Source organism: Micromonospora sp. NPDC000207 (genome assembly GCF_040300925.1).
Classification (GTDB): Bacteria; Actinomycetota; Actinomycetes; order Mycobacteriales; family Micromonosporaceae; genus Micromonospora.
Window position 1 is genome coordinate 1 of sequence record NZ_JBEPEQ010000042.1, and the last position, 44289, is coordinate 44289.

Sequence of the window (44289 nt, forward strand, 5' to 3'; positions counted from 1 at the left end):
CGCCCCCCACGCGGACACCCGCCCCCCGACCGACACGGACACCCAGGCCGTCACCGTCGCCGAGCCCGTCCCCCGGGCCGGTGCCCTCCTCCGGGCCGACGTCGCCGGCCACTGCGACACCCACAGTCGAACCGACAGCAACCGGATCGGCACCGGCGCCGGAACCATCCAGACTGGTGGAACCGACCCACGCCGACAGCGCCGCACCGAGCGAACCCGCCGGGACCGAACCGGCGGGCACCGGTTGACCCGATGCCCGCCGGAATCGACCAGCCCGTGCCCTCGTCAGAATCGACCAGCCCGTGCCCTCGTCAGAATCGACCAGCTCGTGCCCGCCGGAATCGACCAGCCCGTGCCCTCGTCGGAATCGACCAGCTCGTGCCCGCCGGAATCGACTAGCCGGTGCCCTCGTCGGTGAGGCGGTGCCGGTTCGCCTCGATCCAGGCGTCCAACGCCGCCGGGTCGTCCGGGTCGACCCCGTCGGCCATCAACTGGGCCACCGCAGCTGTCGCCGGGCTCCGCCGCTCACCCGTCGAGTAGAGCCTGGCGAACTCCGGCACCATCTCCTCGATCGCCGTGTCGGTCTGGGTGAGCGCCGACTCCGGCAGGCCCCGAAGTCGTCCGGCGTGTCCGGCCCACGCCCGCAGCACCCGGGGAAGCATCGCCGCGTCGTCCATGTCCAGGACCGCCCGTCGGTGCACCCAGTCGAGCAGGAACAGCCCGGCCATCGCCGGACTCCACCGCATCGGGTCGGCGTCCGGGAAGCCCGCCGCGTGGTCCAGAACCAGACTCAGACAGAAGTGCAGCGAGGCCAGTTCGTCGCCGTCGAGGTCGGTCAGCCCGAACCGGGCGGCCTCCGGCCCGCCGAGGAACCGACGGACCAGTTCGGTGCGCTCGTCGGCGGTCGGCGGCTCCACCGTCGGGGGCGGCTCGGTGGCCCGGCCGGGCAGCAGCGCCAGCCGTGCCCCGACCAACGCCCGGTCGGTGGCGAGCGACCCCTCGGCGGGCAGGTTTCCCAGGTCGTCGGTGATCGCCAGGTGCCGGGTCACCTCGTCCCGCATCCGGGCCGGGTCCTCCTCCCGGAACCAGGTCAACTCGTCGGCCCCGCAGAGCGTGCGGACCTGGGCCACGATCGGCTCGGCCGGGTTGCCGATGAAGACGTCCTTGGTGATGCCGATGTTGTGGTCGACGAGGGCGACGAGGGCGTGCTCCGGCCCACCGCCCTCCTCGTCGTACGCGAAGGTCGCGAGGTAGGAGGTCTGGTCGCCGTACACGTCGCCGTAGGCCCAGGTGCCGGTGAGGTGGACCCGGCCGAGCTGCCCCGACCAGGTCGGGGCCTGGGCTCCGGGACGGACCCGGGCCGCGCCGTCGGCATCCGGCACGAGAGCGGCGAAGACCGAGCGGATCGTGGTCGCCGCCGAGGTCCGGCGGCGCGCGGTGGCGGCCAGGAATCCGGTCACGAACTCGCGGACGGCGGTGTTCCGGTCGGTTTCGGCGATCGCGTACACGCTGCCGAGCAGGGCGGTGCCGAGCATCTCGGCGTCGAGAGCGCAGTCCAGCCTGGTCACGTCGCGGGCGGCATGCAGTACCGCGTCGTAGGGGGTCTTGGGCGTGGCCATGTCCAGACCCTACGCCCACACTGGCCCGGCGACACCAGTTGCGAACCCGCCCCGCCCCGACGTCACCGGCCCGGTCACCGGCGGGCGGCCCGCAACGCCGTACCCGCCTCCTCGTACGCGGTGAGGACGGCACGTACCGGGGTCAGCACGTACTCCTCGCCGACCTCCCCGACGGCTGCGGTGAGCCGCTGGTCGGCGCGTCGGCGGACCCGTTCGGCGGCCCAGCGCACCACCGGACCGGTGACCGCCGTCAACAGCAGCCCGGCGAGGAGGCCCCCGAGCAGGAGCGCAGTGGGCAGGGGCACCTGACCGAGCTGTGGACCCTCCGGCGGGGGCAGGCCGAGCACCCGCAGCGCGTACCCGAGCACCAGCCAGCCCAGCCCGGCGACGGCGGCGACGGTGACCAGCCACTGCACCCCGCCGATCAGCCGCCACCACACCGGCCGCTCCGGGACGCCCAGGTCGGTGCCGGCGACCGCCCGGTCCAGTCCGTCCGGCAGGTCGGCCAGGCGGGACCGGGCGGCTGCGGTCACCGCAGTCGACCAGCCCTCCGGCATCCCCTCGGCGGACCGGTCGGCGACGGTGCGGATCGCCAGCCCCAGCGCCGACCGTTGGGCGGCGGTCGCCTCCGGCACCGAGGTCGCCGGGAGCAGCTTGCGGTCGTCGGTCCCGGCCGGTGCGTCGAGCGTGGCGGTGCCGTCCGTCCCGGCCAGGTGCAGCCGGTTGAGTGGGTCCGGTCGCAACCGTCGCCAGCCCCGCACCACCGGCCATCCCGTGGCCAGCGCGGCCCGTCGCCGGTACGCCTGCCGGACCGCCTCGGTCACCGCCGGGACCCCGGCCGCCCCGGCGAGCGCGCCGGTCAGGGCGCGGGTCGCCGCCGGGTCCGGCCCGGTCCGTGCGGTCGCCGTGCCGACCAGCTCGTCGAGCCCGGCGACCACGGTGTCCGCGTCACCGGCGAGGCGACGCAGCACCGCCTGCCGTTCGGCGACGGTACGCTCCAACACCTCCCGCAACTCGACCATGCCGTCCGGGTCGATGGCGGTGGTGGGCAGCAGCGGCACCCCGCCCAGACCGTCCCGGTCGAGGAGGCGGCGCAGGTCGTCGAGGACCCGGGGCAGTTCGTGTCCGGGCAGCCGGTCGGCCTGGTTGAGCACCACCACTGTCACGTCCCGGTGCCTGTGGAACTCGCTGAGGTACCCGGAGTGGATCACGCGGTCGGCGTACTTCTGCGGGTCGACCACCCAGACCACCAGGTCGACAAGGCCGAGGAGGCGGTCCACCTCCAGTTGGTGCGACCGCTGCACCGAGTCGAAGTCGGGCAGGTCGAGCAGGACCAGCCCGTGCAGGGCGGTCTCGTCGTCACCGTCGAGGGCGCTCTCCCTGACGAACCGGTGCCGGGGCAGTACGCCCACCCAGTCGAGCAGCCGGTTGGCCCCGTCCAGCGGCCCCCACACGCAGGCGTGCGCCACCCCGGTGGTGGGTCGGCGCACCCCCACCGGCGAAAGGTCCATCCGGGCGAGGGCGTTGAACAGGCTGGACTTTCCGCTCCCGGTCGCCCCGGCCAGGGCGACGACCGTGTGGTCGCGGGAGAGCGCCAACCGGGTTCCGGCCCGTTCCACGAGGGTGTGCGCGGACACGAGTCGGGCGTCCGGCAGGTAACCGTCGACCACCTGGAGGAAGTGCCGGATCCGGTCCAGGCGGCCGACCAACTCGTCGGCGTCGACCCGCTGGTCACCCCGGAGCGCGTCCCGCACCCGACCCACGATGCCCGTCAAGGGAATTACCTTCCGTTCTCGTCGGCGGCTGTCCGGTTCACGTGCCGGTGCCCTCGGTGGGGGTCGGCGCCGCCTCGATCAGTCCGCTGTGCCGACGGGTGACCTCCACCCAGGCTGCCGCGCCGCGTAGCTCGGCGGCGGTGGCCGGCTCCGGGCGGGCCTGCTCGGTGCGCGTCAGGAAACGCGCCGCCTCCTCGTCGAGCAGGGTACGGACCCGCTTGAGCAGGTCGGCCCGAGCCTTGGCGGCCAGGGTTCGTACCGCCTGGTCGCCGAAGATCGCCTGGAGGACGGCCTGGGCGGCGACAGTGGTGCCGGCCCCGGTGGCAACCTCCGCGCCGGTGGGGATGAAGGCCGTCGAGGCGAAGACCGCGATCATCACGGCCAGCCCGGTGGCGTTCACCGCGTACGCGGCGGTCCGCGCCACGAACCGTTTGTCGCCGCCCTCGGCGCGGACCAGCTCCAGGACCCCCCGCTGCCAGTCCCGGACCAGACGTTCGGCGCGTTCGGGCAGGTCGTCGGAGGGGTGGGCCAGCTCGGCGGGGAAGAGTTCCGCCCCGGCGGGATGGGCCCGACACCCGGTGTACGCGTTCTCGGCCGCCTCGGCGGCCACCCCGCGCAGCAGCGTGACCAGTTGGGACTCGATGGCGGTCCGGAGTTCGGCGGCGGGCGCCGGGCGGCGGGTGACAGTGGCGACGAGCCGGTCCCGCAGCCGCCCGATTCGGGCCTCCAGACTGCGGAAGAACTCCCCGGTCCCGACGAACTCCTGCCAACGGGCCAACACCTCGCCCCGGAGCAGCCGACCGTCACGGAGCCCCTGCTCGACGGTGCGGTGCCCGCTGCGGTACGCCGCGCGTACCCGCTCGTCCAGCGCCTCGGCGGCGGCGGTCTGCTCGTCGGCGGCGGCGGCGAGTTCTTCGAGGGTGGGCAGGAGGGCGGCCAACGCGCCGTCGAGCGTCTGTCGGATCACCGCCGTCCGGGCGTCGGCGTCGGCGGCCAGCCGACTGAACCAGGTGGCCATCGGCAGGGTGGCCCAGTCCGGGAGCATGCCCTGCCCGTCGACCTGGGTCTCCGGCAGGACGAACAGGGGCGCCGACCCGAGGTCCTGCTCGGCGAGCATCTCCGACAGGTGGGCGGCGACCTCGTCGATCGCCTCCGGCGGCACCCGGTCCAGCACCATGACGATCACGGTGCCCCGGGCCTGGGCGGTCCGCAGCAGCTCCCAGGGGACCGCGTCGGCGTACCGGGCGGCGGTGGTGACGAAGAGCCAGAGGTCGGCGGCGGAGAGGAGTTGACCGGCCAGGGTCCGGTTGGCGTCGACCACCGAGTCGATGTCCGGCGCGTCGAGGAAGGCCAACCCCGGGGGGAGGGCCGGGGCGTTGACCAGTTGCAGGGTCCCCGGATCCTCGCTGGGCTCGTTGGTACGGGTCAGGCCGGGCAGGAGGTCGCCCTGACGGAACCAGGCCGAGTCGGCCGGGTTGCAGACCAGCACCGGGGACCGGGTGGTGGGCCGCAGCACCCCGGCAGCGCTGACCCGGGCCTGCACCAGGCTGTTTACCAGTGTGGACTTGCCCGCTCCGGTGGAGCCGCCGACGACCACCAGCAACGGGGCGTCGAGCTGGGCCAACCGGGGTAGGAGGTAGTCGTCGAGCTGGTTGACCAGGGCGGTCGCGGTGCGCCGGGCCGGGCTCGCCGAGGGCAGTTCCAGGGGGAACCGGGCACCGTCGAGCACGCAACGGAGTCCGGCGAGTGCCTGGGGTAGCCCGTCGCCGTCGGTGGGCTCCGGGGTCGGAGCGTGATCCGTCTCACTCCGCGCCGGGTCCGAGGGGGCGGGGGTGGGTGCGGGTGGGTCCTGTGGGTGATCCGACCGGTCCGGACCGTCGCCCGGTCGCCCTGCGTCGGCCGCGACGGTGGGCACGCCGGTAGGGGTGGCGGACTCGCCATGCGGGATCACCGCTAAAGCGTGCCCGACCGACGCAACGGAAGACAACAGCAGGGTGCCCGAACGTGAAGTTGCGTCGGGTCCGCTCAAGTCCGATTTGACGTTCGGCGGTGGCGTGGCACTATTGAGTCACAGTCACTCAACTTGTGGTGGGTCCGCTCCGATCGGGGCCCCCGCCAGCCCCAACGGTAGAAGCGAGGAAGCGAAGATGGCACGTGCGGTCGGTATCGACCTCGGCACGACGAACTCCTGCGTCAGCGTTCTCGAGGGCGGTGAGCCCACGGTCATCGCCAACGCAGAGGGCTCGCGGACGACCCCGTCGATCGTCGCGTTCGCCCGCAACGGTGAGGTTCTCGTCGGTGAGGTCGCCAAGCGCCAGGCGGTGACGAACCCGGACCGGACCATCCGGTCGGTCAAGCGGGAGATCGGCACCAACTGGGCCGTCGACATCGACGACAAGAAGTACACCCCGCAGGAGATCTCGGCCCGGACGCTGATGAAGCTCAAGCGGGACGCCGAGGCGTACCTGGGCGAGCAGATCACCGACGCGGTGATCACCGTCCCCGCCTACTTCAACGACGGTCAGCGTCAGGCCACCAAGGAGGCCGGCGAGATCGCCGGCTTCAACGTGCTGCGGATCGTCAACGAGCCGACCGCCGCCGCCCTGGCGTACGGGCTGGACAAGGGCTCCAAGGAGCAGACCGTCCTGGTCTTCGACCTTGGTGGTGGCACGTTCGACGTGTCCCTGCTGGAGCTGGCCGAGGGGGTCATCGAGGTCAAGTCGACCAGCGGTGACAACAACCTCGGTGGTGACGACTGGGACCAGCGGGTCATCGACCACCTGGTCAAGACCTTCCGGGGTGAGCACGGGATCGACCTCGGTCAGGACAAGATGGCCCTCCAGCGGCTGCGTGAGGCCGCCGAGAAGGCCAAGATCGAGCTGTCTGCGGCCACCACCACCAACATCAACCTGCCGTACATCACCGCCGGTTCGGCCGGTCCGCTGCACCTGGACGTGACGCTCAGTCGGGCCGAGTTCCAGCGGATGACGCAGGACCTGCTGGACCGCTGCAAGGGTCCGTTCGAGCAGGCGATCAAGGACGCCGGGATCAAGCTGGCCAGCGTCGACCACGTCATCCTGGTCGGTGGCTCGACCCGGATGCCCGCCGTGACCGACCTGGTCAAGCAGCTCACCGGCAAGGAGCCCAACAAGGGCGTCAACCCGGACGAGGTCGTCGCCGTCGGTGCCGCCCTGCAGGCCGGTGTCCTCAAGGGTGAGGTCAAGGACGTCCTGCTGCTCGACGTGACCCCGCTGAGCCTGGGCATCGAGACCAAGGGCGGCATCTTCACCAAGCTGATCGAGCGCAACACCACGATCCCCACCAAGCGCTCCGAGGTGTTCAGCACCGCCGACGACAACCAGCCCTCGGTGCTGATCCAGGTCTTCCAGGGTGAGCGGGACATCGCGGCGTACAACAAGAAGCTCGGCACCTTCGAGCTGACCGGTCTCCCGCCCGCGCCGCGTGGCGTGCCGCAGATCGAGGTCACCTTCGACATCGACGCCAACGGCATCGTCAACGTGCACGCCAAGGACCTGGGCACCGGCAAGGAACAGAAGATGATGATCACCGGCGGCTCCTCGCTGCCGAAGGACGACATCGAGCGGATGCGTCGGGACGCCGAGGAGCACGCGGAGGAGGACAAGCGTCGCCGCGAGGAGGCCGAGACCCGCAACGTGGCCGAGGCGCTCCAGTGGCAGACCGAGAAGTTCCTCGCCGAGAGCGGCGACAAGCTCCCCTCGGAGAACCGCGACCAGCTCAACGAGGCCCTCGGTGAGCTGCGTGGCGCCCTCGGTGGCACCGACATCGAGAAGATCAAGTCGGCGCACGAGCGGCTGGCGCAGGTCTCGCAGCAGGCCGGTTCGCTGCTCTACGCCCAGCAGTCCGAGCAGGGCGAGCAGCCCGGTGCGGGTGCGGGCGACCCCGGGGCCGGTCCCGCCGGTGCCGGTGGTCCGGCCGGTGCTGGTGGTCCGGCCGGTGCGGCCGGTGGCACCAAGCCCGCCGGTGGCCCGGACGACGTCGTCGACGCCGAGATCGTGGACGAGGACAAGAAGTGACAGGCCGTCCCCGACCCGAACTCATCGCACAAGGATCGAGGTGACCCCATGACGGAGAAGCCACGAGCCGCCGACCCGGAGCAGACCGGTTCGGGGTCGGGTGGCTCCGCGCCTGGCAAGCACGCCGCCGAAGATCAGCCGCGGGTCGTCGTCCGGAACAATCGCAAGATCAGCGAGACGGTGGAGCCGGTGGCGGCCGACGCGGCCGCCGAGGCCCCGGCCGAGGGTCTCGTCGAGGAGGCCGAGGTCGTCGTCGACGAGATCGAGGTCGAGGTGGCCCCCGCCGGTCCGGCGGTGGTGGACGCTCCGGCCGAGCCGGTGGAGAGCGTCAAGCCGGCCGAGTCGACGGAGTCCGCCGCCCCGCTCGGCGCGGAACTGGAGGCGCTCCGCACCGACCTGGACGAGCGGACCCGTGACCTGCAACGGGTGACGGCGGAGTACGCCAACTACCGCAAGCGGGTGGACCGGGACCGTTCGGTGGTCCAGGAACAGGCGACCGGCTCCGTGCTGGCCGCGCTCCTGCCGATCCTCGACGACCTGGACCGGGCTCGCGAACACGGCGACCTGGTCGGTCCGTTCGGCACCGTCGCCGAACAGCTCACCACGGCCGTGGGCAAGTTCGGGCTCACGCCCTTCGGTGAGCAGGGCGACGCGTTCGACCCGACCCGACACGAGGCGGTCGCGCACCAGACCTCCGCCGACGTCACCGAACCGACCTGCGTCCAGGTCATGCGCCGGGGCTACCTGCTCGGCGAGCGGCTGCTGCGACCGGCGATGGTCGCTGTCGCCGACCCGGAATAGTACGAATCCGTGGCTGGGTCGTCCCGTCCGTCGACAGACGGGCGGGACGGCCGGGTCACGTCTGGCAGGGGGTGGACGGTTGAGTTCCAAGGACTGGATCGAGAAGGACTTCTACGCCGTACTCGGTGTGGACAAGTCCGCCTCCTCGGATGAGATCAAGAAGGCGTACCGGAAACTGGCCCGCGAGTCGCACCCGGACCACAACCCGGGCGACCCGAGGGCCGAGGAACGGTTCAAGGCCGCGTCCGAGGCGTACAACGTGCTCTCCGACCCCACCCGCCGCCGGGAGTACGACGAGATGCGCTCGTTGTTCGGCTCCGGCGCGTTCCGGCGTGGTGCCCGGACCGGTCAGGGCGGTGCACCGTTCGACGTCTCCGACCTGTTCGGTCAGGCGGCCGGCGGCGCCGGTGCCGGTGACAGGCGTTTCGGGGGAGGGAACTTCTCCGACCTGTTCAGTTCGATCTTCTCCGGCGGTGCCGGTGGTGGAACGGGTCGGGCGGCCGGTCCGACCCGGGGGCGCGACGTCGAGGCCGAGGTGGCGTTGGACTTCACCGACGCCGTACGCGGGGTGACGCTCCCGCTGTCCCTACGCGCCCCGGGGGTCTGTGACACCTGTGGTGGCGACGGAGCAAAGCCCGGTACCCAGCCACGGCCCTGTCAGGTCTGCCACGGTGCCGGGGTGACCACCCGGAACCAGGGGGCGTTCGCCTTCTCCGAGCCGTGCCGCAACTGTCAGGGCGTCGGCACCGTGGTCGACGAGAAGTGCCCGGAGTGCCGGGGCACCGGCGGGGTGACGAAGACCAGGACCCTGAACGTCCGGTTCCCCGCCGGGGTCGCCGACGGCCAGCGGATCCGGTTGACCGGTCGGGGTGAGCCCGGGGAGCGGGGCGGTTCGCCCGGGGACCTCTTCGTGCACGTGAAGGTCCGCCCGGACGACCTGTTCGGCCGCAGTGGGGACGACCTGACCCTGACCGTGCCGGTCACGTTCGCCGAGGCGGTCCTCGGTACGGATCTGCGGGTGCCGACCCTGGACGGGGCGGTGACCCTGCGGGTTCCGCCGGGTACCCCGAGCGGACGGGTCCTGCGGGCCCGGGGCAAGGGGGTGACCCGTCGGGACGGACCCGCCGGTGACCTGCTGGTGACCCTGGACGTGGTGGTGCCGGCGACGGTCTCCGACACCGCAAGGGAGGCGTTGCAGACGTTCGACGAGCAGACCCCTTCGGCTGCCCGGGAACATCTCGACGTCCGGGTACGTCGCAACGGATGAGCCATGGTGTTTGGTGCACGCGGAGGTGAGCGCGGTGACGTCGAACGAGTACGCCGGTTCGGACGATCCTGCCTACGACGCCAAGGTACTGATGATCTCGGTCGCGGCGCGGATGGCCGGGATGCATCCCCAGACCCTGCGCCAGTACGACAGGTTGGGGCTGGTGCAGCCGGGCCGGGCCGCCGGTGGCGGTCGGCGGTACAGCGTCCGGGACGTGGTGCTGCTGCGTGAGGTGCAGCGCCTCAGCCAGGACGACGGGGTGAACCTCGCCGGGATCAAGCGGATCATCGGCCTGGAGCAGCTCCTGGACCAGGCGCAGCAGCGGGCGGCCCGGCTGGAGGCGGAGTTGGACGCGGCGTACCGCCGGGTGGCGGAGCTGGAGACGTTGGCCCGCTTCCCCGGGCGTGACCTGGTCCAGACCACGCAGACCTCGACCGCGCTCGTGGTGTGGCGGCCCCGACGGCAGCCGGAGCGCTGACCTCGCCACCCCGTCGGTCGTACGCCGGCCCGGTCCGCCGATTCTCCGGCGCGGACCGGGCCGTTCCGTTTACCCTCGTTATCGGGCTTAATGGCATAAATTCGGGCTAATCGCTCGGCGAGGGGGAACCGTGGTCAAGTCTGCCAAGCGGGTGGCGCAGGAGGCCGAGGAGCGGCTCGACCAGGTCGCCGAGACGATCCGGCAGAAGTTCGACCGGATCAGCGACGACCGCTTCGCCACCCGGCGGCCCCGACCCGAACCGGCCCGAGCAGCCGACCGACCCATGGCGTCCGACCGACCCATGGCGTCCGACCGGCCCACGGCGTCCGACCGACCCATGGCGTCCGACCGGCCCACGGCGTCCGACCGGCCCTCAGCCACCGACCGGCCCACCGGATCCGACCGGGCTGCCACGGCGGGCGGGTCCGCCGCACCTGCTCCGGTCGGAAAGGCCGTCGGCTCGGATCCGGGCCGGACGGCAACCGGTTCCCGGGGTGACGCCCCCGGCGACCGGGGACGACAGGTGAACAGGTCCCCGATCGACAGGGCCCCGACGGGCAACCGGGCACCGGCGGGCCGCAGCGACGAACGGGCCCGACCGGCAGGCCGAGCCGAGCAGTAGGTCGGCGACGGGTCAGCCGAGGCGGCGGTTCTCCCGGACCAGGCCGCCCTCGCACCAGTCCCGGTAGACGAACAGGCCCGGCTGGGCCATCAGGGTCCGGGCGTTGTACGCCCAGGTCAGCATGAGTTCGTCACCGGTCCGTTCGGCCTGTTCGAGGAGCTTGCGGAGGCGACGTCGTGGCTGGGCGCGGAAGTTGGTCCGGATACCGTCGCCGGCGTAGATGTAGAGGCAGTGCAGGGCGAACCGGCGGGCCGGGCAGGCCGGATCCATGGCCAGGTCGAAGAGGGTCGTGATCAGTCGGTCCCCGGCGACCAGGAGGTCCCAGTCCTGGGGCATCGTGGTCAACTGCACCGAGTCCGGCCGGTACGCCCAGGCCCGCAGCTCCGCCGGGGAGGGGTCGACAGGATTGGCGAACCCGTGGAAGGTCGATCCCTGCACGCTCAACCGGACAACCTTCCCCGCGTCCCCGCCCGCGGCGGTACCGGCCGTTCCGCAGATCCTCGATGCTCGGGCCGAACGGTAGCGCGACAGCGGTGACCTGCGGAAGTCTCCGGGCGGGAAGAATCGGGTGACGGTCGGGTCACCGGTTCGGGCCGTACGGCCGACCCGGCGCAGGCAGTGATCAAGGTCAGTCCGGGGTGGGCAGCGGTTGGCGTATCCGGTTGTCGGCTCGCCCCCGTAGCCACTGCTTGAACCAGGCGGTGTCGGGCAGGCGGGCCAGCATCGGGCCGGTGACCACCGTGATCAACACGTACGCGGTGGCCAGCGCTGCCAACCTCGGCTCCACGGTCCCGGCGGACACCGCGAGTCCGGCGATGACGATGGCGAACTCGCCCCGGGGGGCCAACGCCAGTCCGGCCCGCCACCGACCGGGTTCGCCGACGCCGACCCGGCGGGCCGCCAGGTATCCGGTGAGCAGCTTGGTCCCCACTGTGACCACCGCCAACACCAGGGCGGGCACCAGCACCGGCGGCATGTCCCGAGGGTCGGTGACCAACCCGAAGAAGACGAAGAAGACAGCAGCGAACAGGTCCCGCAGGGGCGAGAGCAGTTCGGTGGCGTGGTGGGCGACCGGCCCGGAGAGGGCGATGCCGACCAGGAACGCCCCGACTGCGGCCGACACCTGCAACTTCGCCGCGATCCCCGCGACCAGCAGGGTCGATCCGAGTACGCCGAGCAGGAGGGCCTCCGGGTCCCCTGCCGACAGGGCGGAGGAGATCAGGTTGCCGAACCTGAGCGCCACCACCAGCACCAGCCCCACCGTGAGCATCGCCACGCCGAGCGCGATCCCGCCCCGGACCAGCCCCACACCGGCCAGCAGCGCCGTGAGCAGTGGCAGGTAGAGGGCCATCGCGAGGTCCTCGATGACCAGGATCGAGAGGACGACAGGTGTCTCCCGGTTCCCGACCCGGCCGAGGTCGCCGAGGACCTTGGCGATCACGCCAGAGGAGGAGACCCAGGTGATCCCGGCCAGCACCACGGCGGCCAGCCATCCCCAGCCGAGCAGGAGGGCGAAGGCGGCCCCGGGCAGTGCGTTGAGGACCGCGTCGATCAGGCCCGCCGGGGCTGCCGCGCGCAGGTTGCCGACCAGCTCACCGGCCGAGTACTCCAGTCCGAGCATGACCAGCAGGAGGATCACGCCGATCTCGGAGCCGACGGCGATGAACTCCTCGCTGGCGGCCAGCGGCAGGAGACCCCCGTGCCCGAAGGCCAGCCCGGCGAGGAGGTAGAGCGGGATGGGGGAGAGCCCGATCCGGCGGCTGAGTCGACCGAGCAGCCCCAGCCCGAACAGGAGCGCGCCCAACTCGATGAGGATGGAGGTGTCCTCGGGCATCTCTCAGCCGTCCGGATCGTCGTCGGCGAAGATCGCGGTGACCCCGTCGAGGCCCTGACGGGTGCCGACCACGACCACCACGTCACCGGCGGCGAAACGGAAGGTGGGGTCGGGTGAGGCGATGACCTCACCGTGACGCAGCACCGCGACGATCGAGGCGCTGGTCCGGGTGCGCGTCCGGGTGTCGCCGAGTCGACGGTTGACGTACGCCGAGCCGGCCGGGATCGCGATCTGTTCGGTGAGCAGCCCGGCGGCCTGCTCCCGCAGTCCGGAGAGCTGCCCGAGCATCAGGGACGCGCCGAGGATGTCGGCCAGCGCCTCGGCCTCGTCGTCGGTGAGGGGGACGTCGGCCTGGCAGGAGTCCGGGTCGTCGGGGTCGTACAGGACCAGGTCCCGGCGACCGTTGCGGTGGGAGACCACTCCGAGCCGCCGGCCCGACTCGGTCGTCATCTCGTGACGGACGCCGATGCCCGGCAGGGCGGTCTGTTCGACACGTACGCGCACCAGCCCACGCTACTCCCGTACCACGACGTACGCCGATATCTGGTCGGTCTTCGGCGGTGGCGGGTCGAGGGCGGTCAGGTCGAGGCGGACGTTACCTGGGTCACCGGTTAGAGTTGAGTGGAATACGCTCAACTCTCGTGTCGTCCTAGTCGTCGGACACGCCGATCCGGGGGAGCCTCATGAACACGGAACGTCTCACCACCAAGAGCCGCGAGAGCATCACCGGTGCCGTCGCCCTGGCCAACCAGCGCGGACACGCCACCGTGGAGTCCTGGCACCTGCTCGCCTCCCTGCTGGACACCGAGGGGTCCACCGCCGCCGGCCTGCTGCGCGCCGTCGGGGCCGACCCCGCCGAGCTGCGCCGGGTCACCCAGCGGGCGGTCGACGCCCTGCCCGCCGCGCGCGGGTCGAGCATCGCCGAGCCCACCCTGGCCCGCGAGTTCGTCAACGCCATCGGCGCCGCCGAGCAGATCGCCAGGCCCCTCGGCGACGAGTACACCTCCACCGAGCACCTGCTCGCCGGCCTGGCCCGGGTCGGTGGCGCGGTCTCGGTGGCGCTGAAGAAGGCCGGGGCCACCGAGGAGAACCTGGTGGCCGCCTTCCCGACCGTCAGGGGTGGCGACCGGCGGGTGACCAGCGCCGACCCGGAGCAGAACTACCAGGCCCTGACCAAGTACGGGGTGGACCTGACCGCCAGCGCCCGGGACGGCAAGATCGACCCGGTGATCGGCCGGGACTCCGAGATCCGCCGGGTCATCCAGGTGTTGTCGCGGCGTACCAAGAACAACCCGGTCCTGATCGGCGAGCCCGGGGTCGGCAAGACCGCGATCGTCGAGGGGCTGGCCCAGCGGATCGTCGCCGGGGACGTCCCCGAGTCGCTGCGGGACAAGAAGCTGGTCTCGCTCGACCTCGGGGCGATGGTGGCCGGCGCGCAGTACCGGGGGCAGTTCGAGGAGCGGCTCAAGTCCGTCCTGGAAGAGATCAAGGGCTCGAACGGCCAGGTCATCACCTTCCTCGACGAGCTGCACACCGTGGTCGGCGCGGGCAAGGGCGAGGGCTCGATGGACGCCGGGAACATGCTCAAGCCGATGCTGGCCCGGGGTGAGCTGCGGATGGTCGGTGCGACCACCCTCGACGAGTACCGCGAGCACATCGAGAAGGACCCGGCCCTGGAGCGACGCTTCCAACCGGTGCTCGTCGGCGAGCCGACGATCGAGGACACCATCGGCATCCTGCGCGGCCTCAAGGAGCGGTACGAGGTGCACCACGGCGTACGGATCACCGACGCCGCCCTGGTCGCCGCCGCCGGACTCTCCGACAGGTACATCACCGACCGGTTCCTGCCGGACAAGGCGATCGACCTGGTCGACGAGTCCGCCTCCCGGCTCCGGATGGAGATCGACTCCCGGCCGGTGGAGGTGGACGAGATCGAGCGGGCGGTCCGCCGACTGGAGATCGAGGAGATGGCGTTGGCGAAGGAGCCGGACGCCGCCTCCGCCGAGCGGCTGGAACGGCTCCGCAAGGAATTGGCCGACAAGCGCGAGCAGCTCACCGCCCTCTCCGACAGGTGGCAGCTGGAGAAGGGGCACATCACCAAGCTCTCCACCGCCAAGGAGGAGCTGGAACGGCTCGGCGGCGAGGCCGAGCGGGCCGAGCGTGACGGCGAGTTGGAGCGCGCCGCCGAGCTGCGGTACGGCCGGATCCCGGCGCTCAAGGCCGAACTCGCCACCGCCGAGGAGGAGCTGGCCCGGCTCCAGGCCGACGGTGCCATGCTCAAGGAGGAGGTGGGGGCGGACGACATCGCCGCTGTGGTCGCCTCCTGGACCGGTATCCCCGCCGGTCGGCTCCTGGAGGGCGAGACCGCCAAGCTGCTGCGGATGGAGGAGTCCCTGCGGGAACGGGTGGTCGGTCAGGCCGAGGCGGTCGGTGCCGTCTCCGACGCGGTCCGTCGGGCTCGGGCCGGGATCGCCGACCCGGACCGCCCGACCGGCAGCTTCCTCTTCCTCGGCCCGACCGGGGTCGGGAAGACCGAGCTGGCGAAGGCCCTCGCCGGGTTCCTCTTCGACGACGAACGGGCCATGGTCCGCATCGACATGAGCGAGTACGGCGAGAAGCACTCCGTCGCCCGGCTGGTCGGTGCCCCGCCCGGTTACGTCGGGTACGAGGAGGGTGGACAGCTCACCGAGGCGGTCCGCCGCCGTCCGTACTCGGTGATCCTGCTCGACGAGGTGGAGAAGGCCCACCCGGACGTCTTCGACCTGCTGTTGCAGGTGCTCGACGACGGTCGACTCACCGACGGCCAGGGGCGGACCGTCGACTTCCGCAACGCGATCCTGATCCTCACCTCCAACCTCGGGTCCTCGGTGATCAGCGACCTGACCCTCGCCGAGGAGCAGCGCCGGGAGGGGGTCCTCGCGGTGGTCCGGTCGCACTTCAAGCCGGAGTTCCTGAACCGTCTCGACGACATCGTGGTCTTCGCCACCCTCCAGGGCGAGGAGCTGCGGGCCATCGTCGACATCCAGCTCGACCGGCTGCGCAGCCGCCTCGCGGACCGCCGGTTGGAGCTGGAGGTCACCGACGCGGCCCGGACCTGGCTCGCCGAGCACGGGTTCGACCCGATCTACGGGGCCCGTCCGCTGCGTCGGCTGGTCCAGTCGGCGATCGGTGACCAGCTCGCCAGGGCTCTGCTGGCCGGCGAGATCCGGGACGGGAACACTGTCGGCGTCGATCTCGCCGACGACAAGGACGGCCTGTCGGTCGTCGCGGGCTGACCGCAGGGCGTACCTCGGGTGTCGCCGCCTCCGTCGGACCGGACGGGGGCGGCGACACCGCGCAATCCGGATTTGTCGCCCCCGACGGGACGAAGTGCGATACGCATGTATGCATGCGAATCCAGCGGATCGATCACCTGGTGCTCACAGTGGCGGATCTCGACCGGACTGTCGACTTCTACACCCGTGGGCTGGGCATGCGGGCGGAGGCGTTCGACGAGGGGCGCCGGGCGCTCGCCTTCGGCGGACAGAAGATCAACGTGTACGCGTCGGGGCACGAGCCGGACCCGAAGGCGGGCCGACCGACCCCGGGGAGCGGGGACCTGTGTCTGGTCACCGACACACCCCTGACCGAGGTGCAGGAACACCTGCGCGGTGCGGGTATCGCCGTCGAGGCCGGACCGATCCGTCGTACCGGGGCGATGGGGCCGATGACCAGCCTCTACGTCCGAGACCCGGACGACAACCTGATCGAGATCGCCAGCTACCGCCGGGAGCCCGTCGCAGGCTGAGCCGGTCACCGGGGGCCGCCCCGGCCGGACCCGTCGGCAGGTCCGGCTGATCGGACCTGCCGGTGCCGGAGGTCCGGCCGTACCGTCATGGCCGTGATCGATTCCGTTGAGGACGGTGAGGCGGGACCGGACCCGTCGGCCCCGCCCCCGCGACCACCCCGACCCCTGTCGGTGACCGTCGCGTCCTGGCTGCAACTGGTCGCGGCCGGGCTCCTGGTCGTCCTGGTCGGCCTGATGATCTGGCACGCGGTCGACTGGAACACCAAGATCGACCAGACGGTGCGGCTGGTCCCGGAGGCCGACCCCGACGAGGTACGCGGCGAGCGGACCTGGAACGTCGTCGGGACCGTCCTGCCCGGCGCGTTCGGGCTGATCCTGGCCGCCTGGATCGCGGGCACCGCCCCGGGGGTACGCCGGGGCAAACCCCTCGCCCGGACCCTGTTCCTGGTCGCCGCCGGATTCCAGGCGCTGCTCTACTGCGGGCCGCTGCTCGGCGGAGCCGTCCTGACGCTCTTCTTCGTCGGTTTCCTGTTCGGCTTCGGCGAGCCCTGGGAGGAGTCGCCCGAGGGCGTGGCGGGGGACCCGTCGGTCGACGACCAGGTGTGGGCGGAGTCGAGGTTCGCGGAGGTCCTCTACAGCAGTCCGGATCCGTTGGGTGCGGTCCTCGGCCCGCTCCTCGCCCTGGTCCTCCTGCTCGTGGCCGTCCTGACCGTGGCCGTCGTCCTGCTCCTGACGGTGCCCCCGGCGGGGCGGTTCTTCGGTACCACCCGGACCCCCGCACCCCCGGTCGCCCATCCGGTCCGGCCCGGGTACCCGTTCCCCGGCTCCGGCCTCCCGTACCACCCCGGCTCCGGCTTTCCGCACCACCTCCGGCCCGGCCCCGGCCCGGTCGTACCGTCGGGGTACCGGATCTGCCCCGACCCCACACTGCACCTCCCCGCACCGCCGCACGGGCCGCCCGAGGGGCCGGGCGAGGCGACACCGCGTACCTGAGTGATTACTCGGAACCTGGGTGTTTCTCCTGCTGGCGCCGGGTTGTTACCGTCACCGCCGGTGCACCTGGGGAGGTGGTCGCAAATGAACGGTTCCGTAGCGTATTTGCTGACGGCGGCGGGATGCCTTGTCGCAGTGGCCGGTGTGGTCGTCGCGGTCGTCGCGCTGCAGAAGTCCAAGCAGAAGCAGAAGTCTGCACAGTGGGCGGGGGCCGACCCGTTCCGCGACCGCGACTCCGACGCGCTGCGCGGCGACCCGCGCAGGCTCCGCCCCGGGGACGTCGTCGAGGTGCGAGGCGTCTCGTACTCCGTCCGAGGCTCGATCCACCTCGTCGAGGGCAGCTGGAGCTGGGCCGAGCACCTGCTCGACGACGCCCAGGGCGTCAAGCGGTGGATCTCGGTCGAGGAGGACCCCGACCTGGAGCTGGTGCTCTGGGCGGCGGTACCGGCCGAGGGGATCACCCCGGGTGCGCCGACGATCGACTTCGGTGGCGTCCGGTACACGTGGGAGGAGACCGGCCAGGCCCGGTTCACCGCTGTCGGGAGCACCGGCCTGGACCCGAACGGCACCATGCGCTACCACGACTACCGGGGACCCGGCCCGGCGCGGCTCTCCTTCGAGGCGTACGGCGCCGCCTGGGAGGCGGCCCAGGGCGAGCTGCTGCACCGGGGCGAGGTCATGATCTACCCGCAGGGGGATCCCGGGAAGGTGGGCTGAGGCGTGCTGGTCACCCTCGACACGCCCTACGTGGACACCCGGGCAGCCGACCTCAGCCTCGCCGTCGGTGACCCCGAGCGACCCGCCCTGCACGTGCTCGACCTGACCCTGCCCGGCCCGGTCGAGCTGCGGTTGCGGCTACTCGGCGCCTCCCACCAGGTCATCATGCGCAGTGCCGGGGGCGAGCTGAGCGAGACGGTGGCCTGTCTGCCCGGACGGTCGCAGCTGCCGCCGGTGGCGTACGACGAGGCGGCCGGGCACCGGTTCACCGCGTCGGTGCTCCGGCTCGACCCGGACGCCTTCACCGCGCGGGTGACCGAACTGCGCGACACGCTCGCCGGTGACCCGTACGCCCTGGTGGGGGTCTTCGGGTCCGACCTCGACGCGGTGACCGCGTTGGCAGTACGCCCCGAACCGACGGACGGGGCGGTCGGGTGGCGCACCTGGCACGCGTACCCGCAGACCGGTGAGTTGGTCCTGACCGAGACGGTGGTGGCACTGCGATGACGTACCGGCGTTGGTTCGTGATGGGGGTGGCCGTCGCCATGGTCGGCGCGCTGGTCGCCGGGTTCTCCCTGTTCTTCGGCAACTTCTCGGCACGCGGGTTCGTCGAGGACCGGTACGCGAGGGCGGCGAGCCGGGACATCGGTCGGGACGCGCTGGCGTACACCTCGAACCGGCCGCCCAGTCAGGTCGCCAAGGAGGTCACCGACGCCTGGCGTCCGGCCGACCAGTACGTCGACGGCAGCGGGGTCTACCTGCGCTACGACAACGACTCGGTGGTGATCCTGCCGATCGCCGCCGGTTCGGTGATCCTGCTGGAGCGGATGAGGACCGCCTACCCGCGCTACCACTCGACGGTGGGTGGGGGCTGGGGTTGGGGCGGCACCAGCGGCAGCACCGTACGGGGCGGCGGCCCCGGCAGCGGCAAGTGAGCTCGGCAAGACCCACGACACCCTCACCCTGGAGCCCCCTGTGCAGAACCTCCTCAACGACCTGCTGGTCGTGCTGGCCTACGGCGCGGTCGGTACGGTGCTGATGGCCATCGGCTACGTGCTCGTCGACGTGGCCACCCCCGGCCGACTCAACGAGCTGATCTGGACCCACCGCAACCGCAACGCCGCCGTCCTGCTCGCCTCGAACCTGCTCGGGGTCGGGACGATCGTGGTCGCCGCGATCGTGGCCAGCTCGCACGACTTCGCGCTCGGCATCATCGGTGCCAGCGCGTACGGCCTCCTCGGTCTGGTCATCATGTCGGTGTCGTTCCTGTTGCTGGACGCGGCGACCCCGGGCAAGCTCGGAGCGATCCTGGTCGACCCGGAGCCGCACCCTGCGGTCTGGGTCTCGGCGACAGTGCACCTCGCCGTCGGTGCGATCGTCGCAGCCGCGATCATCTGATGGCGGCGAAGCGGCCCCACCCCTCGGGTGGTCGGCCCCGGCACGGGGGGCGTCAGCCCCGGCAGGCGGGTGGTCAGCCCCGGCAGCCGGGTGCGTGGACCTCGCCGCAGCCGTCCTCCGGGGGTAAGCAGACGGCGACGCAGGCGGTAGTCCTGTGGACCGTCCTGGCCGGGGTGGTGGTGGGCTGCTGCGTACTGGGCATGATCAACCGGGACGACGGTTCGACAGTCGTGCCGCCACCGGCCGACGTCGAGAGCTCGGCCACCGTACCGATCCTGGCTCGGGCCGCCGAGCAGCACGGGATCTGCTACGGCTGGAAGCTCGTCGACGGGAGCCGTACCGTCAGCGTCGGCTCCAACCTGGGCGAGGGTCGGGCCGCCGACGAGGGTGGCGACTGCCCGCGCTGGGTGGTGGTCGAGGCCGCCGTCGACTACACCCCGTCCAGCAGCGAGCGTTCCGACTCGGCGAGCGTACGGGTCCTCGCCTCACCGACCCTCGACGACCTTCGGGTGTCGTCACTGCGGGCCGGACTGACCCGGTTCGGGCTGAGCCCTGACGTCTTCGTCGACGACCCCGGCTGGGCGGTTACCCGGGCGGCGACGATGCTGCCGCTGCTGGTCGCCGAGACCGGCCTGGTCGAGCCGTTGGCCACCACCTCCCCGGTCCCCGCCGAGCAGGTGCCGCCGCTGGCGGGGGCGGGTAACGACCTGTGGCGGGACCGGTGGGGGCAGCTGCTGACGGTGGCGGGCCTGCTGCTGGTGGCGGTCGTCCTGATAGTGGTCGGCCTGGTGCAGCGACACCGGCAACGCCCGCCGAGACAGACGCCTCCGCCGGGATACCGGCCGTCGGGTCCGCCCGGGCAGGTGCCGCCGCCCGGCCAGGGGCCGTACCTTCCGCCGCCGGGGCGTCGATGACTGCGTCGGACGCACCGCAGGTGGTCGAGGAGTCGACGCCACCGCGGCCCTACTGGCGGCTGGCCCGCTCGGCGGTGCTGCTCGCCGTCTTCGTCTGCGCGGCCTGCGGTCTGGTGTACGAGCTGGCCCTCGTCGCCCTCGGCAGCTACCTGGTCGGGGACACCGTCGGCCAGGCGTCGATCGTCCTCGGGGTGATGGTCTTCGCGATGGGCGTCGGGGCGTTGGCGGCCAAGCCCTTCCAGAACCGGGCCGCCGCCGTCTTCGCCGCGATCGAGCTGGCCCTCGCCCTGCTCGGTGGTCTCAGCGTGCTCGGCCTGTACGCCGCGTTCGCCTGGCTCGACCTGTACGGTCCGGCGCTCGTCGCCACCGCCTTCGTCCTCGGCCTGCTGATCGGTGCGGAGATCCCGCTGCTGATGGTGCTGCTGCAACGGATCCGGCAACAGGCAGCCGGGAGCGCTGTCGCCGACCTGTTCGCCGCCGACTACGTCGGGGCGCTGCTCGGCGGACTGGCCTTCCCGTTCCTCCTCCTGCCGCTGTTCGGTCAGCTCAAGGGGGCACTGGTGGTCGGGGCGGTGAACGCGGTGGCCGGGGTTGCCCTGATCTTCACGGTGTTCCGCCGGGAACTGAGCCGCCGGGCCCTGGTGGGCCTCTCCGCCGGCACCGTCGTGGTCTTCCTCTGCCTGGGGTACGCCTGGTTCACCGCGAAGGACTTCGAGGTGACGGCCCGGCAGCAGCTCTACCGCGACCCGGTGGTGCACGCCGAACGAAGCAGATACCAGGAGATCGTGCTGACCCGGTCGGTCGCCGAACCCGGGCGGAACGTCACCGACCTGCGGATGTTCCTCAACGGGGACCTCCAGTTCAGCTCGATCGACGAGTACCGGTACCACGAGTCCCTCGTGCATCCGGCGCTCAACGGAAGCCGGGGCGAGGTGCTGGTCCTCGGTGCCGGGGACGGCCTGGCGGTACGGGAGGCGCTGCGATACCCCGACGTACGCCGGGTGACTGTGGTGGACCTGGACCCGGCGGTGGTCGAGTTGGCCCGCAGCAAGCCGCAGCTGCGTGAGCTCAACGGCGACGCGTTCACCGATCCCCGGGTACGGGTCGTGCACGCCGACGCCTTCACCTGGCTGCGGGACGCCCCGTACCGGTTCGACGCGGTAGTGGTGGATCTTCCCGATCCGAACGAGACGGCGACCGCGAAGCTCTACACAGTCGAGTTCTACACGCTGGTCGGGGCGGTGCTCGCCGACGGCGGGCGGGTCGTGGTGCAGAGCGGTTCGCCGTACTTCGCGCCCCGGTCGTACTGGTCGATCGAGGCGTCGTTGAAGGAGGCCGGGTTCGACAGCGTGCCGTTCCACGTGGACGTACCGTCCTTCGGCAACTGGGGGTTCCACCTCGCCACGGCGGGTGCCGAGCCTCCCCGGTTGGGCCTGCCGGACGATGCGCCAGGTCTGCGCTTCCTCGACGAGGCGACGCTGCGGGCGGCCCAGACCTTTCCGGCCGACAGGGGCCGGGTCGACGTGCCGCCGAACACCCTGCTGAACCCCCGGCTCCTGGAGTACGCCCGCACCGAGTGGCGTGGATACTGATCACTGCGGCGGGTCGTTTGAGCGCTTGCCGTGCTCGGGTGGTGGGTAGTGGCTACGGTGTGTCCTGATCCATGGAGAGGAGTACCGTGGCCGAGCCCCACAACACGCCCGCCCGTACCCGGCCAGGCGTAGTCACCATTTCCAGTTATCTGCTCATCCTGTTCGCCGTCACGCAGATCATCAGCATGATCGCGTCCCTGACCACCATCGGTGGAATCCGGGACGCCTTCGAGGCGGCGTACACCGGACCCGACCCGGAGGTGGGCAGCGCCGTCGCCACCGTGGGCATCGCGGTGGCCATCGGAACCAGCATCTTCCTGGTGCTCCTCGCGGTGGGGCTCTTCGTCCTCGCGATGCTCAACAACCGGGGCAAGAACTGGTCGAGGATCACCACCTGGGTGGTCGGCGGCGTCATGATCTGCTGCACCGGCGGAAACCTGATCAGCGGTGCCGCCGGGATGGGCAACCAGTCCAGCCCGGACCTGGACACCGCCGAGCTGGAGCGTCGGCTGGCCGAGGCGGTGCCCGGTTGGCTCAACGGCCTCACCATCGCGCTGGGCGTGATCGGCCTCCTCGCGCTGATCGGGGCCCTGGTCCTGCTGGCCCTGCCGGCGGCCAACGAGTTCTTCCGCAAGCCGCAGGGTGGCGGCTGGGAGCCGCCGATGCCCGGTTCGTCGTACCCGGGCGGCCAGGGTCAGCCCGGCTACCCGGCGAACCCGGGTTACCCGGCCAACCCCGGCTACCCGCAGACCCCCGGCACTCCCGGCGCCCCCGGCCAGCCGGCCCCGGGTGAGTTCGGGTCCGGCCAGGCGGGTCCGCCGCACTCCGGCCCGCAGCCGGGCGAGCCGCCGGCGTCCGGCACCGAGGGTCACGGCCCGTCCGACCGGCCCTCCTGACCCGGATCCGGTACGCGGGCGACGCCCACCAGGGCATCGGGGGTACGCGCGGAGGCGGAGAGTCGCCACCGGATGACACCTCGCGTCACTGATCCCTCCGATAGGTTGCAGTCCGAGACCTATCGGAGGGATCAGTCGTGTCGTACCCCGATCCGGCAGCCGCCCCGACGGCCCCGACGGCGTCGGCCCCGACGGACCGTCGGCCCGGCACCGTCACGGTGGCCGCGACGGTGCTGCTGGTGATGGCGGTGGCAGCGATCGGGTCCGCTGTCGTCACCCTGGTCGGCCTGCCCGGCATCGTGGACCGGTTCCGGTCGGACGTCGGTACGGCGGCCGGTCCGGACGAGGTCGGCGCGACGGTGACCCTGGTACGCGCCGTCGTCTGGTCCTCGGCACTGCTGACAGTCCTGGTGTCGGTCCTGCTCGTGGGGCTCGCCGTCGGGCTGCGCGCCGGCCGTCCCGGTGCCCGGACTGCGGTCTGGGTCGTCGGTGGCCTGGGACTCGTCGGCGGCTGCTGCTCGGTCGCCGTACTGGCCGGTCAACGTGCCGTGCCGCTGCTCGCCACCCCCGCCGCCCGCCGTCCGTGAGGATTCCGCCCGTGTCGTCAGAGCAGCGCCCGTCGCCGGGGTCGGCCCTGATCACCGGGGCGACGGCCGGCATCGGTGCCGCCTACGCCCGGCGACTCGCTGCGGACGGGTGGGACCTGATCCTGGTGGCCCGGGACGCCGAGCGGCTCGACTCCGTCGCCGCCGACCTGACCGGGCGGCACGGTCGCCGGGTCGAGGTGATCCCCGCCGATCTGTCCACCGAGGACGGTTGTGCGGCGGTGGAGCGTCGGCTCTGCGCCGAGCCGCCGGTGGAGCTGCTGGTCAACAACGCCGGGCACAGCGCCAACCGGTCGTTCGTGCAGTCCACGGCCGAGGTGGAGACCCGGTTGCTGCGGCTCAACGTGCACGCCGTCATGCGATTGAGCCTCGCTGCGCTGCGCCCGATGACGCAACGAGGCCGGGGGGCAGTGATAAATGTCTCTTCCGTCTCGGGTTTCGCGCCGATCATGCCCGGATCGACGTACCCGGCGAGCAAGGCCTGGGTGACCAACTTCAGTGAGTCGATCGGGCAGTCCGTGCGTCCGTTCGGCGTGCGCGTGATGGCCGTCTGCCCCGGCTACACCCGGACGGAATTCCACTCCAGAGCCGGCATCAACACCTCCGGCCTGCCCGGTTGGGCCTGGTTGCAGGCCGACGACGTCGTCGCCGATTCCCTACGTGACCTGCATAAAGGCAAGTTCGTCAGTGTCCCGTCGTGGCGGTACAAGGTGGCCGTCGCCGCGTTGCGGCACGCTCCCCGGGGTCTGTTGCAGGCCGTGACCCGCGACACTCGGGGTCGCCTGCGCCGAGACGCCGCCTGAGGCCCCGGGTCGACGGGGCACGCCGACCCCCGCGCCCGTACAGGCAGACTCCGATCACTCAGAGTGCTCATACATAGCCGACCGTCGGTCGCCCGCTCGGTTGATCCCGGTGGACCCTGCACTCGGCTCCCAGACTTGCGCAGTACCCTCTACCCCCATGGGGGACCACGACGACCTGCGTAAATTCATCACTGACCTGGCTGTCGTGCACGGCCGGGTAGTGCTCTCCTCCGGCCGGGAGGCAGACTGGTACGTCGATCTGCGGCGCGTCACGCTCCATAACCAGGCGGCGCCGTTGGTGGGTCGGGCACTGCTCGACCTGACTGCCGACTGGCAGTACGACGCAGTAGGTGGGCTGACCCTGGGCGCGGATCCGGTCGCGCTCTCGATGTTGCACGCCGCGTCCACGACCGACAGGCCGTTGGACGCGTTCGTGGTTCGCAAGGCAGGCAAGGCGCACGGCCTCCAGCGCCGTATCGAAGGACCCGACGTGGCCGGACGACGGGTTCTTGCGGTGGAGGACACCTCGACGACGGGCGGCAGCGTGCTGACCGCAGTCGAGGCGTTGCGTGAGGCTGGGGCCGAGGTGGTGGGTGTGGCGGTTATTGTTGATCGAGGCGCTGGGGACGCGGTACGAGCCGCGGGACTGCCGTATCGAGCCGCCTACACGTTGGCTGACCTCGGCCTTCTGGCGTAAAAGTCTGCCGATTCGGATCTGCTGATATGCAGGCGGATCGATGCTGCTGGTGGAAGGATGGAATACGTGGGAACTGCGTTGGCTGAAATGACCATGCCTCAGATCTCGCCGCTCGCCGGCGAGCCGATCGAACGTGCCGATGCCGAGCGGCTGGCCGGGGTGCTCAAGGCCCTCGCCGACCCTGCTCGGTTGCGGCTGCTCAGTCTGATCCAGTCGGCTCCGGAGGGAGAGGCGTGCGTCTGCGATCTGACCGCACCCCTCGGCCTCTCGCAGCCGACGGTCAGTCACCACCTGCGTATCCTCACCGAGGCCGGCTTGCTGGAGCGGGAGAAGCGCGGCGTGTGGGCGTACTACCGGCTGGTGCCGTCGGCGATCGCCACGATCGCCGATCTGCTCACCCCGCCGCGGAAGCGGGCCACCAAGAAGGCTCGCTGACGGTGTCCGTCACCCCGGTGACCGGCTGACGCCGGGCACCGGGGCCGGACGCGGCGTCAGCCTGTCGGTGGGTCAGCGGTTGGCCGGCGTCCGGTAGGACGCGGGCGGCTCGTACGTCGACTCCCTGGCCAGGGTCTCGGCGGCCCGGCGCAGGCGGCGCTGTTCGGCGACGAACATCGTGCCGACGACGGCCAGGCCGAGCAGGAAGAGCCCGAGGATCGGCAGCAGGTTGTCACCGGGGGCGGTCATCGTCCGGTCCTCGGTCTGCCACGGCCACAGGGCGCGGAGGCTGCCGAGCAGCGCCCCGGCCATCACGGCCAGGGTCATCCGGCGGTGCTTGTCCAGCAGCCACTGGAGCAGCTTCACGAACGAGGCCAGGCCGATCACCATGCCGGTGCCGAAGACCGCGATGTAGCCGAGGTCCCGCTCGTTGAGGGCGGTGATCGTCGGTTCGTACAGACCCACGGTGAGCAGCAGGAACGACCCGGAGACCCCGGGCATCACCAGCGCGCAGACCGCCACTGCCGCAGCGACCAGCAGGATGAGCGGGTGTGGTGTGAGTTCCGCCTGCGGCAGGCCGGTCAGCAGGAACGCGCCGATCGCGGCAGCGACCAGGGCCACCAGGTGCCCGACGTGCCTCGGGCGGGGGATCATCGACAGCGGCACCATCACCGAGGCCAGGACCAGGCCGAGGAAGAGCCCTCGGGTGTGCTCCGGATACTGCGTCAGCACCGGTTCGAGCAGCTTCGCCGCGAGCAGCAGACCCGGCACCATGCCGAAGAACACCGGCAGCACCACCGACCAGTAGACCTGCCGGAACTGCTCCCCGGCCCGTCCCCAGCCCCGACCGCGAGGGACGTCCGCCACCGCGTAGCGAACCGCGCTCACGACGTGCCCGGCGGAGGCGATGAGCCGCTCGTACACGCCGGTGACCAGCGCGATCGTGCCTCCGCTGATTCCTGGTACGGCCTCGGCCACGCCGATGGCCGCCCCTCGGAAGACATGACCGACCCGTTCACCCAGTGCCATTGAGAATCCGTTCGTTCGTCAGTCCGGCCGGACCGCGGTACGCGGACCGGTCACGTGGCCAACCAGGCTACCGGGGCCCCATCGAGCCCTCGGTGGCCCCGGCCTGCGACGACGTTGGATTTACTGATTCTCGGGTCAGGTGTGGTGGTGGGGGCGATCAGGCGCGGCGGTGCGTGGCGAGCCGGGCCCGAAGGAGTTCGAAGGCGATCGGCAGTACGGAGACCAGCACGATGGCGATCAGGATCGCCTCGATGTTGGCCTTGACGAACGGGATCTGCCCGAGGAAGAAGCCCAGGACCGTGACCCCGGTGCCCCAGAGGACACCCCCGACGACGTTGTAGGTCACGAAGGTCCGGTAGTTCATCCCGGACACCCCGGCCACGATCGGGGTGAACGTCCTGACGATCGGCACGAACCGGGCCAGCACGATCGACCGGGCGCCGTACCGCTCGAAGAAGCCGTGCGCCTTGACCACGTTCTCCTGCTTGAACAGGCGGGAGTCCGGCCGACGGAACAGCGCCGGGCCGACCTTGCGGCCGAAGGCGTACCCCACCTGGTCGCCGGCGATCGCGGCGATGGTGATCAGCAGACAGACAGCCCAGAGCGGGTAGGTGATGTACTGCCCGTCGGCGGTGAGCAGACCGGCGGTGAACAGCAACGAGTCGCCGGGCAGGAAGAACCCGATCAGCAGTCCGGACTCGGCGAAGACGATGGCCAGGATGCCGAGCAGCCCGAAGGTGGAGATCAGGAACTCCGGATCGAGCCAGTCGGGCCCCAGGGCCAGGGTGGTGGGCACGCGACGACCTCCGATGTGCGCCGAACGACAGCGGCTGTCGTACGGCATCGACGACGGCCGACAGTAGTCTAGGCCGTGACCGGTCGCTCACACCCCGCCACCGGGGGCGGGGCGGCGGAACGAACCGTTCAGGCCGCCCTTCCGCAGGTCGTCAGGCCGGGGCAGTCGGTCGGGCCCCGGCGGGCCGTCAGGTGCCGGGGCGGCGACGCCGGGTTGCCAGGAAGGCCCCGGCCCCGGACAGGACGAGCAGCAGCCCGACTCCGACGATGGTGGTGGCCGGGGCACCGGTGATCGGCAGGCCGCCACCCACACCGCCGTCGTCTCCGCCGTCGCCCCCGTCGTTTCCGCCGTCGCCGCCGGTCGCGTCGACGGTGACCTTCGCGACGTCGTTGTCCGGATTCCGGTCCTCCCGGAGCAGTCGGACGTTTCCGGTGTGGCGACCCGCCCGGTCGATGCGGAGCTTGAACACCAGCGCGCCCTCCTGCCCGGCGGAGATCACCCCCAGGTAGTTGCAGTGGTAGTTCCGAGCCCCGGGACCGCCCGGGTCCTCGTCCTGGATGTCGGCGTCGACGCAGCTCTTCGGAGCCTCGACCACAGTCGTGCCCTCGGGTACGGCCAGGTGGAACATCGTGTACTGGCCACCGGGTCCCATGGTGTTCAGCGCTGCCGGACCCTTGTTGGTGATCCCGACGGTGATCGGCACGGTCCGGCCGACCCCGGCGGTGACCCGGGCACCCTTGGCCGCCGCGTCGGCCCGCTGGTCGCCCTCGACGGTGAGGACGATCTCCGTCGTGTCGTTGCCCGGGACGACGTCCGTCTGCTCGCCGCCGGTTGCCCGGAGCCGTGACCGGTCCACTGCGGTCAGCCCCAGGACCCCGTCGGTGCCCTTCTCGCCGATCGTGGTGACCGGTTCGGTCCGCTCCCGCAACGCCGCCCAGTCCGCCGGGGTGAGCCAGCGGGCGGTGCCCTCCTGGGTGTTGGGTGCCCACGCGTCGCGGGGCACCGTGAATCCGAAGTCGTCGGCGACCCCGACGGTCTCCCCGGGGGCCAACCCCCGGTCGAAGGTGCAGACGAACATCACCGGTGTCGTCCAGCGGGGTCCCCTGGTGGCGTACTCGCAGTTGCGGTACCGCTTGGCGGGGGCGAGGCCGTGGTTGCCGACGAAGTAGAGGACGAGCTGCTCCACCGCCCGGTCACCCCGGTTGGTCACTGTGAGCGGGGTGGGGAGGGTGACCCCGGGGCGCCCGGTCAGCTCCACCGGACCCGAGGCGACCAGGTCCACTCCCTCCCCGACGGTGACCGTCGACCGGAGGGTGTGACGCCGCCCGCCCGACTCGGTGACGGTGAAGACCAGCTCGCCCCGCCGGCCCACCTCGGCCGTGTTCCGGGGCGACGCACCCAGGGTCAGCAGGGTCGGGCTCGGCTCTTCGATGTTGGAGACGGTGCAGGTCAGCACGGTGCCGACCGAGTTGCAGGAACTGTCCGGCAGCGCCGACACCTGGGCGAAACCGTCGACTCCGCCGCGTTCCACGGTGACAGTGACGTTCTGGAGGGGGCGGTCGCCGAGCACCGTGAGGTCGATGTGCCGCTGCGGCCCGTCGGGGGCGAGGAACACGCTGTTGGCGTACAGGTCGAATGTCGGCGCGGGCTCGGGGGCCGCCGCCGCAGGCGTGGCGACACCCACCGCCAGGGTGGCCACGCCGAGCCAGACCAGGAGACGGTGGAGCGGACGGACGTGCGGCACGGGACCCTCCGATGAGTGGCGGCTCCCGCATCGTAGGCCCCGCAGAGCGGATCCGGTGGCCCCGACGCGTCGACGTTCGTCGACGGGAAGAATCGACCGGGACCTCGGTCCGGTCGGCGCGGGTTCAGCGGTAGTCGTCCTCGTCGCCGGTGACGAGGAGGGCCTGCTCGGCGGCGTCCCAGTCGCCGACCTCCAGGCCCCGGCGCGGCTCGACCTCGCCGTCCGCCGGGTCGGTCGAGGTCGCCTGCTCGACGACGTCGGCCTCCGGTGCCTCCGGGTCGCGCTCCTCCGGCGTCAGGTGGTCGCTCGGGGTGAAGTCCTCGTCGGGCTGTCCCATCGTCCCTCCCTTGGATAACGGTGGAAAACTACCCACACCGTACGGGGTGCCCGGCCTCCCCGCTCGTCCCGCCGGGTACCCGTCGGTCGATTGCCACCCCTGCGGCGGCCTCACGGTGTCAGGATGAGGCTGTGGGATTCCTGATCCGATTGGCCACCACCGCCGTCGCGTTGTGGGTCACCACCCTGGTCGTACCCGGGGTGGAGGTGAGCGGTCGGTCCGGGGCGAACACCGCGCTCACCCTGCTGGTGGTGGCGTTGATCTTCGGGGTGGTCAACGCGGTCCTCAAGCCCGTCATCCAGGTGGTCGGCTGCGTCTTCTACCTGCTCACCCTCGGCCTGTTCGCGCTCGTGGTAAACGCCCTGCTGTTCCTCCTCACCGACTGGATCGCCGACGCCCTGGACCTGCCGTTCCGGGTGGACGGCTTCTGGCCGGCGTTCTGGGGGGCGATAGTGGTGGCGGTGGTCAGCTGGTTGATCAGCATCGTCCTGCCTGACAACCTGGACCGTCGGTAGGCCGGTGAGCCGGTCGAGGCGGCTGTGGTTCGGGGCGGTTGTGCCGCTGTCCGGCTGCTACGGGATACTTGCGGCGGTGGACAGTGCGGTCCGGCGGACCAACGGAAGACAGCGGCCAACCGGCCGACAGCGGTAAGTAAGGAGCGTTCGACATGCCCATCGCTTCCCCCGAGGTCTACGCGGAGATGCTGGACCGCGCCAAGGCCGGCCGGTTCGCGTACCCCGCGATCAACGTCACCTCCTCGCAGACCCTGAACGCCGCCCTCAAGGGCTTCGCCGACGCCGAGAGCGACGGCATCATCCAGGTCTCCACCGGTGGCGCGGAATACCTCTCCGGCCCGACCGTCAAGGACATGGTCTCCGGCGCGGTGGCCTTCGCGGCGTACGCCCGCGAGGTGGCCAAGAACTACCCGGTGAACATCGCCCTGCACACCGACCACTGTCCCAAGGACAAGCTGGAGAAGTTCGTCCGCCCGCTGATGGCCATCTCCAAGGAGCGGGTCGCCCGGGGCGAGGACCCGCTCTACCAGTCGCACATGTGGGACGGCTCCGCCGTACCCGTCGCCGAGAACCTGGAGATCGCCTCCGAGCTGCTCGACCGGGCCGCCGAGGGCAAGATCGTCCTGGAGATCGAGGTCGGCGTGGTCGGTGGTGAGGAGGACGGCGTCGAGAACGCCATCAACGACAAGCTCTACACCACCGTCGAGGACGGCCTGGCCATGGTCGACGCGCTCGGCCTCGGTGAGAAGGGCCGCTACATGGCGGCGCTGACCTTCGGCAACGTGCACGGCGTCTACAAGCCGGGCAACGTGAAGCTCCGGCCGGAGATCCTCAACCAGATCCAGGAGGCGGTCGGCGCCAAGTACGGCAAGGACAAGCCGCTGAGCCTGGTCTTCCACGGCGGCTCCGGCTCGCTGCTGGAGGAGATCCGGGAGGCGCTGGACTACGGCGTGGTGAAGATGAACATCGACACCGACACGCAGTACGCCTTCACCCGCCCGGTCGCCGACCACATGTTCCGTAACTACGACGGCGTGCTCAAGATCGACGGCGAGGTCGGCAACAAGAAGCAGTACGACCCGCGTACCTGGGGCAAGCTCGCCGAGGCCGGCCTGGCCGCCCGGGTCGTCGAGGCCTGCGAGCACCTGCGCTCCACCGGCACCAAGCTCAAGTGAACTGAACCGCCCGCAGGGCCCCCGCTCCGCCCGTCCGGGCAGCGAGAGGGGGCCCTTTCGGGCAGCGCCACACCTAGTGGTGACGGGTCAGGATGCCCACCGCCTCGTGCACGTCGTCGGTGAGGTGGACCGTCTTCGCCAGGTCACCGAAGGGCGAACCGGCAAGCAGGGGCCGCAGCAACGCCTCCACCGGCAACTCCTGCGTCCAGTACGTCCGGTCCAGGAAGACGTACGCGCCACTGGCCCCGTCGGTGCCGTAGAAGGTCTTCGTCGCCGCCTGGAACACCTCCTGGACGGTGCCGGCCCGCCCCGGGGCGAAGACGATCCCACCCCGGGCCAGCCGCAGGATGGTGTCCTCCCGGATCGCGTTCGAGAAGTACTTGGCGATCCGCCCGGCGAACAGGTTCGCCGGTTCGTGCCCGTACAGCCAGGTGGGGATGGCCAGTCCACCGCTGCGGGCCCAGTCGACGTCCGGCCCGGCCGCCCGGGGGCGGGGCACCACGGCGCCGTCCGACGCCGGCTCGGCGGGCGCGTCGTCGGGGCCGTACCGCGCCCGGACCGCCAGCGCCGCCGCCGTGTACCGCTCGTGGTCGGCGTAGTCGGGCGCCTCGGCGAGCGTGTCGATCGCCGAGGTCAACTCCTCCACCGGGTACGGGGCGAGGAACGCGCCCAGGTTCGCCGCCTCCATCACCCCCGGGCCGCCCCCGGTGACGATCAGCCGGTCGGCGCGGGCCAGCTCCCACCCCAGCGTGGCGGCCATCCGGTACGGGGCGCTGCCGCGCAGCACCGCGTGCCCGCCCATGATCCCCACCACCGACTGTGGTCCGTGGTTGGCCAACCAGGCGCGGGTGGCGTCGGCCAGGGCGTTGTCCACCCCGTGGTCGTGCAGCCGTTGGGCCAGCGCCTCCTTCACCTCCGGCAGCGCGCCGCCGTGGGCCCGGAAGTGCTCGTAGACCCGGGTGTCGTACATGCCGGCGAAGCCCGCCTCGGCGAACCCGGCGGCCAGCTCCTGCGGGCTGTAGAGATGGGTCGGCTGGGTCGGGTAGGGCAGCTCCGAGAAGGGCGGTACCACGTTCGCACCCCGCCGGAGCAGGTCCGCCCCGACCTCCCGGGACGCGAACCGACAGCCGATGAAGAGGGTGCCGGCGACGTCCACGTCGGTGAGGTCCGGCACCGGATCGAGGTCCAACCGGAGCCCCTGGACGGTGAGCCCGGTGAGGCTGCCGGTGGTGAGCCGATCGTCGAAGGCGACCCGGGTCTCGATCTCGTCGGGGTGGGTGTGCGGCTCGATGACGTCCGCGGGAGGTGGGGTCGGCATCCCGCCATCCTGCCCGAACGGATCAACACCCAACCCCACCCGGGCAACCCCGGCCGACCCCGGACACCCTCCGGCAGCTGCCCCGGAGGGCGACGCGATACAGCCGTTCCGGTGGTCTCAGAGTCCCAACCCCCCTCGCGGAGGCCGACGCGAAGCGGGTTGAATGGGGCGATGCAGAACCTGTTGCCGGAGCCCCCGGCCACCCTCCTTCCCGAGGCTGCCGAGGCGGACGCCGCCCTGGCTGCCGCCGGGCAGACCGCCACCGACGAGGCGTACGCGGAGGTCGCCGCGCGCTTCCCGACCTACAGCGCGGCGTGGGCGGCGCTGGGCGCCCGTGCCCTGGCCGAGGGTCAGGTCGTCGCCGCGTACGCCTACTCGCGGACCGGGTACCACCGTGGTCTGGACCAGCTGCGCCGCAGCGGCTGGAAGGGGCACGGTCCGGTGCCGTGGGCGCATCACCCGAACCGGGGATTCCTGCGCTGCCTCTACGTCCTGTCCCGGGCGGCCGGCGAGATCGGTGAGGCGGACGAGGCCGCCCGGTGCGCCCAGTTTCTGCGGGACTGCGACCCCGCCGCCGGGGACGCCCTCTCCAGCGACTGACGTCGCAGCTGGTCGACCCGGAACCGGCCGTCGTCGGCAGGTTCGTCGTCGGCTCTGATCCGCTGCCGGGGCGGGTACGGCACCCGCCGTACCCGCCCCGCCTCCGGCGGCTACAGCCCTTCGGCCACCGAGGCGGCGATCTTGAGCCAGGCGTCGCGGGTGGCTGCGGAGAGTCCGCCGTACCGGATCGGTTCACCGGAGTCGATGAGCCGTTCGTAGGGCGCGAGCAGCACCGCCCGGGTCCGCGCGGCGAAGTGCTGCTGGATCGCCGGCAGGTCGATCTCCTTGCGCGACGGGGGCATCGACACGACTGTCACCGCCTGCCGGACCAGCCGCTGCCGTCCGCTCTGCTCCAGGTGGTCGAGCATCCGGGCGGCCGTCTCCGCCGAGTCGTTACGGGCCGACATGGTGACCACCAACTGGTCGGTGGCGTCCATCGCGGCCTGCCAGTTGTGCGCCCGGACGTTGTTGCCGGTGTCCACGAAGATCAACTTGTAGAACCGGCTCACCACCTCCCGAAGCTCGCCGAACGCCGCAGCGGTCAGCATCTCGCCCCCGGTGGCCGACTCGTCCGAGGCGAGCACGTCGAACATGCCCTCCCCCTGGGACCTGACGTACTGCGACAGGTCCCCGACCCGGCCCTGCGCCCCCTCGAACTGTCCGAGGTCGCGCAGCAGGTCCCGCACCGTACGGGAGTGGAAGTCCTGCTGGGCGCGCATCCCGAGGGTGCCCTGGGTCTCGTTGTTGTCCCACGCCAACACGTACCCGCCGCGCTTCTGTCCGAAGGTCATGGCGAGCAGCAGGATGGCGACGGTCTTGCCCGCTCCCCCCTTGGGGTTGACCACTGTCACCTGACGTAGTCCGCCGAAGTTGCGTCGGACCATCTCGATGTCCTGTCGCAACTCCTGTTCGTGTCGGCCCGGCGGCAACTTGACCAGACCCGTCTTGTTGATCACCGCTCGGAGACCGACGGTGGCCACCGGATCGGGCGGCCGGAGCTGCCGCCGCCGGGCGAAATCCTCCGCCGTCGGCGGCACGGGCGGCTCCGGTGACCAGGCGGTGGCCGGGTACGCCGACGGGCCGCCGTCCGCCCCGGGGTACGCCGATGGCCCAGCGTCGGCCCCCGGGTACGCCGACGGGCCGCCGCCCGCCCCCGGGTACGACTGCGGCGGCATCGGGTGACCGGAGCCCTGCTGCCACGTCGCCGGGTACCAACCGGCCGGACCCTGGCCCGCTGCCACCGAGGGCACCTGCGGACCCGACACCGGTACCGCCGCCTCCGCCGCCGGGTACGGCCCACCCGCCTCCGGGCTGACCTGCTGTGCCTCCGGCCCTGGAGCGGCCTGCGGAACCACCGGTCCCGGGGTGTGCGCCCCCGGTTCGGGGGCGGCCGGTGGTGCAGTGGGTGTCGTCGGTGCCGTTGCGGGGTCGGCGTGGCCCGGTGCCGGGTGAGGTGCGGCGGGCGGGACCGGGGCGGGCGGCGGGACCGGACCCGACTGGTCGACCCGGGGCGGTGCCGGTACGGGGGGAGCGAACGTCGGGGGTCGTGGCCCCGGGCGGGTCCCCTCCGCCTCGGGCGCAGCCGGATCCGGTCCGGCCGGAATCGGCGGCTGCGGGATCGGGTCGGCGGGGGTCGGCTCGGAAACCGGGGCGGCCGGGGCCGGTGGCTGCGGGGTCGGGGCTGCCGGGATCGGTGGCTGTGGGATCGGGGCGGCTGGCGTCGGTGGCTGTGGGATCGGTGGCTGTGGGATCGGGGCTGCCGGGATCGGGGCGGCTGGCGTCGGTGGGTGTGGGATCGGTGTGGTGGCCTGGTGCGGGAGGCCGCCGCCGCGTACCGGATCGGGGGAGCCCGAACCGGCGACCCGCTGCGGTGGCTGTGCCCAGGGTGACTCCTGCGGTGCCCGTCCACCGCCGTTCGACGGCCCGTGAGCCCCCGGCGGTCGTCCACCACCGGCGGACGGGATGCCTGCCCCCTGCGTGCGTCCGCCGCCCTGCGTGCGTCCGCCGCCCGCAGGCGGGGTGCCGGCCCCTGGCGTGCGTCCGCCGCTCGCGGACGGGTCGTTCGTCACCGGCGGTCGTCCGTTGCCGGTCGACGGGTCGTCGGCGGCCGAGGGCTCGTCGCTGGTGGCCGCGTGTCGCGGTGCGGTCCAGGTCGTCCGTGCCCGCTCGGGCGCGGCCCGGCCGCCGGTCGCCTCCCGGGCCGGGACCGGCTGCGGGGGAACCGGCTGCGGCGCCGGCTGGACCGCCGCCGGCTGGACCGCCGCCGGCTGGACCGGTGTCGGGCGGACTGCCGCTGGCTGGACCGGTGTCGGGCGGACCGGTGTCGGCTGGTCCGTCGTGAACGGGGAGTGCAGGTCGACGGGGGCGTTCACCGCCCACGGCGAGGCGTCGTCGGGCGTCCTCGGCGCCACCGGTGGTGGTGGCTGACTGAGCGACGGGTACGCGTGGTGGTCGACCACCGGGGCGTCGTCGGCGGGCAGGTCTGCCTGGGCTGCCGTCGGACCACCGTGCTCCGGTGGCCAGACCGGCTCGATGTCCCGTTCGGGCACCGGCTGGTGACCAGGTCCACGGACCCGGTCGGCACTGTCGTCGGCCACGGTTCCTCCCCCACTCCTCCTGCCGAGGATAGGCGTCCGTGCGACGCCGGTCCCGTCGGCCGAGGTCGATGCGGACCGACGGGGCGAATCCGCCGGTCCCGTCGGCTGAGGTCGATGCGGACCGATGGGGCGAATCGCCCCGTCGTCGATCCCGACGAACCGTTCAGTTCGTCCAGACCGCCCAGGCGCCCGGCTCGATCCACCAGGAACGTTTGCGGTTCAGTTCACCCTCGACGCCGTCGTCGAGATAGGGGACCCGCTCGTCACGCGGGACGACCGCCACCGCCCGGCCCCGGGCACGGCGCACCTCCAGCCGTACCCGCTTCCTGCCCAACGCGCGTCGGGTGACCACGGGAACGGCCACCGCCACCTCGACCAGCCCGTCCGTCGGGTCGGGGGCGGCCAGCAGGGCCACGTCGTCGAGCCGTGCGTACCCGCCGGCGTTTCCGATCGCGCAGGCCAACAGCCGTTCCTCACCGGAGGCCAGGACGACGTCGTCGACCTCGATCCGGCCCCGGAACGGCATCGGGCGACCGGCGTCGTCGGCGGCCCCGAGCAGTGCCCCGTCCAGTGTCACCGAGCCGCCGTCGTTGCGGAGCAGGTCCAGCCGACGGGCGTCGCCGTCGAGCACCGCCGCGGCGACCTCCGCCGGGTCGCGCGGCAGCCCGAGCTGCGCGGCGAGGTCCCGCTGCGCTCCCACCCGGGCCGGGTCGAGCGGGAGTACGCCCACCGGCGGCAGGTCCGGCACCGTACGGTTGCCCGCCAGGTCGTCGGGGCGTCGGCTGGGTGGCGGGGCGTACCGGCGCACCATCCGGCGCAGCACCGCACGCAACTGCGCGTCACTGGCGGTGGCGACGACGAGGCGGGTCTTGCCGTCCGGATCCGGCCAGGTCAGTCCGTCCGGGCGGGGCGGACCGTCGAGTCGGGCGAGGACAGCGTCGATCTCCGCGTCCGACCGGGCGGTGACCGTCTCCACCCGGGCACCCCGTCGGGTGAGCGCGTCCGCGCAGGTCAGCACGGGTACCCGGGGGGTCTCGCAGCGCTCCCCGGCAGGTTCGCACCCGTCTCCGGTCGCCGGTCCACACCCCTCGCCGGTCGCCGGTCCACTTCCGTCACCGGTGGCCGGTCCGCGCCCGTCGTTCGTCGGCTCTTCACGCCCGTCGTTCGTCGGCTCTTCACGGCCGCCTTCGGTCGCCGAGCCGCAGCAGGAGTCGCCGCTGCCACATCCCCCGGGAGCCCTCCGCTCCGAGTCGAGGGCGAGCAGCACCACGTCGTACACGGTCGGAGCCTCCTGCTTCTCGCCGTGACCCCTGCCGGCCACGTCGTCACAACTTGTTAGCCTGATCCCCCGGGCTCGCCAACCGGTCGCCACCTGGCACCCGAGCCTTCTGGAGGCAGAGAAGATGCCAGCGATCGTGCTCATCGGCGCTCAGTGGGGCGACGAGGGCAAGGGCAAGGTTACCGACCTGCTGGGTGAGCGGGTCGACTACGTCGTGCGCTACTCCGGCGGGAACAACGCCGGGCACACCGTGATCACCCCTGACGGGCAGAAGTACGCCCTTCACCTGATGCCCTCCGGGGCACTCTCCCCCGGGGCGATGATCGTCATCGGCAACGGGGTGGTGGTGGACCCGAAGGTCCTGCTCAGCGAGATCGACGGGCTCGCCGAGCGGGGGGTGGACGTCTCCCGGCTGCGGATCTCCGGTGACGCGCACCTGATCATGCCGCACCACCGGGCGTTGGACCGGGTGGTCGAGCGGTACCTCGGCTCCTCCCGGATCGGCACCACCGGTCGGGGCATCGGCCCCGCGTACGGCGACAAGGTCGCCCGGATGGGCATCCGGCTTCAGGACCTGCTCGACCCGGGCATCCTGCGCAAGAAGCTGGAGCTCGCGCTCCGCGAAAAGAACCAGCTCCTGTTCAAGATCTACAACCGCAAGGCGATCGACGTCGACGCGACGATCGAGGAGTACCTGGAGTACGCCGAGCGACTCAGGCCGTACATCGCGGAGACCCGGGCCATGCTCTGGGACGCCCTCGACCGGGACGAGATCGTCCTGCTGGAAGGCGCCCAGGCCACCATGCTCGACATGGATCACGGCACCTATCCGTTCGTGACCTCGTCGAACCCGACCGCCGGTGGGGCGTGCGTGGGCGCGGGTATCCCGCCGACCGCCATCAACCAGGTCATCGCCGTGAGCAAGGCGTACACGACCCGGGTGGGCTCCGGCCCGTTCCCCACCGAACTGTTCGACGAGAACGGCCAACACCTGCGCGAGGTCGGCCAGGAGTACGGCACCACCACCGGCCGGGAGCGGCGCTGTGGCTGGTTCGACGCGGTGGTCGCCCGGTACGCGTGCCGCCTCAACGGGGTCACCGACCTGGTCATCACCAAGCTGGACGTGCTCACGGGCCTACCCAAGGTGCCGATCTGCATCGGGTACGAGATCAACGGCGAGCGCTTCGACGACATGCCGATGACGCAGACCGACTTCCACCACGCCCGCCCCGTCTACGAGGAGCTCGACGGCTGGTCGGAGGAGATCGGCGAGGCGCGCACCTGGGATGACCTGCCCAAGAACGCCCAGCGCTACATCCAGCGCATCGAGGAGCTCTGCGGCACCCGCATCAGCATCGTCGGCGTAGGCCCCGGCCGCCAGGAAAACGTAACCCTCCACCCCCTCCTCCCCTAACCCCAACCCCCACCCCACCCCCACCCCCACCCCCCGCCAGCTCCCCCTCCGCCTTCCGGCGTTGATCAAGGGATTTGCGTCAACTTCGATCACCGATCTGACGCAAATCCCTTGATCAACAGGGTGGGGTGAGTCCGGCGGGACGGTTGTCCACAGGGTTTTCCACAGGGGGTGAGGGATTTCGGTGGGCGGGGGATGGTGTGGGGGTGACGCCGCTCGAAATCCTCCAGAGGGTGGCCGCCCAGCAGGACGGCATGGTCACCACGAGCCAGGCCCTCGCCGCCGGGCTGACCCGGGGTCAGATACGACAACTGTGTCGGTCCGGTCGTTGGGACCGGCTCGCCCGTGGCTGCTACGCGCCGGCCGGTGCAGCCGCCGACTCGGGACAAAACCGGTTCGCGGCCGGCGGTGCAGTCCCTTATCCGGTAGGTGACAGATTCGCGCCGGGCGGTGCAGCCCCCGATCCGGTACGTCATCGGTTCGGGAAGGGCGGCCCAGCCCCTGATCCGGTACGTCATCGGCTCGCGCCGGGCGGTGCAGCCCCCGATCCGGTACGTCGCCGGGCGCTGATCCGAGCCGCCGTCACCAGCCTCGGACCCGGAGCCTTCGCGGTGCTGGACACGGCCCTCGAACTGCACGGTATCGCCGGTCTGCGGCGAACCTCCGCAATCCACGTGTCGGTCCCCGCCGACCAGCCCAGGTCTCAGCGGCGCGGTGATCCCCGGACAGTGGTGCACCAGCTGACCACCGTCCCCGGTGACATCGTCGACGTCGCCGGGATCCGAGCCACGTCACCTTTGCGTACGGTCCTCGACGTGGCCCTGCGGGAAGACCGCTACCCGGCGGTCTGTGTGCTCGACTCCGCGCTGAACAGGGGTTTCGTGACCGCCGAGCAGTTGGCGGCGGTGCCGGCGCTGGTCCGGGGACGCCGGGGTGCCGTCGCAGCGCGGTCGTACGTCCGGGAGGCGGACGGCCGGGCGCAGTCGCCACTGGAGACGCGCTCTCGACTGCGGTGCGTCGACGGAGGTGTCTCCCCTGATGCACTGCAACTGGTGGTGCGCGACCAGGACGGTCACCTGATCGCCGTGGGTGATCTGGGATGGCGGTCCGCCCGACTGATAGCCGAGGCCGACGGTGAAGGCCCACACGGTACGCCGGAAGCCCTCTTCGCCGACCGTCGGCGGCAGAACCGACTCGTCAACGCGGGCTGGCGGGTACTCCGCTTCACCTGGGCAGACACTCTCCGTCCCGACTACATCCCCTGGTCGGTCCGCGAAGCCCTCACCTCCCCACCACCCCGCCGGGCGTCGACCCAGGGCCGGTGATCAAGGGGTTTGCGTCAGATCGGTGATCGAAGTTGACGCAAACCCCTTGATCACCAGAGCAGACCCGGGGTGGGCCGGCCGGGGTGGGGCCGGCTGGGGTGGGGCGGCTGGGTGGGCTGGCTGGGGTGGGGCGGCTGGGTGGGCTGGCTGGGGTGGGGGTGGGGTGGGGGTGGGGTGGGGGTGAGGGGTGGGGTGGGGTGGGTGGGGGTGAGGGGTGGGGGTGGGTAGAGTTCGGCGGCGTGCGGGTACTTCTTCTTGGTGGTGGGGGGCGCGAACACGCGCTCGCCGTGGGGCTTGCTGGTGATCCGGAGGTCGAGGCGCTGATCGCTGCGCCGGGGAACCCGGGGATCGCCGGGCTCGCCGAGCTGCGGCAGGTCGACGCCGCCGACCCGGCGGCGGTCACCGCGCTGGCGGTGGAGGTCGCCGCCGACCTGGTCGTGATCGGGCCGGAGGCGCCACTGGTGGCCGGGGTCGCCGACGCTCTGCGCGCCAAGGGCGTCGCGGTCTTCGGGCCGGGTGGCGAGGCCGCCCGGCTGGAGGGGTCGAAGACGTTCGCCAAGGACGTGATGGCCGCTGCCGGGGTGCCGACCGCGCGGGCGTACAGCTGCACCGACGCGGAGAGCGTCGCGGCGGCGCTAGACGAGTTCGGTGCACCGTACGTGGTGAAGAACGACGGGCTCGCCGCCGGCAAGGGTGTCGTGGTCACCGAGGACCGGGAGGCCGCCCTGCGGCACGCCGCCGAGTGCGGTCGGGTCGTCGTGGAGGAGTACCTCGCCGGACCCGAGGTGTCGCTGTTCGTGGTGACCGACGGGGAGGCGGCGGTGCCGCTGCTGCCGGCCCAGGACTTCAAGCGGGTGGGGGACGGCGACACCGGTCCGAACACCGGCGGCATGGGGGCGTACGCGCCGTTGCCGTGGGCGCCGTCCGGCCTCGTCGACGAGGTGATGGCGAGCACGGTGCACCCGACGTTGGCCGAGATGCGCCGCCGGGGCACCCCGTTCGCCGGGCTGCTCTACGTCGGCCTGGCGATCACCGCCGCCGGCCCCCGGGTGATCGAGTTCAACGCCCGGTTCGGCGACCCGGAGACCCAGGTGGTGCTCGCCCTGCTGGAGAGCCCGCTCGGTGGGCTGCTGCACGCCGCCGCCACGCGTACGCTGGCCGATCATCCGCCGTTGCGCTGGCGGGACGGCGCGGCGGTCACGGTGGTCCTCGCCGCCGAGGGTTACCCGGGCACGCCGCGTACCGGGGACGTGATCACCGGTGGTGACCGGCCGGGGATCATCCACGCCGGGACCCGACGCGGTCCGGACGGCGAGTTGCTCTCCGCCGGGGGGCGGATCCTCTGCGGTACGGCCACCGGCCCGGACCTGGCCGCAGCCCGGGACGCGGCGTACGCCCTGGTCGACGGGGTGACGCTGGCCGGGGCGCACCGCCGTGGGGACATCGCCACCGCCGCCGTCGAGGGCCGGATCGCGCTGCCCGGCTGATCCGGGCCCGAGGCCGGATCGCAGTGCCCGGCTGATCCGGCCCGAGGGTTGGGTCAGGCCTTGGGGATGTCGAAGAGGTTGGCGATGTTGGCGGCCAGGCCCAGGTCGCCCTTGGCCTTCAGCTTTCCGGTCATGAACATCATGACCGGGTTCGCGCCGCCGCTGACGATCCGGAGAAACTCGACAGGCCCCATGGTCAGGGTGAGCTTCGGTTCGTGCTGCGGGGTCTTGTTGACGGTGCAGGTGCCGTCGGCGACGACGATCTCGTAGGTGTCGGAGCCGCCGTCGGGCCGCCCGGTGATGGTCCAGTGGATCACCGCGTTGGTGGAGCCGGCCTTCTCCGGACGGAAGATCGTCGGGAGTCGGGTGAAGACCTCGTCGAGGACCGTGCCTCGCAGGTTGCCGGACATCACCTCGGCGATCTTGGCGTCCGGGGTGGACTTGACCAGCTGGGCGAACTCCTTCGGGCCGTAGTTGGCGAAGGTGGCCGGGTCGAAGTCAGTCATCGGGTTTGGCACCTCTCACGGATGGGTCGACGCAGGTTACTCAAGCGTAACCTTACGTATGAGTAGGTATGCTGGCAAGGTGCCCGACGTGCCCGCGTTCAAACGTCTGCCCCGGGCCGTACGCGAGCAGCAGATGCTCGACGCGGCCGTGCGGACCTTCTCCCGACGCGGCTTCCACGCGGCCAGCATGGACGAGATCGCCGATTCGGCAGGCATCTCCAAACCCATGGTGTACGCGTACCTCGGCACGAAGGAGGAGCTGTTCGTCGCCTGTCTGCACCGGGAGGCCACCCGGATGCTGGAGGCCATCGCCGGGGCGGCCGCCCCCGACCTCCCCGCCGACCTGCGACTGTGGCGCGGACTGCGGGCCTTCTTCGGCTTCGTCGGGGCACACCGGGACGGCTGGGCGGTCCTCTACCGGCAGGCCCGTGGCTCGCAACCCTTCGCCGGTGAACTGGCGACCATCCGGGCCCGGATGGTCGAGGTGGTCGCCGGGATGCTCCACCACGCCCAGTCCGAGCGAGAGCCCGAGCCCGCCCGGGAGCGAGAGCCCGAGCCCGCGCTGGAGCGAGAGCCCATCCGGGAGCCCGCGCCCATCCGGGAGCGCGAGCCCGAGGCTGTCCGGGAGGTGGGCGGCACCGACCTGGAGGTGGTCGCGTACGCCCTGGTCGGGGCGAGCGAGTCGCTTGCCGACTGGTTGGCCGACCACCCCGACGCCGACCCCGCCGCGACCGCCACCCGGATGATGAACGTCGCCTGGCTCGGCGCCGCCCGACTCCTCACCGGGACCACCTGGACCCCACCTGAGGAGTAGGACGCCTACCTCGACGACGTCGCCGAACCGGTCTACGGGGCGGCCCGGCGGCGGAGCCGACGGGCGACCTCCACCAGCCCGGTGATGGCGGCCGACAGGCCGACCCCGACCAGGATTCCCCGGACCGGGTCACGTTCGAAGGCGAGGCCGCCGAAGTAGCCGAGCAGGGTGCTGTACGTCGCCCAGGTAGTGGCGGCGAGGGCGTCGTAGCCCAGGAAGGCGCGCCGGGGGTAGCGGACCGTGCCCATCGTCAGGGTCACAGCGGTCCGTCCCCCGGGGATGTAGCGGGCGGTGGTGAGGATCAGGCCGCCGTGCCGGTCCAGTGCCCGGCGGGCCCGTTCCAGGCTCGTCCGCCGCCTGCTGCCCGCCGGTGACCGGTCCAGCCGCCCGCTGCCGCCCGCGCGTCCGATGGCGTACGACAGGTGGTCACCGGCCAGCGCGCCCAGGGCGGCCACCACGATCACCCAGGCCACGTCGGGTTGCCCGGTCGCCGCGAAGACCCCGGCGGTGACCACTACCGTCTCCCCGGGCACCACCGGGAAGATCGCGTCGACCCCCGTCACCAGGAAGATCACCAGGTAGACCCAGGGTGAGGTGACCGTCTCCCGGAGCAGGTCCAGCAGCGACTGCATTCCCCCATGCTCGACCGTTCGGCGTCGAGAAACCGGCGCTTCTAGGCAACGGGCGTGGAGAGGGCCCGGCCCCACTCCACCTTGCCCTCGGCGGTGGGGGAGTGGGAGGTGAGCACCACCGGCACGTCGAGCGCCGCCGACACCGCCTCCGGCCAGTCGTCGGGGGTCTCGTCGTCGTACACCGGTCGGGCGGCGAGCAGTCGGTCGGTGAGTGCGGCCTGCCGGTCAAGGTCTCCGGGGCGGCCCGGGGACAGCTCGCCGAGGGTGTCGTACCGGTGGCAGACTCGCAGGTCGAGGCCGTGGTCGGCGAGGTCGAGGTGGGTCAGGGCGAGGCCGTCGACGCCACCTGCCACGGCGAGGGCGTACCGGTGGGCCACCGCGTCGAAGTGGCCGAACCGGAAGTGTCCCTGCCACCGGTTGGTGGGATTGCGCGGGTCGGCCAGGGGCAGCGTCGGATCCTCGGTGACCAGGGGGCCGGGGCCGTGCCGGGTGGTGACGGTACGTAGCACCCCCAACCGCTCGGCCTGCCCGGCCAACCCCGCCTCGGCGAGCAGTGTCTCGGCGTTGGCGAAGGTGGTGGTGCTCCAGGTGGTGTACGGGTGGAATCCGTGCCACTCGTCCAGGAGGACGCCCTGGGCGCCCTCGAAGACGCAGGTCCCCGCCCGCAACACCCCGGTCAGGTACGCCCTGTCGACGATCGCCACCCGTTCGGCGAACGCGGTGAACGCGGGCAGGCAGTCGTCGACGGGTGGGGCGGCCAGCGGCCCGAGTTCGGCGGTGAGCCGGTCCCGCAGGGCGGTGAGTCGGCGGCGGAGCACTGCCGGGTCGTGACAGTCGGCGACCCGGGGGGCCTCGTCGGGGTGGGCGATCCCGTACGCCACGGCCTCCCCCACCCCGAGCCCGCAGGAGCCGTGCCGCCCGTCGCCCCGGGCCAGTTCCCGGGCCCGGTTGGCGGCCCGGTGGTACGGGGTGGCCAGCAGGGCCTCCCCGTCGACGGTGAGCCGGTCGAGGGCGTCCGGCACCCCGACCTCGGCGAGGTGGTCGGCCTCGGCGGCCAGGGCCAGCGGGTCGACCACCACCTGCCGGGCCAGGTGGGTACGCACCCCGGGGCGGAACGTACCCGCCCCGAACTGAGCGAACGTGTGGTGTCGTCCGTCGCGCAGGACGACGTTGTGAGCCGCCTGCGCACCCCCGTTGAAACGGACCACCGTGTGCACCGGCCGGGTGGCGCAGAGCCAGTCCACGACTGTGCCCTTGCCGGCGTCGCCGTACCCGAGGTCGACGACCATGACGTGTCGCCCGCCGGCCCCGATTCCCCCACCGGTCCCGTTCGGGCGGGGGAGCCGGGGCCGGTGGGCGGTGCGGGGGGGGGGGGCACCCACCGGGCCGCGGCGGGGGGGGGTGCCCGTGACAGCCCCGATGGGGAGGGCGTC

At 71.9% G+C, this 44289-nt stretch carries 45 protein-coding genes and 1 pseudogene; 29 read left to right on the forward strand and 17 right to left on the reverse strand.

Annotated elements, in window-relative coordinates; translation table 11 throughout:
• Positions 1 to 395 precede the first annotated feature (395 nt).
• The 3 genes from ABT336_RS12855 to ABT336_RS12865 all read right to left on the reverse strand — a co-directional run bounded on the left by ABT336_RS12855 (position 396) and on the right by ABT336_RS12865 (position 5345).
• Entirely contained in the window at positions 396 to 1619 is a 1224-nt protein-coding gene (locus ABT336_RS12855; protein ID WP_350896719.1) for a hypothetical protein, read from the reverse strand.
• Positions 1620 to 1693: 74 nt separating this feature from the next.
• Positions 1694 to 3394: a GTPase gene (locus tag ABT336_RS12860; RefSeq protein WP_350896720.1), complete on the reverse strand. Its 1701-nt coding sequence runs from the start codon at positions 3392 to 3394 to the stop codon at positions 1694 to 1696.
• Positions 3395 to 3431: 37 nt separating this feature from the next.
• Positions 3432 to 5345, reverse strand: coding sequence for an ABC transporter (locus ABT336_RS12865; protein ID WP_502891169.1), 1914 nt, complete (start codon positions 5343 to 5345; stop codon positions 3432 to 3434).
• A gap of 196 nt (positions 5346 to 5541) precedes the next feature.
• Here ABT336_RS12865 and dnaK point away from each other — a divergent pair, with 196 nt between their 5' ends.
• The 5 genes from dnaK to ABT336_RS12890 all read left to right on the forward strand — a co-directional run bounded on the left by dnaK (position 5542) and on the right by ABT336_RS12890 (position 10617).
• The gene (gene dnaK / locus ABT336_RS12870) at positions 5542 to 7449 is read left to right on the forward strand and encodes a molecular chaperone DnaK (protein WP_350896723.1); all 1908 of its coding nucleotides are present in this window, start codon (positions 5542 to 5544) and stop codon (positions 7447 to 7449) included.
• 48 nt (positions 7450 to 7497) lie between these two features.
• Positions 7498 to 8250: a nucleotide exchange factor GrpE gene (gene grpE, locus ABT336_RS12875; protein ID WP_350896724.1), complete on the forward strand. Its 753-nt coding sequence runs from the start codon at positions 7498 to 7500 to the stop codon at positions 8248 to 8250.
• A 79-nt stretch (positions 8251 to 8329) separates the two neighbouring features.
• On the forward strand, positions 8330 to 9517 hold the full coding sequence (gene dnaJ / locus ABT336_RS12880) for a molecular chaperone DnaJ (protein ID WP_350896725.1): 1188 nt from the start codon (positions 8330 to 8332) through the stop codon (positions 9515 to 9517).
• Positions 9518 to 9608: 91 nt separating this feature from the next.
• Positions 9609 to 9995, forward strand: coding sequence for a heat shock protein transcriptional repressor HspR (locus ABT336_RS12885; RefSeq protein WP_350896758.1), 387 nt, complete (start codon positions 9609 to 9611; stop codon positions 9993 to 9995).
• Positions 9996 to 10125: 130 nt separating this feature from the next.
• Entirely contained in the window at positions 10126 to 10617 is a 492-nt protein-coding gene (locus tag ABT336_RS12890) for a hypothetical protein (RefSeq protein ID WP_350896726.1), read from the forward strand.
• 12 nt (positions 10618 to 10629) lie between these two features.
• On the opposite strand, the gene ABT336_RS12895 is transcribed toward ABT336_RS12890, so the two are convergent.
• The 3 genes from ABT336_RS12895 to ABT336_RS12905 form a co-directional block, all read right to left on the reverse strand.
• A complete protein-coding gene (locus ABT336_RS12895) occupies positions 10630 to 11061 on the reverse strand; it encodes a hypothetical protein (RefSeq protein WP_350896727.1) in 432 nt (143 codons plus the stop codon).
• A 184-nt stretch (positions 11062 to 11245) separates the two neighbouring features.
• Positions 11246 to 12451, reverse strand: a complete 1206-nt coding sequence (locus ABT336_RS12900; RefSeq protein WP_350896728.1) for a cation:proton antiporter — start codon at positions 12449 to 12451, stop codon at positions 11246 to 11248.
• Between the two features lie 3 nt (positions 12452 to 12454).
• Positions 12455 to 12955: a cation:proton antiporter regulatory subunit gene (locus ABT336_RS12905; RefSeq protein ID WP_350896729.1), complete on the reverse strand. Its 501-nt coding sequence runs from the start codon at positions 12953 to 12955 to the stop codon at positions 12455 to 12457.
• A gap of 179 nt (positions 12956 to 13134) precedes the next feature.
• On the opposite strand from ABT336_RS12905, the gene clpB reads away from it, so the two are divergent.
• The 14 genes from clpB (at position 13135) to ABT336_RS12975 (ending at position 25288) form a co-directional block, all read left to right on the forward strand.
• Complete coding sequence (gene clpB / locus ABT336_RS12910) at positions 13135 to 15726, forward strand: ATP-dependent chaperone ClpB (RefSeq protein WP_350896730.1); 2592 nt, start codon at positions 13135 to 13137, stop codon at positions 15724 to 15726.
• Positions 15727 to 15839: 113 nt separating this feature from the next.
• Positions 15840 to 16238, forward strand: coding sequence for a VOC family protein (locus ABT336_RS12915; RefSeq protein WP_350896731.1), 399 nt, complete (start codon positions 15840 to 15842; stop codon positions 16236 to 16238).
• 93 nt (positions 16239 to 16331) lie between these two features.
• Positions 16332 to 17231: a hypothetical protein gene (locus tag ABT336_RS12920; RefSeq protein ID WP_350896732.1), complete on the forward strand. Its 900-nt coding sequence runs from the start codon at positions 16332 to 16334 to the stop codon at positions 17229 to 17231.
• Between the two features lie 84 nt (positions 17232 to 17315).
• The gene (locus ABT336_RS12925; protein ID WP_350896733.1) at positions 17316 to 17948 is read left to right on the forward strand and encodes a DUF4178 domain-containing protein; all 633 of its coding nucleotides are present in this window, start codon (positions 17316 to 17318) and stop codon (positions 17946 to 17948) included.
• A gap of 3 nt (positions 17949 to 17951) precedes the next feature.
• Complete coding sequence (locus ABT336_RS12930) at positions 17952 to 18455, forward strand: DUF2617 family protein (RefSeq protein ID WP_350896734.1); 504 nt, start codon at positions 17952 to 17954, stop codon at positions 18453 to 18455.
• On the forward strand, positions 18452 to 18883 hold the full coding sequence (locus ABT336_RS12935) for a DUF4247 domain-containing protein (protein ID WP_350896735.1): 432 nt from the start codon (positions 18452 to 18454) through the stop codon (positions 18881 to 18883). The genes ABT336_RS12930 and ABT336_RS12935 overlap by 4 nt, the downstream gene beginning before the upstream one ends.
• Before the next feature lie 40 nt (positions 18884 to 18923).
• The gene (locus tag ABT336_RS12940; protein WP_350896736.1) at positions 18924 to 19346 is read left to right on the forward strand and encodes a DUF350 domain-containing protein; all 423 of its coding nucleotides are present in this window, start codon (positions 18924 to 18926) and stop codon (positions 19344 to 19346) included.
• Positions 19346 to 20260 carry a hypothetical protein gene (locus tag ABT336_RS12945; protein ID WP_350896737.1) on the forward strand — a complete coding sequence of 305 codons (915 nt, stop codon included), beginning with the start codon at positions 19346 to 19348 and terminating at the stop codon, positions 20258 to 20260. The genes ABT336_RS12940 and ABT336_RS12945 overlap by 1 nt, the downstream gene beginning before the upstream one ends.
• The gene (locus tag ABT336_RS12950; protein WP_350896738.1) at positions 20257 to 21852 is read left to right on the forward strand and encodes a polyamine aminopropyltransferase; all 1596 of its coding nucleotides are present in this window, start codon (positions 20257 to 20259) and stop codon (positions 21850 to 21852) included. Before ABT336_RS12945 ends, ABT336_RS12950 begins: the two co-directional genes overlap by 4 nt.
• Positions 21853 to 21938: 86 nt before the next feature.
• A complete protein-coding gene (locus tag ABT336_RS12955; RefSeq protein ID WP_350896739.1) occupies positions 21939 to 22748 on the forward strand; it encodes a hypothetical protein in 810 nt (269 codons plus the stop codon).
• A gap of 137 nt (positions 22749 to 22885) precedes the next feature.
• Positions 22886 to 23335, forward strand: coding sequence for a hypothetical protein (locus tag ABT336_RS12960; protein WP_350896740.1), 450 nt, complete (start codon positions 22886 to 22888; stop codon positions 23333 to 23335).
• Positions 23336 to 23346: 11 nt separating this feature from the next.
• On the forward strand, positions 23347 to 24156 hold the full coding sequence (locus tag ABT336_RS12965) for an SDR family NAD(P)-dependent oxidoreductase (RefSeq protein WP_350896741.1): 810 nt from the start codon (positions 23347 to 23349) through the stop codon (positions 24154 to 24156).
• Positions 24157 to 24313: 157 nt separating this feature from the next.
• Entirely contained in the window at positions 24314 to 24853 is a 540-nt protein-coding gene (gene pyrE / locus ABT336_RS12970; protein WP_350896742.1) for an orotate phosphoribosyltransferase, read from the forward strand.
• A gap of 57 nt (positions 24854 to 24910) precedes the next feature.
• Positions 24911 to 25288, forward strand: a complete 378-nt coding sequence (locus tag ABT336_RS12975; protein WP_007454255.1) for an ArsR/SmtB family transcription factor — start codon at positions 24911 to 24913, stop codon at positions 25286 to 25288.
• A gap of 72 nt (positions 25289 to 25360) precedes the next feature.
• On the opposite strand, the gene ABT336_RS12980 is transcribed toward ABT336_RS12975, so the two are convergent.
• From ABT336_RS12980 to ABT336_RS12995, 4 genes are all read right to left on the reverse strand, one after another.
• Positions 25361 to 26317 (reverse strand): DUF368 domain-containing protein, encoded by a 957-nt coding sequence (locus ABT336_RS12980; protein ID WP_350896743.1) that lies wholly within the window; start codon positions 26315 to 26317, stop codon positions 25361 to 25363.
• Between the two features lie 157 nt (positions 26318 to 26474).
• Positions 26475 to 27113 carry a DedA family protein gene (locus tag ABT336_RS12985; protein ID WP_350896744.1) on the reverse strand — a complete coding sequence of 213 codons (639 nt, stop codon included), beginning with the start codon at positions 27111 to 27113 and terminating at the stop codon, positions 26475 to 26477.
• Between the two features lie 187 nt (positions 27114 to 27300).
• A complete protein-coding gene (locus tag ABT336_RS12990) occupies positions 27301 to 28857 on the reverse strand; it encodes a cell wall anchor protein (protein WP_350896745.1) in 1557 nt (518 codons plus the stop codon).
• A gap of 124 nt (positions 28858 to 28981) precedes the next feature.
• The gene (locus tag ABT336_RS12995) at positions 28982 to 29194 is read right to left on the reverse strand and encodes a hypothetical protein (RefSeq protein ID WP_350896746.1); all 213 of its coding nucleotides are present in this window, start codon (positions 29192 to 29194) and stop codon (positions 28982 to 28984) included.
• A gap of 131 nt (positions 29195 to 29325) precedes the next feature.
• Here ABT336_RS12995 and ABT336_RS13000 point away from each other — a divergent pair, with 131 nt between their 5' ends.
• Together ABT336_RS13000 and fbaA are read left to right on the forward strand one after the other, a co-directional pair.
• A complete protein-coding gene (locus ABT336_RS13000; RefSeq protein WP_350896747.1) occupies positions 29326 to 29709 on the forward strand; it encodes a phage holin family protein in 384 nt (127 codons plus the stop codon).
• 152 nt (positions 29710 to 29861) lie between these two features.
• Positions 29862 to 30884, forward strand: coding sequence for a class II fructose-bisphosphate aldolase (gene fbaA, locus ABT336_RS13005; protein WP_350896748.1), 1023 nt, complete (start codon positions 29862 to 29864; stop codon positions 30882 to 30884).
• Between the two features lie 73 nt (positions 30885 to 30957).
• Here the strand turns inward: fbaA and ABT336_RS13010 are convergent, their stop codons facing one another.
• A complete protein-coding gene (locus ABT336_RS13010; protein ID WP_350896749.1) occupies positions 30958 to 32202 on the reverse strand; it encodes an LOG family protein in 1245 nt (414 codons plus the stop codon).
• Positions 32203 to 32373: 171 nt separating this feature from the next.
• Here ABT336_RS13010 and ABT336_RS13015 point away from each other — a divergent pair, with 171 nt between their 5' ends.
• The gene (locus ABT336_RS13015; RefSeq protein ID WP_350896750.1) at positions 32374 to 32802 is read left to right on the forward strand and encodes a DUF3151 domain-containing protein; all 429 of its coding nucleotides are present in this window, start codon (positions 32374 to 32376) and stop codon (positions 32800 to 32802) included.
• Positions 32803 to 32912: 110 nt separating this feature from the next.
• On the opposite strand, the gene ABT336_RS13020 is transcribed toward ABT336_RS13015, so the two are convergent.
• Positions 32913 to 34766 carry a MinD/ParA family ATP-binding protein gene (locus ABT336_RS13020; RefSeq protein WP_502891171.1) on the reverse strand — a complete coding sequence of 618 codons (1854 nt, stop codon included), beginning with the start codon at positions 34764 to 34766 and terminating at the stop codon, positions 32913 to 32915.
• A 70-nt stretch (positions 34767 to 34836) separates the two neighbouring features.
• On the opposite strand from ABT336_RS13020, the gene ABT336_RS13025 reads away from it, so the two are divergent.
• Positions 34837 to 35229, forward strand: coding sequence for a hypothetical protein (locus ABT336_RS13025; RefSeq protein ID WP_350896762.1), 393 nt, complete (start codon positions 34837 to 34839; stop codon positions 35227 to 35229).
• A gap of 333 nt (positions 35230 to 35562) precedes the next feature.
• On the opposite strand, the gene ABT336_RS13030 is transcribed toward ABT336_RS13025, so the two are convergent.
• Positions 35563 to 36678, reverse strand: coding sequence for a diacylglycerol kinase family protein (locus tag ABT336_RS13030; RefSeq protein ID WP_350896760.1), 1116 nt, complete (start codon positions 36676 to 36678; stop codon positions 35563 to 35565).
• A gap of 124 nt (positions 36679 to 36802) precedes the next feature.
• On the opposite strand from ABT336_RS13030, the gene ABT336_RS13035 reads away from it, so the two are divergent.
• The 4 genes and pseudogenes from ABT336_RS13035 to ABT336_RS13050 all read left to right on the forward strand — a co-directional run bounded on the left by ABT336_RS13035 (position 36803) and on the right by ABT336_RS13050 (position 39417).
• The gene (locus tag ABT336_RS13035) at positions 36803 to 38092 is read left to right on the forward strand and encodes an adenylosuccinate synthase (protein ID WP_350896751.1); all 1290 of its coding nucleotides are present in this window, start codon (positions 36803 to 36805) and stop codon (positions 38090 to 38092) included.
• 233 nt (positions 38093 to 38325) lie between these two features.
• Positions 38326 to 38442: pseudogene (locus ABT336_RS13040) on the forward strand (type IV toxin-antitoxin system AbiEi family antitoxin domain-containing protein); the annotation flags it as partial.
• Positions 38443 to 38521: 79 nt separating this feature from the next.
• The gene (locus ABT336_RS13045) at positions 38522 to 38662 is read left to right on the forward strand and encodes a hypothetical protein (RefSeq protein WP_350896763.1); all 141 of its coding nucleotides are present in this window, start codon (positions 38522 to 38524) and stop codon (positions 38660 to 38662) included.
• The gene (locus ABT336_RS13050; RefSeq protein WP_502891172.1) at positions 38662 to 39417 is read left to right on the forward strand and encodes a type IV toxin-antitoxin system AbiEi family antitoxin; all 756 of its coding nucleotides are present in this window, start codon (positions 38662 to 38664) and stop codon (positions 39415 to 39417) included. Before ABT336_RS13045 ends, ABT336_RS13050 begins: the two co-directional genes overlap by 1 nt.
• A 50-nt stretch (positions 39418 to 39467) precedes the next feature.
• Here the strand turns inward: ABT336_RS13050 and ABT336_RS13055 are convergent, their stop codons facing one another.
• Positions 39468 to 39695, reverse strand: coding sequence for a hypothetical protein (locus ABT336_RS13055; RefSeq protein WP_350896752.1), 228 nt, complete (start codon positions 39693 to 39695; stop codon positions 39468 to 39470).
• On the opposite strand from ABT336_RS13055, the gene purD reads away from it, so the two are divergent.
• The gene (gene purD / locus ABT336_RS13060) at positions 39657 to 40904 is read left to right on the forward strand and encodes a phosphoribosylamine--glycine ligase (RefSeq protein ID WP_350896753.1); all 1248 of its coding nucleotides are present in this window, start codon (positions 39657 to 39659) and stop codon (positions 40902 to 40904) included. The two genes, ABT336_RS13055 and purD, sit on opposite strands and share 39 nt — an antisense overlap.
• A 53-nt stretch (positions 40905 to 40957) precedes the next feature.
• On the opposite strand, the gene ABT336_RS13065 is transcribed toward purD, so the two are convergent.
• Complete coding sequence (locus ABT336_RS13065) at positions 40958 to 41410, reverse strand: SCP2 sterol-binding domain-containing protein (RefSeq protein ID WP_350896754.1); 453 nt, start codon at positions 41408 to 41410, stop codon at positions 40958 to 40960.
• Positions 41411 to 41489: 79 nt separating this feature from the next.
• On the opposite strand from ABT336_RS13065, the gene ABT336_RS13070 reads away from it, so the two are divergent.
• On the forward strand, positions 41490 to 42224 hold the full coding sequence (locus ABT336_RS13070) for a TetR family transcriptional regulator (protein WP_502891170.1): 735 nt from the start codon (positions 41490 to 41492) through the stop codon (positions 42222 to 42224).
• 32 nt (positions 42225 to 42256) lie between these two features.
• On the opposite strand, the gene ABT336_RS13075 is transcribed toward ABT336_RS13070, so the two are convergent.
• The gene (locus ABT336_RS13075; protein ID WP_350896756.1) at positions 42257 to 42856 is read right to left on the reverse strand and encodes a DedA family protein; all 600 of its coding nucleotides are present in this window, start codon (positions 42854 to 42856) and stop codon (positions 42257 to 42259) included.
• Positions 42857 to 42897: 41 nt separating this feature from the next.
• Complete coding sequence (locus ABT336_RS13080; protein ID WP_350896757.1) at positions 42898 to 44145, reverse strand: adenylosuccinate synthetase; 1248 nt, start codon at positions 44143 to 44145, stop codon at positions 42898 to 42900.
• Between the last annotated feature and the right edge of the window lie 144 nt (positions 44146 to 44289).

Bases quoted from the DNA above. Each gene is read 5' to 3' on its own strand.
- ABT336_RS12855 (WP_350896719.1), bottom strand. From the start codon at position 1,619: ATGGCCACGCCCAAGACCCCCTACGACGCGGTACTGCATGCCGCCCGC.
- ABT336_RS13015 (WP_350896750.1), top strand. From the start codon at position 32,374: ATGCAGAACCTGTTGCCGGAGCCCCCGGCCACCCTCCTTCCCGAGGCT.
- ABT336_RS13075 (WP_350896756.1), bottom strand. From the start codon at position 42,856: ATGCAGTCGCTGCTGGACCTGCTCCGGGAGACGGTCACCTCACCCTGG.
- clpB (WP_350896730.1), top strand. From the start codon at position 13,135: ATGAACACGGAACGTCTCACCACCAAGAGCCGCGAGAGCATCACCGGT.
- dnaK (WP_350896723.1), top strand. From the start codon at position 5,542: ATGGCACGTGCGGTCGGTATCGACCTCGGCACGACGAACTCCTGCGTC.
- ABT336_RS13035 (WP_350896751.1), top strand. From the start codon at position 36,803: ATGCCAGCGATCGTGCTCATCGGCGCTCAGTGGGGCGACGAGGGCAAG.
- grpE (WP_350896724.1), top strand. From the start codon at position 7,498: ATGACGGAGAAGCCACGAGCCGCCGACCCGGAGCAGACCGGTTCGGGG.
- ABT336_RS12980 (WP_350896743.1), bottom strand. From the start codon at position 26,317: ATGGCACTGGGTGAACGGGTCGGTCATGTCTTCCGAGGGGCGGCCATC.
- ABT336_RS13065 (WP_350896754.1), bottom strand. From the start codon at position 41,410: ATGACTGACTTCGACCCGGCCACCTTCGCCAACTACGGCCCGAAGGAG.
- ABT336_RS12975 (WP_007454255.1), top strand. From the start codon at position 24,911: ATGGAATACGTGGGAACTGCGTTGGCTGAAATGACCATGCCTCAGATC.
- ABT336_RS12950 (WP_350896738.1), top strand. From the start codon at position 20,257: ATGACTGCGTCGGACGCACCGCAGGTGGTCGAGGAGTCGACGCCACCG.
- ABT336_RS12935 (WP_350896735.1), top strand. From the start codon at position 18,452: ATGACGTACCGGCGTTGGTTCGTGATGGGGGTGGCCGTCGCCATGGTC.
- fbaA (WP_350896748.1), top strand. From the start codon at position 29,862: ATGCCCATCGCTTCCCCCGAGGTCTACGCGGAGATGCTGGACCGCGCC.
- ABT336_RS12995 (WP_350896746.1), bottom strand. From the start codon at position 29,194: ATGGGACAGCCCGACGAGGACTTCACCCCGAGCGACCACCTGACGCCG.
- ABT336_RS12885 (WP_350896758.1), top strand. From the start codon at position 9,609: ATGATCTCGGTCGCGGCGCGGATGGCCGGGATGCATCCCCAGACCCTG.
- ABT336_RS13010 (WP_350896749.1), bottom strand. From the start codon at position 32,202: ATGCCGACCCCACCTCCCGCGGACGTCATCGAGCCGCACACCCACCCC.
- ABT336_RS12945 (WP_350896737.1), top strand. From the start codon at position 19,346: ATGGCGGCGAAGCGGCCCCACCCCTCGGGTGGTCGGCCCCGGCACGGG.
- ABT336_RS12925 (WP_350896733.1), top strand. From the start codon at position 17,316: ATGAACGGTTCCGTAGCGTATTTGCTGACGGCGGCGGGATGCCTTGTC.
- ABT336_RS12915 (WP_350896731.1), top strand. From the start codon at position 15,840: ATGCGAATCCAGCGGATCGATCACCTGGTGCTCACAGTGGCGGATCTC.
- ABT336_RS12900 (WP_350896728.1), bottom strand. From the start codon at position 12,451: ATGCCCGAGGACACCTCCATCCTCATCGAGTTGGGCGCGCTCCTGTTC.
- ABT336_RS13080 (WP_350896757.1), bottom strand. From the start codon at position 44,145: ATGGTCGTCGACCTCGGGTACGGCGACGCCGGCAAGGGCACAGTCGTG.
- pyrE (WP_350896742.1), top strand. From the start codon at position 24,314: ATGGGGGACCACGACGACCTGCGTAAATTCATCACTGACCTGGCTGTC.